Origin of the sequence: Serpentinimonas raichei, from assembly GCF_000828895.1 — a bacterium.
GTDB classification, from domain to species: Bacteria; Pseudomonadota; Gammaproteobacteria; order Burkholderiales; family Burkholderiaceae_C; genus Serpentinimonas; species Serpentinimonas raichei.
In genome coordinates, this window is record NZ_AP014568.1 from 336,031 (window position 1) to 389,071 (window position 53,041).

The following is a 53,041-nucleotide window of genomic DNA, read 5'->3' on the forward strand; positions in this document are numbered from 1 at the left end:
CAAGCCACCCTGCCTAGCAGTAGGGTGCACTGTGCGATGGACATCGGAGCGCAGTTCACAGAAAAAAAACTTGCCTCCGGCGACAAAACCCACTGGGAAATAAGGGTCCGGCGGACCACGGTTTCCCTCCGCTGATTCAGCTACATTTGCCGTGTATCTACTTTGTTTCTACGGAGTCCGTCATGGCACTGCAGCTAATCAAAAAATGGGGCAACAGCCCGGCCATACGCTTGCCCGCAGCGGTGATGCAGGCCGCACACCTGAGGCTTGAGCAAGCAGTGGACATTCGCGTCGAGAACGGTCGCGTCGTCATTGATGCCGCAGCGCCGTCCTACAAGCTGGACGATCTGCTGGCAGGGATCACGGCCCAAAATCGGCACGGTGAGCAGGACTTCGGGATGCCGCAGGGCCGGGAGTTGCTCTGATGGCGACGTACGTGCCGGATGAGGGCGACATCGTCTGGTTGAGTTTTACGCCGCAAAGCGGACACGAGCAAGCCGGTAGGCGACCGGCTGTGGTTCTGAGCGCCAAGGCCTACAACCAGCGCTCGGGCTTGCTGGTCTGCGTCCCGATCACCAACCAGATCAAGGGCTATCCCTTTGAAGTGGCGCTCGGTGGCGACGGTGCCACCGGGGCCGCCCTGGCTGATCAGGTCAAGAGCCTGGACTGGGAATCCCGCCAAGCCGAACGCAAGGGGCGGGCCACACCCCCAGAGCTCGCCGAGATCAAGGCCAAGATCAAGGCCTTGCTCAAGCTTACCTGAAGGAGCGCAACATCGGCCATTGGGGGTGGCACGCAGCTGCTGTGCTGCCTACGGATTGTGCGGCCACGGTGACAACGACCCGGATATGCGCCGCATAGTGGGCCTAGAGCCTAGAGCCTAGAGCCTAGAGCCTAGGGCGTTGGCGCAGCCGCGTGTGCGAAAATCAGCGCCATCGATTTTTTGACCACAACCCCTGCACCCCGATGAGCCGAACCCATCCTGCGCCCAGCGGCCCCTTGCGCCTATGCGACACCGTGGTTTGCGTCTGCAAGAGCGGTGGCGAATACGGCGCGGCCCACGTGGCGGCGCTGCAGCAGCAATTGGCGCGCCACGCACCCGGTGCGCGCCTGATCTGCCTGACCGACCTGCCCGATATGCCCGCTGGCGTGGAGCGCCGGACGCTACAACACGATTTGCCGGGCTGGTTTTCCAAGCTGGAAATTTTTGACCTGCCCGAACGCTGTTTTTTGTACATCGACCTCGATGTGTTCATCACCCGCAGCCCGCTCACCGATGCGCCGCCCGGCCTGTGGCTGCTGCGCGGCTTCAAGGGCCGAGATTTCAATTCGAGCGTGATGCTGGTCAACGGCAATTACCGCAGCATACTGGAGCGCTTTCTAGCGGACACGCAGGCCAACCTGCAGGCCTATTCGGGCCGCACCGGCTGGGGCGACCAAGACTTTATCCGCGACAGCGGCCAGATCAGTGGTGCCCTACAAGACCTGCACCCCAACCTTGCCGCCTCGTGGAAGGTGGATTTGCGCTACCGCATGGGCTGGATCGAGCCGGCCCCGGCGGTGCTGGTGTTCCACGGCAAGCCCAAGCCGGAGCAGTTGCGCATCGAAAACCCAAAACCAGGCCGGGTGCGGGTGCGCAGTTGGCTTTATTGGCCGCTGGCTTGGTTGAAGGCATTGGCTTGATATGCGCCGAAATGCAGTTTTTTAATGAGGTTCTTTTTTTCAGTTCGGCTTCATTCTTGTAGCGCAAGGGTTTGAGGTCGGCGCTCATGCCTTCACCCAGTGCCCGGCCGGCTGCAGCAGAAAATCCTCAAGCGCGATGCCATCGCCACCCACCAGCAGGCTGCGCTGCGGCTTGAATGCCTGCGCGAAGGCTGCCGTGCCTGCATGTGCCAGCGGAGCGCGGCCGCTTTTGACTTCGATGGCAATCACGCGGGGCCCGGTCTGCACCACGAAATCGACCTCTAGGTTGCCATCACGCCAGTAATGCAGCGCGCATTCGCCACGCATGGCCGCGTTGGCCAAGTGGGCCCCGGCGGCCGATTCCACCAGCCGCCCCCAGAACTCGCGGTCGCTGCGGGCCTCGTCCAGCGTCAGGCCGCTCATGACCGTCATCAGCGCCGTGTTGAGCACCTGCAGCTTGGGGCTGGAGGCGCGGCTGCGTGCCACATCGCCCGCAAATTTGGGCAAGCCGCAGACCATTCCAGCGCCCGCCAGCAGCGTCAGGTAATGCGCCAGCGTGGTGGTGTTGCCGGCGTCCTGCAGTTGGCCCAGCATTTTGGTGTACGAGAGCACCTGCCCCGAATAGCGGCAGACCAGCTCGAACAGGCGCCGCAGCAAGGCGGGCTTGTCTACCCGGTTGAGCAGCAACACATCGCGCGAGATCGAGGTTTCAATCAGACTGTCGGCCACATAGCGCGCCCAGCGTGCGGGATCGCCAATCAGCGGGGCCGCACCTGGGTAGCCGCCATAAAACACAAATTCATCCAGCGACCAGCCAAAGGCGGTTCGCATTTCCGCCAGCGACCAGTGCGACACCGCAATGGTTTCAAAGCGACCGGCCAGGCTTTCGGTCAGCCCTTGGGCAATCAGGAGCGGTGCCGAACCGAGCAGCACCGCCTTGAGCGGGCGCTTGCAGCGGGTGTCCTCGTCCCACAGGCGCTTGACCGTTTCGGACCAAGCCGGAATCTTCTGAATCTCGTCGAGCACCAGCACCGCCCCCTCGGGGCTGGCGATCAAAAGCCGGGCCGCCTCCCATTGCTGGGCAATCCAGTCTGGGCCGCGCAGCATGGGCTCGTCGGCGCTGGCATAGCGCAGCGGCAGCGGCAGGGTTTCGGTTGCCTGCTGCACCAGGGTGGACTTGCCCACCTGGCGCGGACCGGCCACAACTTGGATGAAGCGGCGCGGCTCGACCAAGCGGGCCGCCAACACGGCGGCCTGCGGGCGTTGAAAGGGTGCGGGGGTTTTACTTGGCATGATGAGTAATTTTACTCAGTTGACTGAGTAAATACCCCTGTAAATGTACCGTCCTAGACGAGCACAAGGTGTCCGGTGCAAGAAATGAGGGTGCGTGTGGCTCTGCCGGCCGCTGGCTTGGTTTAAGGCGCTGGGTTGATGGATGCACGGCTGCAGGCCGCGGTGGTACAGGCCGGGCTCTGGCCGAATAGAATCGAGCCCAAGTTGGGTTTCAAATTGCCGTCTGCGGCGTAAGCGCCCTAGGGGGCCGTTTCAGAAAGGATGACCATGCGACCATCCCTTGTGCTGGACATGAATCGAAGTGCGGTGCGCGAAGCAGTGAGCTGTTTTCGTGCGGCGAACCCGCGTGTTTTTGGCTCCGTGCTGCATGGCACCGACCACGATGGCAGCGACCTTGACCTGCTGGTCGATGCGCTGCCCGGCGCGACGCTGTTGGACTTGGGCGATTTGGAATACGAGTTGCATACGCTGCTCGGTGTTCGCGTAGATTTGCGCACGCCTGGCGACCTGCCGCCAAAGTGGCGTGCCCAGGTGCTCGCGCAGGCGCAGCCGGTATGAACGAGAACCGGCTGCCCGATTACCTCGACCACATACAGCAGGCCGCTGCCGATGCTTGCTGCTTCGTGGAGGGCATATGGCCAAAGAGGATTTCCTTGAGGACAAGCGAACCCAACAGGCCGTTATCATGAGCCTCATTGTCATCGGCGAGGCCGCCACGAAGGTGATGGATGGCTATGCCGAGTTCACTCGGGCGCACGCCGCTGTGCCGTGGCGCAGCATGCGCAACATGCGAAACCGCATGGCCCACGGCTATTTCGAGATCAACCTCGATGTGGTGTGGGACACCACGCAAGAGTGGCTACCGGTCTTGCTCAAGCAGCTTGCCGTGCTGCGCCCAGACGCTGACGATGAAGACCCTCACTCAGGAAGAATGGATCCGTAGCAGCGTTTGCCTAGTCCCATGTTGACAAGAACCTAGTCCCACTTGGCCTCGCTGCTGCGCTGCCCAGCCGCAAAAGCCGCCAGCAGCCACAGCATCGAGAGGCCGAGGTTGGCGTCGCGCAAGGGGGCGTTGACCAAGGCGGTGATGAACACGGTCCAGACCAGCAGGTGCGCCACGCCAGCCAGCGCGTCGCCGCGGCTGTGGCGCGCGCTGTGCCAGCCCAAGGCCAGCAACAGGGCCAGCAGCAGCAGCAGGGCGGGCACGCCTTTTTCCATGCCGGTGAGCAGCCAGTCGTTGTGGGGGTTGTTGATTTCGGCCATGGCCGGGTTTTCGTCGGCCATTTCGGCGCGCCACAGCGGCAGCCAGCTGCCCAGCCCGGTGCCCAGCAGCGGTTGCTCGCTCATGCCTTGCCAAGCGCGCTGGTACATGCGCCAGCGCACCGAGGCGCTGCCGCCGAGCTCGCCGGTGGCGGCAAAGTGCTGCATCTCCTGCGCTGCGGCTTCAAAGCGCGGTTGCAGGGTGGGCGAGAGCTGCCACACAGCGGCGGCACCCGCCAGCAGCAAGAGCAGGCCGACCGCGCGCACCCGCCAGCCACGATAGCGCAGCGCAAGCACCACACAGGGTAAAAACAGCAGCACCAGGTGCGCGTTGCGCGATATGCTCAGCGCCGCCACCACGGTGGCAAACAGCGCAGCGGCCAACAACCAAGGCAGACGGCGGCGCCAATCCAGCCCGGCTTGCAAGCCCAGCCAAAGCGCGGCAGCAGCGGCCACGGCCAGCATGATGAATTTTTGGCTGCTGCTGTTGCCGGTCACGGTGAGCATGGCGCGCCAAATGGCCCAGTCGGGCAGCGCCCAGACTTGGTTGAGCAGCATGACCGCAGCCGCAAACACGGCCCCGGCCATGAGGCCATAGAGCGCCAACCAGCGCTCGCGTGGCAGCAGCGCCAGCCCGATGCAGAGCAGCAGCGCGACCCGAACGAGGTGAAACAGCCGGGTGGCGCTGTCCTCGTGCCAGCCTTGGGTGGCCAGCACCAGCATTGCCCACAGCAAGGGCAGCCCGACCAACCACAGCCAAGGGCGCAGTTGCTGCCAGCGCGGTTGCCAATGGGTTTTGTTGAGCAGCAGCGCCAGCAGCAAACCCAACAAGCCCAAATAGGCCAAGCCGATCGGCATGAAGGTGAGGAAGCCAAGCGCAGCGGCCAAGTAGGCCACCGAGCGCGCAGGGCTTGCCAGTGCTGAGGGGCTGGGGCTCGCTAAAGGGACTGAGCTTAGGGCTTGCATGGGGTTCGGGGTGGTGGGGTGGCCGATGAGCCGCCATGGGTCGAAACAAGGCCGGTGCGCTCCACGCTGGCAGCCTGCCAGCGCCACAGCCCAATCAGGCGGCCCAGCGCACGGGCCAGCAGGCGCGGCACCGGCAGCAGCAGCCGGGCCAATGAATTGAGTACGGCCAATGCAAGCCAGCGGCGGCGCTGGCTCTGGGCCCGCGCCAAGCCATGGTATTTGGCGCAATAGCGCAGCTTGGATTGGGCGTGGTGAAAACCGCGCCCGTATTCGGTGCGCCAGGGGCTGGGCGAGCGCGTAGAGCCGCGCGAGCGGTGCGGCACGCGCACCTCGGGCAGCAACACAATGGGCCGCTGGGCCGCCAGCAGGCGGGCGCACAGGTCGTCGTCCTCGTAGTAGAGGAAAAAGCCGGTGTCGAAATGCCCCACCTCGCGCAGGGCCTCCAAGCGCAGCAGCAGCACCGCACCACACGCCGCGCCCACGCAGCACGGCCCGTCGGCCCCGGGGCCGCGGGCGGCCCAGAGGTGGCGCGGCCAGCCGTAGTTGAGGGTCGGGCCGCCGCGGTTGTCGAGCAGTTGCGGGGCCAGTACAGCGGCATCGGGGTAGCAATCGGCGGCATCGAGCAGCGCAACGATGGCCGCTTCGGTGATTTCACAATCGGGGTTGAGCAACAGCGCCAAAGGCGTTTGCACCTGCGCCAGCGCCAAGTTGTTGGCGGCACCAAAGCCGAGGTTGTGTGGGCTGGCGATCAACTGCGCCTGTGGCAGCAGACGCTGGAACTGGGCCAGCGTGTCGTCGGCGCTGGCGTTGTCCACCACCACGATGTGCGGGCAGCGGCTCAACTGGGCCGCCAGCGCGGCCACACAATGCGCGCTGTGGTGGCTGACGATGACGACCGTCACCCGCTCCAGCGAAGTGGGGGCGCTGGCAGGCTGCTGCATCAGGCCACAGGCTTGTTGGGTGCAGCGGGCTTGAGGGCGCGCCACTCCCAGACCAGATGCGCCGCCTGGCCGGTGGCGCGATCGAGCCAGCGGCTCAGGGTGCCGCCCATGGGCAGGCTGGCGGGCTCATATTCGCGCTTGAAGCGGCAGCGGGTCTGGCGCAGCACCTCGAAGTCGCCCGTGTAGCCGTACATGCGCGCACCCAGTTCGGGGCGCGTGAAGTAGCGGCAGCTCTTGGGGGTGATCGGGTTCACGTGGGTGGGGTCGCGCCACATTTTTTCGTGTGAAAAAACCGGCGTGACAGCATAAAACAGGCCATTGGGCTTGAGTACGCGCCAGATTTCATTCATCAGCTCGACAAAGGGCAGGCGGCTGCTGGCGCTGGCGTGGTCGAGCGCCACGCGCGGGATGTGCTCTAGGAAGTCGTAGGCCGAGACACTGTCGAAGTGCGAGTCGGGGAAAGGGATGGCCTGCAAAGCCAAGTTGGCCGCCACGATCACCTCGACCCCCGGCGTTTGCAAGCCGTGGCGGATGTCGATGCCAAACAGCCGCTGCTGGCGGTAGGGGTTGCGCGGTTTCGTGCCACAACCAAGATCGAGGTGGCAGCGGCCCATGCCGCCTGCGGTGCCATCGGTGCCCATGCCGGGGCGGCCCTTAAACCGCTGTCAGCCAATGCGCATATTTGGGGTTGCGCCCGCCGACGATGTCGAAAAAGGCGCTCTGGATGCGCTCGGTGAGGGGGCCGCGGCTGCCGCAGCCGATTTCGAGCCGGTCCAGCTCGCGGATGGGGGTGACTTCGGCGGCGGTGCCGGTGAAGAAGGCTTCGTCGGCGATGTAAACCTCGTCGCGCGTGATGCGCTTTTGCACCACCTCGAGACCGAGGTCGCGCGCGATGTGGAACACGGTGTTGCGCGTGATGCCGTTGAGCGCGCCGGCGGAAAGGTCGGGGGTGTAAATCACGCCGCCTTTGATGATGAACAGGTTTTCACCCGCGCCTTCGCTCACGAAGCCGCTGGCGTCGAGCAGCAGCGCTTCGTCGTAGCCGTCGTCGGTGGCTTCCATATTGGCCAAAATGGAGTTGGTGTAGTTGCTCACCGCCTTGGCTTGCGTCATGGTGATGTTGACGTGGTGCCGGGTGTAGCTGCTGGTCTTGACGCGGATGCCGCGCTTGAGCCCTTCTTCGCCCAGGTAGGCACCCCAGGCCCAGGCGGCCACCATCAGGTGCACCGTGTTGCCTTTGGGGCTGACGCCGAGCTTTTCGCTGCCGATCCAGGTGAGCGGGCGCAAGTAGCCGCTTTTGAGGCCGTTGGCGCGGATGACCTCGCACTGCGCGGCGTTGACCTGTTCTGGCGTGTAGGGGATTTTCATGCGCAAAATCTTGGCGCTGTTAAAGAGCCGCTCGGTGTGCTCTTGCAGCCTGAAGATGGCGGTGCCGTTGGCGGTGGCGTAGGCGCGCACGCCCTCGAAGGCGCCGCAGCCGTAGTGCAGGGTGTGGGTGAGGACGTGTACGCGGGCGTCGCGCCAGTCGATCAACTGGCCGTCCATCCAGATTTTGCCGTCGCGGTCGGATAAGGGCAGGGCTGCGGTCATGGTCGAGGGTCCCGTAGGGGTTTTGAGGTCGAGGGCGTGCACACGTGGAGCGCCCCAAGCGATGTATTGACGAACAGGATATTTTACGTGCTGTCAAATCTTGAAAAATTTGTTCGATTGCCCTAAAGTTTGGCCCACGGGCGCCGATGATGGTTGGGAAGGCCCTCATTCCGCTCGGCCTTAGCCTTGTGTTGGAGTCTGCCATGTTAAACATCTCATCTGTCGCCGTTGCGCCTGTGCCTGCCCAAGGGCCGGTGGCGGCGCGTGTGCAGCCTGCAACACCAGCCCGCGCCAGCGAACACGTGTCGCCGCGCAACCAAGGGGTGGCTGCCCCGGTGGCGCCGGCGGGCGAGGGCTCGCGCACCCAAGCGGTCTATGCCCCACCCGCGCAGCCCCCGGTGAACCCGACCGACCAGGCGCTGCGCGCCAATATGTACGACAACGCCGGGGCGCCAGAGCGTTTTAACGCCCAATCCCAAGCCGATTTGGCGGCTTCTGTGTTGGCGCAGCGCCAAGCCCTGGAGTCGGCCCCCAGCCTGCAAGGGCTGGAGCAAGAGCGCATCGAGCGCGCCCGCCAAGAGCGCCAAGAGCGCCAGGTGCAAAACCCAGAGGCGCAGTTGCCGCCGTCGCAGCGCAACCCGGTCGATGTGGCACTGGACAACCAAATCCGCGATCTGCTGCCCAATGTCTGGAGCGCCAGCCGCTTTGCCGCCGACCAGTTGATAGGCGATGAGGCGCGCGAGGCGGCGCAGCGGCGCGCCGATCTGATTGCGCCGGCGCAGCCCACTCCCATTGAGCGCGCCCTTGAGGCGGCTGCCGAGAGTTACCAGACCACCTCGTCGCTGCCTTTGCCACCGAGCGCCGGGGTGAATGTGGATCGGCTGATCTAAGGTAGGCGGCTTAGATCCGGTGCCGCACGGCTCCGGCGCTTTGCAGGCGCTCCAGCAGCGCCGGGGCGATGCGCTTGAGCGGCAGCACCTCGCTGGCAGCACCGTGCTGGATGGCCACCTTGGGCATGCCAAAGACCACGCAACTGGCTTCGTCTTGCACGATGTTGTGGCTGCCGGCGTCGAGCATTTCTTTCATGGCCGCACCGCCGTCGCCGCCCATGCCGGTGAGCATGACGCCGATGGCGTTGGGGCCGAGCACGCGCGCGCACGATTTGAACAGCACCTCGACCGAGGGCTTGTGGCGGTTCACCGGCGGCGAGTCATCGACCACCGCCACATAGTTGGCGCCGCTGCGCGCAATTGAAAACTGCTTGCCGCCTGGGGCGATGTAAGCGTGCCCGGGCAGGATGCGCTGCCCATCAACGGCCTCTTGTACGCGGATGCGGCACAGCGAATCGAGCCGCGCCGCAAAGCTGGTGGTAAAGCCCGGCGGCATGTGCTGCGTGATGACGATGCCGGGCGCATCGGCCGGCAGTTCGACCAAAATTTCTTTGATGGCTTCGGTGCCGCCGGTGGAGGCGCCGATGCAGATGATTTTTTCGGTCGAGAGGCGGCCTAGGCTGCTAGGGCGCGGGGCGCCGCTGGCCGTTTCGGGTGCGCGCGCCAAGGTGGGCGTTACCGCAGCGATGTGGCGCGATACGCGGGCCTGGCTGGCAATGCGGATTTTGTCCACGATCTCTTCGCCCAAGGCCTTGAGGCCGCTGCTTACCCCAATGCGCGGTTTGGCCACAAAATCGACCGCCCCCATTTCGAGCGCGCGCAAGGTGGTGTCGGCCCCTTGCTCGGTGAGCGTGGAGACCATGACCACCGGCATTGGGCGCAGCTTCATGAGGCGCGAGAGGAACTCCAGCCCGTCCATTTTGGGCATTTCCACGTCGAGCGTGATCACGTCCGGGTTGAGCTCGCGGATCATTTCGCGCGCCTGCAGCGGGTCGTTGGCGGCGCCTATGCACTGCATATCGCTTTGCTGGTTGATGATCTCGCTCAGCAGGCTGCGCACCAAGGCCGAGTCATCGACCACCACCACTTTGATTTTTGCCATGGGATAAGCAATCAAAACAAATCGACCGAGCCACCGGCCGTGGACTGCACCACCTTGGTGGCCATGCCCTGGCGCTCTTGGGCTTCTAGGGTGTCGGGGTGGGCGTGCGCCAGCCGCTTGACCATGGCCTTGCCACTGACCGGGAAAAACACCACCTTGCGCGGGTAGATGTCGAGCACGTCTTTGGAGACCACCGGAATGCGCTCGGTGGCCAGATAGTCGAGCACGAACTTGGTGTTGCGCTCGCCCACGTTCATGGTGGTAAAGCCCGCAATCACGGCGCCGCCGCCAAACACCTTGGCTTGCATGTACTCGCGCGAAGAGCCTTGCTTGACCAGTTCGTTGATGAGCAGTTCCATGGCGTAGGAGCCGTAGCGGCCCGAGCTGTCGGCGCCACCGTCGGGCAGCATGAAGTGGTTCATGCCCCCGATGCGCAGGCGCGAGTCCCAGATGCAGGCGGCGATGCAGGAGCCGAGCACGGTCATGATGACCAGGTCTTCGTTGGCCACGAAATACTCGCCCGGCAGCACCTTGGCGGCGTTGTACTTGAAGTGCTGGTCGTGAAAGAAAAACGACGCCTCACCCGGTCGGCGGGGGCGGGTTTTGAGGGTCTGCAGGTGTTCGAGGCTGCGGTGCATGGGATGACGTCAGACTTTTTCGTAGATGGTTTTGCCGCGCAAGGCAAAAAGCGTCTTCACGTCGCTGAAGTTTTCGGCGTGTCCGACAAACAAGGCGCCGCCGGGCTTGAGGAGGCGGTGCATGCGCGCGAGCACCTGGCGCTGGGTGGCGTGATCGAAATAGATCATGACGTTGCGGCAAAATACCACGTCAAAGCTCTCGCGCAGGCTCCAGTTGTCTTCGATCAGGTTCAGGGTGAAGAACTCGATGTGGCGCTGCAACTCGGGGCGCACCCGCGCCAGTCCGGCGTTGTCGCCTTTGCCCTTGAGGAAGTACTTTTGCAACTGCGTCTGGCTGAGGTTTTTTAGGCCTTCGAGCTTGTACACCCCACGCGCGCCCGTGGCCAGCACCTTGGTGTCGATGTCGCTGGCCCAGATCCGGAAACGCCCATCCAAGCCGAGCGCATCGGCCAAGGTGATGGCGATCGAGTAGGGCTCCTCGCCGGTGGAGGCGGCCGAGCACCAGATTTTCCAGTCGTGCCCCGGGGGGGCGGCGCGCACCAAGCGTGCCAGCTCTTCGAAGTGGTGGTTTTCGCGGAAAAACGAGGTTAAGTTGGTGGTGAGCGCGTTGACGAAGGCCTGCCATTCGTCGGCATCGCCTTGGCTCTCGAGCCACTGCAAGTAATCAGAAAAACTGCGGTGGCGCGTCTCGCGCAGGCGGCGTGAGATGCGGCTGTAGACCATGGCCTGCTTGCCATCGTGCAGGCTGATGCCGGCGTGGCGGTAGATCAGGTCTTTGATGCGGCGAAAGTCGGACTCGGTCCAGGCGAATTCCCGACTTTGTACGGCCTCGGCTTGGTCTTGCATGTCGCTGTGTAGGGGCTGGGGTATGGGTTTGGATGGGCTTTAGGCCTGGCGCGAGCGCCGCACCAAGGCCGAGGTGTCAAGGATCAGCGAGACCCGGCCGTCGCCCAAAATGGTGGCGCCCGATACGTTGGGCACTTTTTTGTAGTTCGACTCCAGGTTTTTGATCACCACCTGCTGCTGCCCAAGCAGTTCATCGACCATCAGGGCCACGCGCGCCCCGTCGGACTCGACCACCACCATGATGGAGTTGGCCGATTCGTCGGCGCGTGGGCGCGGCACGCCAAAGGTGCGGTCGGTTTTGATCACCGGCATGTACTCTTCGCGCACCTTGACCAGTTGCGAGTTTTGCGCCACCGTGTTGATGGTGTTGGACTCGACTTGGAACGATTCCACCACCGACGACAGCGGCAGGATGTAGACCTCGTCGGAGACGCGCACCGTCATGCCGTCCATGATGGCCAGCGTGAGCGGCAGCCGCACCTTGACGCTCATGCCAAAGCCCTCGGCCGAATCGAGCTCGACCGTGCCGCCCAGGGATGAGATGTTTTTCATCACCACGTCCATGCCGACGCCGCGGCCCGAGACGTCGGTGACCACGTCGGCAGTGGAAAATCCGGGCGCGAAAATCAGCTGCCAGACTTCCTGGTCGCTCATGTCGTCGGGGGCGTGGATGCCTTTGGCGCGCGCTTTTTCGATCAGCTTGGGGCGCGACAGGCCCTTGCCGTCGTCGCGCACCTCAATCAGGATCGAGCCGCCCTGGTGCGCCGCGCTCAGGGTGATGGTGCCGGTTTCGGGCTTGCCACGCGCCACGCGATCGGCCGGCAGCTCGATGCCGTGGTCGCAACTGTTGCGAATGAGGTGGGTGAGGGGGTCGGTGATTTTCTCGATCAGGCCCTTGTCGAGTTCGGTGGCTTCGCCTTGGGTGACGAGTTCGACCTTTTTGCCCAGCTTGCTGGCAAGGTCACGCAACATGCGCGGGAAGCGGCTAAAGACGACCGACATCGGGATCATGCGGATCGACATGATCGATTCTTGCAAGTCGCGCGTGTTGCGTTCCAAGTCGGCCAAGCCGGCCAGCAGCTGCTGGTTGAGCGTGGAGTCGAGGGCGCGGCTGTTTTGCGCCAGCATGGCTTGGGTGATGACGAGCTCGCCGACTTGGTTGATGAGCTGGTCGATCTTGCTGACCGAGACGCGCAGCGTGGTGGCCTCGGGCTGGGCGGCGGCAGCGGCGGCAGCCACTGGGCGGGTGGATTTGGCCGCTTCGGCAGGCTTGGAACCGGGTTCGGTGGCGGCAGCGCCGGTATTTGGCCCCTCGTGCAGCAGCTCCTGGGCGTGGCTTTGCGGCGTGACCCGGTTGCCTAGGGCGCCGGCAAACAGGCCGTAGCCCTGCACCAGGTCGGGTTCGGGCACTACGGTTCCGCTGGCCGTGACGCTGCTGCCCGGCACCGGGCTGCCCGGTGCGCCGGCAAACAGGCCGTAGCCCTGCTCGATCACGTCGCTGGGGGTGTCGGGGGCGGCAGCGGCTGGGCTGGCGGCTTGCAGGCGGATGGCGTCTTTGGCGACGTGGAAGGCGAACAGGTCGAGCAGCTCGGCGTCGCTGCTGGTGGTGTGGATGTCGTAGATGCGGCAGCCGCCCTCGTCGCGCTCGGCGGTGATGTGGCCTAGGCCCACGATGTCGCGGAATAAATCTTTGATGGGGTCGGCTTGGGCGGTGTCGCTCAAGGGGCCGATGCGGGCTTGCAAGCTGCGCTCGACGCCGGCAGCCGAGGCAGCCGGCATGCCGCCGAAGGACGCCGGTGCGGGGGCTGGTGCAGGGGCTGGTGCGGGGGCTGGTGCGGGGGCTGGTGCGGGGGCTGGTGCGGGGGCTGGTGCGGGGGCTGGTGCGGGGGCTGGTGCAGGGGCTGCCGCAACCGGTGCCGCGCCGCTGGCCAGCACGCGGATGCGCTGCACCAAGCCAGCGGTTTCGGGTACCGCGGCGCTCGAGCCTTGATGCCGGGCCAGCAGGCCCTTGAGGGCGTCGGACGATTCCAGCAGCACATCGACCATGGGCGCTGTGGGCTTGAGCTCGTGGCGGCGCAATTTGTCGAGCAGGCCCTCCATTTGGTGCGTGAGCTCGGCCACGTCTTCGAAACCAAAGGTGGCGGCACCGCCCTTGATCGAGTGGGCGCAGCGAAAGATCGCATTGAGCTCTTCGTCATCGACCGTTTCAAGGTCGAGGTTGAGCAGTTGCTGCTCCATCTGTTCTAGGTTCTCACCGGCTTCTTCAAAGAAGATCTGGTAGAACTGGGTCAGGTCGAAGCCGTCGTTTTTCGCGTCTGCCATGGTCGGTCGAGTCTCGTTCGGGGCGGAAAAAGTGGGGAAGGCGGTGCGAAGCCAGCGCGCAGGGGTCAGACGATCACTTTGCGGATGACCTCGATCAGGCGTGCCGGGTCAAAAGGTTTGACCAACCAGCCGGTGGCTCCGGCAGCGCGCCCAGCCTGCTTCATCTGGTCGCTCGATTCGGTGGTGAGGATGAGGATGGGGGTCTGCTTGAAATGGGGGTGCTCGCGCAGCTTGCGCGTCAGGCCGATGCCATCGAGGCGCGGCATGTTCTGGTCGGTGAGCACGAGGTCGAACGGTTGTTTTTCGGCTTTCTCGAACGCATCGACGCCGTCGACGGCCTCCACCACTTTGAAGCCGGCGCTGGCGAGCGTAAATGAAACCATCTTGCGCATAGAGGCCGAATCGTCGACGGCAAGGATCGAATGCATGGAGGTACCTTGTTAATTTTGGGGGGAGGGTGGCAGGGTGCGGCGCAGCGCCTAGAACAGTTCGATCGAGCCGGCGTCCATTTCGCTTTGCGTCACCGGGTTGGGGTTGCGGGGCATGTGCGTGACCACCATGCCGGCTTCGTTTTCGTCGGGCTCGAGCGCTTGGTCGGCCAAAATATAGGCGCAACCTTTGAGCATTTTGCCAATGTGCACCAGTAGCTGCGAGGACATGTCATGAAACTGCAGCTCGGTCACAGAGGCGTGCAGGCTGCTTTGCAACTCGGCCTTGAGGGCCCCCTCGGGCATTTGCTCGGCGCTCTGCAAGGCGGCATTGAAGCGGTCCAGCAGGTTGGCGGTGGCGTGGTCGAGCAGGCCTTCAAGGCGCTTGAGGTCGTTCATGGCCACCAGCAACGAGTCTTGCAAGTCGGCCACCACCGACACCGGGATCTCGACCAACGGTTCGTCGCTGGGGGCGCTGGGCAAGGCCTCGACCGTGGTGTATTCCTCGCGCGGCCAGCGGCGCTGTTCGTGCGAGGTGGGTGCGGGTGTGTGCATGATGGCGAGCAAAAGGGCAATGTACTCGTTGAAGTTTATCAATCTGGCGCATCTTAGCCTGAAAATTCCAGCTTTAGCGCCTGTGCAAGTTTAGACTCGGGTCTAGAGGCACCCTGTTTTGAACCCTTTGCATCTGCTCCACCTCGAGGACAACCCCGCCGACCACGAATTGGTGCGGCGTTGCTTGGTGCGCGCCGAGTTCGAGGTGCGGCTGACCTTGGTCGAAACCATGGCCGACTTTGAGTCGGCGCTGCGGCAGGGCGAGGCGGACGCGGTGCTGGCCGATTACCATTTGGCCGGTTTTTGCGGCATGCAAGCGTGGGACTGGCTGCAGCAGCAAGGGCTGGAGCTGCCCTTCCTCATCGTCTCGGGGGCCATCGGCGAGGCCACGGTGGCCGATGCGCTGCTGCGCGGGGTGAGCGACTACGTCGATAAAAACCGGCTGGCGCGCCTGCCCACGGCCTTGCAGCGGGCACTGGAGCTGCACGCCAGCCGGCGCACGCAGGCGCAGGCGCAGGCCGAGCTGGCGGAATCGCGCCGCCGCTTGGTGGACTTGACCGAGCATTTGCAGCTTGGGCTGGAGCGCGAGCGCGCCGACATTGCGCGCGAAATCCACGACGACATCGGCGGCGCGCTGGCGGCGCTCAAGCTCGATCTGGCGTGGCTGGGGCGGCATCTGCCGCAGCCCGAGGCCCAGGCGCATGTGCGCGCGGCGCTCGAAATGGCCGAGCATGCGCTGCTGGCCAGCCAGCGCCTGATGCGCAACTTGCGGCCGGCGGTGCTGGACCAGGGTTTGGAGCCGGCCTTGCAATGGCTGGTGCGCACCTTTGCCGAGCGCACCGGGTTGGCGCTGCGGCTCGAAGGTGGTTTGCGTTTGCCAGTCGAGCCGCAGCTGGCGATGGTGGTTTACCGCACCGCGCAAGAGGCGCTCACCAACGTGCTCAAGCACGCGCAGGCGCGCAGCGTGCGGCTGGAGTTGAGCGACCTCGAAGGCGTGCTCACGCTGGAGGTGAGCGACGACGGCTGCGGTGCCAGCGCCGCCGATCTGGCCAAGCTGCAATCCTTTGGCCTGCTGGGCTTGCGCGAGCGCGCCCAAGGGGCCGGCGGCTGGCTCGATGTGGCCACGGCACCGGGCCAGGGCATGACGCTGATCCTTTCCTTGCCCTTGAATGGGACCAAGGCCGCTGACTGGGAATAAATGCCATGATCAAAGTCATACTGTGCGATGACCACGCCATGTTGCGCCGCGGTGTGCGCGACACGCTGGCCGAGGCGACCGACATCCGCGTCATTGGCGAGGCCGACGGCTACGCCAGCCTGCGCGAGCTGCTGCGCCAACAGCGCCCGGATGTGCTGCTGCTCGACGTCGATCTGCCCGGGCGCAGCGGGCTGGAGATTTTGGCCGTGTTGCAGCAAGAAGAGGGGCCGCTGCGCACGCTCATGGTTTCCATGTACCCCGAAGACCAGTACGCGCTGCGCTGCCTCAAGGCCGGGGCCATGGGCTACCTGAACAAGGGTGGCGACCCGGCGGCCTTGATCACCGCCGTGCGCACGGTGGCGCAGGGGCGCAAATACCTGCCGCCCGAGGTGGCCGAGCTGCTGGCCAAGCACTTGAGCGCGCCCGAATCGGCGCAGTTGCACGACAGCCTGTCAGAGCGCGAGTTGCAGACGCTGTGCAAAATCGCGACGGGCAAAAAGCTGGCGCAGATCGCCCAAGAGCTGATGATCAGCCCCAAAACCGTGAGCGTCTACCGGGCCCGGACGCTGGAAAAGCTGGGCTTGAGCAACAACGCCGAACTCACGGTGTACGCGATCCGCAACCAGTTGGTTTGACCCCGCGCCGGCGGGGTTTGCTGCGCGGCTCAACCGGCCAAGAACAAGTCGGTAACGACGCGCATGAGTTGCAGCACCGGCTGATCGAGCAGCGGCAACGTAAAGGCGATGCCCACCAGACCCACTGAGAGCGTGAGCGGAAAGCCGATGGCGAATACGTTCATTTGCGGCGCGATGCGCGTGATGATGCCCAGCACCACGTTGACGAACAGCAGCATGCCGATCATGGGCAGGGCGATCCACAGGCCGTAGTAAAAAATCAGCCCTCCCAGTTCGTGCAGGCGCATGGTCTGCACCACCGCCAGCATGTCGCCCCCCACCGGGAAGGTGTGAAAGCTCGCGGCCACCGCCATGATCAGCATCAGATGCCCGTTCATGACCACGAACAGCAGCATGGTGATGTTGCCAAAGTAGCGCCCGACCGGGCTCGACTGCGCGTTGGTGGCCGGATCGAAAAAGCCGGCGAAATTGAGCCCCATCTGCAAGCCAATGATCTCGCCCGCCATTTCCACCGCGGCAAAGACGATGCGCACCGCCAGCCCGATCGAGACGCCGATGGCGATTTGCTGGATCACCGCGCCCAGCGCCTCGGGGCTGGTGAGCGAGAGCATGGGCGGTTCGGGCAGCGCCGGCTGGATGCAGACCGCGATCAGAAAGGCCAGCGCCACCTTGAGGCGCATGGGCACCGAACGCGAAGAAAAGATCGGGGCGCTGGCAAAGACGCCGAGCACGCGCAGAAAAGGCCAGAAGATGGGCGCCACCCAGGCCATGATCTGGGCCTCGGTGAAAGTGATCATGGGGGCGTCCACGTGCCGTTGCCCCGTGCCCTAGATTGCGTACTCGGGGATCGAGAGCAGGATGCGGCGCAAAAAATCGACCAGCGTGGTCAGCATCCACGGCCCCGAGATCGCAAACACCACCACCGCCGCCACGATCTTGGGCACGAAAGAGAGCGTGGCCTCGTTGATCTGCGTCAGGGCCTGAAACAGGCTCACCACCAGCCCGACCACCAAAATCACCCCCAGCAGCGGCGCTGAGACGGCCAGCAGGATGAAGAGCGCGTTTTGACCGATGGTGAGTACGGCTTGGGCGTCCATGTTATTTTTATCAGATTTGACCGGACGGGCGCTAGACCACGAAACTCGCCGCGAGCGAGCCGATCAGCAGGTTCCAGCCGTCGGCGAGCACGAACAGCATGAGCTTGAAGGGCAGCGCCACCAGCACCGGCGAGAGCATCATCATGCCCAGCGACATGAGTACGCTGGCCACGATCAGGTCGATCACCAGAAACGGGATAAAGATCAAGAAGCCGATCATGAAGGCGGTTTTGAGCTCGCTGATCACGAAGGCCGGCACCAGCACCCGAAAGGGGGCGGTTTGCACGGTCACGCTTTCGTCCAAGCCGGCCAGGTTGGCAAACATGAGGAAGTCGGCTTGGCGGGTTTGCTTGGTCATGAACTCGCGCATCGGCGCTTCGGCGCGCTGCACCGCTTGCTCAAAGCTGATTTCGCCCCGGGTAAAGGGTTGGTAGGCTTCGGCGTGCACGCGGTCCAGCGTGGGGGCCATGACGAACAAGGTGAGAAACAGCGCCAGCCCGACCAGCACCTGGTTGGGGGGCGCCGCCTGCGTGCCCAGCGCCATGCGCAGCAGCGAGAGCACGATGATGATGCGGGTGAAGGCCGTCATCATGAGCAGCACCGCCGGCAAGAACGAGAGCGCGGTGAAGAACAGCAGGGTCTGGATGGGCACCGAAAAGCTGGTGCCGCCCGCGCCTTGGCCGATCAGAATCGGGAAGCTGCCCGGCGGTGCGGCGGCAGGTGGCACCGGGGCCCCTTGCGCCCACGCCAGAGCGCCGCCACCCAGCAGCAATCCCGCCAGCGCAGCCAAGCCCAGCGGCCGCCCCAGCCGGATCAGGGCAGCCTTCATGGGCGCGGCTCCGAGGCGGGCGGCGGCCCTGCGCCTAGAGATCGGGCCACCTTTTGGTACAGGGTTTCGGGGGCTGGCTGGGCCACCGAGGGCGTGGCGGGGGCGAAGGGGGCGGGGCCGGATGCGGATGACGCTGGTGCAGCGGCTGCGCCCACGAGGCGTTGCGTGTGCAGGGCACTGATGTGCTGCGGTGTCACGCCCAGCGTGAGCTGCACCGGGCCGTCGGGGCCGTTGACTTCGACCACCACCACACGCTGCTGGGGCCCCACCATGAGCTGCGACACCAGACGCAAATCGGCACCCAAGCCGCTGCCTGAGGGGGCGATGCGCTTGCGCATCCAATGCACGCCCCAGGCCAGCAGCACCATGACCAACAGCAGGCCGAGCGCCGGCAACATGGCGGTGAAAATTGACTGGTTCATGGCCTGAAACGAGCGGGCGCAGTGATGGGGCGCTGCGGCATCAGTTGCGGCTCAGGCGGCGCAGCCGCTCGGAGGGGGTGACGATGTCGGTCAGGCGGATGCCGAACTTTTCGTTCACCACCACCACCTCGCCTTGGGCGATCAGGTAGCCGTTGACGAGCACGTCCATGGGTTCGCCAGCCAGCGCGTCGAGTTCGACGATCGAGCCCTGCGCCAGTTGCAAAATGTATTTGATCGGCACCTTGGTGCGGCCCAGTTCGACCGAGAGCTGCACCGGGATGTCGAGCACCATCGAGATGTCGTTCGGGCTGTTGACGGCGCTGCCGGGGCTGGCGTCAAAGTGCGGGGCACCGGCGCTGAGGTCGTCGTTCACGCCCTTGCTGCTTTGCTCTTGCAAGGCCTGGGCCCAGTCGTCGGCCATGGATTCGGGGGTTTCGTCAGTCATGCTTGTCTCCATGCCAGGTGCTGGCTTGTTCGCGCCGCAATTGCACCACTTTGAGGGCGTATTTGCCGTTGTGGGTGCCGTATTCGGCCTGCAACACCGGCACCCCATCGACGCGGGCATCGATCACGCGCTCGCGTTCCAGTTCGATGAAGTCGCCCACTTTCATGGCCAGCAGTTGCTCGACCGTGGTGCGGGTGCGCGCCAGTTCGGCGCAGAGTTCGATTTCGGCGGCCTGGATTTCTTGGCCCAGCAGCCGCACCCAGCGCCGATCCACCTCCATCGAGTCGCCTTGCGAGGTGGAGTAGAGCAGGTCGCGAATCGGCTCCAGCGTGGCGTAGGGGATGCACAGGTGCAGCGAGCCGGTGATGTCGCCGATTTCGAGCGAAAAACTGGTGCTGACCACGATCTCGCTCGGGGTGGCGATGTTGGCAAACTGGGGCTGCATCTCGGAGCGCTGATAGACCAGTTCGAGCGGATAGACGCCCTTCCAGGCTTTTTTGTACTCCTCCGACACCACCTCGACCAGCCGGTTGATGACGCGTTGCTCGGTGGGCGAAAAATCGCGCCCTTCGATGCGGGTGTGAAACTTGCCGTTGCCGCCAAACAGGCTGTCGATGACGCCAAACAGCAGCGTGGGCTCGCACACGATCATGCCCGAGCCGCGCAGCGGGCGCACCGCCATGATGTTGAAGTTGGCGGGCACCACCAGCTCGCGCAGGAACATGCTGTACTTTTGCACCTGCACCGTACCGACCGAGATTTCGGGGCTGCGCCGGATCAGGTTGAACAAGCCAACGCGCAGGTTGCGGGCAAAGCGCTCGTTGATCACCTCCATGGTGGGCATGCGCCCACGCACGATGCGCTCTTGCTTGGACAGGTCGTAGCCGCGCACCGCGCCCGAGTCAATCTCGTCTTTGGCGAGTTTTTGGCTCTCGCCCGTGACACCCTCGAGCAGGGCGTCGATCTCGTCTTGGGACAGGAATGCGTCGCTCATGGTGCGGCTTAAATTCGGTCGAGCCGGCGGCTTACTGGACGATCAGGCTGGTGAACAACACCGCCTGCACCGGGCTGGGGGTGGTGCCTTGGTCGGGCAAGCCGGTGGTCTGGCGGATCATGCCCAGCATGTCGGCGGCCAGCGCGTCTTTGCCCGCCGGCGTCAGCAGCTCGGCAGCGGTGCGCTGCGAGGCCAGACGCAGCATGCCGTTGCGGATCGCGGGCATGAAGGCCGTGAGCCGGTCGGCGGTGGCCGAGTCGGCCAACTGCACCGAGATGCCGATTTGGGCAAAGCGCATGGCTCCCGGATCGGCCAGGTTGACCACCATGTTTTCCAATGGCATGAAGGTGGGTGGGGCGGCCGGGGCAGCGAGTTGCACCACCGGCTGGCCATCGGCGTCAAGTTCTTCTGCGGCCGGCTGAAACATCATCAGAGCCACCAAAATGGCAACCCCCACCAGCACGACGGCCACCACGGCAGCCAGGATGATGAGGAGCAGCTTCTTGCTCTTGGGTTTGGCGGGTGCAGCGTCGGGGGCAGCGGGTGCCGGAGGTTTTGCGGCCATGGTTTTGCCTTCTGTTCAAATACATCTGCCTAGGCAGTGCCGACCGATTCGGACGGCTGTATTGTGTCATGCCGATTGTGTGAGCAATCGGCGCCGGCTTGAGTCAGAAAAGCAGGCGTGGAGGCCTGCTTTTTGGATTTTTAAGGGGCTTGCGCGGTGCCGCCGGTGTCGGCTGTTAGGCGTAGACGCTCAAGCCGGCGCGACCGCTGGCCGGCTGCAGCACCAGCGACGGCGGCTCGGCGGCAGGGGTTTCGGTGACTTCGGCGCGCGCGCTGCTCGCCTGAGGGCGCTGCGCCGTGGAGCGGTCGGATTGGCCCGAGGCGCGTGAACCAATCGAAAGACCGGCCAGTTCGAGTCCGTTTTGGCCCAACATCTCGGACAAGGCCTCTTGGGCTTGGCTGCGCAGGCTCTCGCGCAGTTGTTCGTCGTTGGTGAGAAAGTCGAGTTGGGCTTGTTGGCCATCGAGCTTGATCTCGATTTCCAGGGTTTGATGCAGGCCCTCGTGCAGCAACAGGTTGGCCCGTTTGACCTGCCCCGCCAACCAGAAGCTGATTTGTTGCCCCAGCGGTTCCCAAACGGCATCCAGCCCTTGGGCCGTGGCCTGCTCGAGCAGGTGGCTGAAGTCTGCGTCGGCCTTGGCCGCTTCGGTGCCGGTGCCCGAGGCGGTCGGGCTTTCCACCAAGGTGCGGGCTGCATCGCCGCCACGCGCTCCTTGCCCCGAGCCTTCGCGCGCACTCGACTCTCCGCGTGCGCCGGCGGTGAGGGCGGCAAGCAAAGCGCCGGCGTCGGATTCGTCCGCGATGCCCTGGGCGGCAGCCGAGGCCGAGCCAGCCGCTGCGCCGGCTCCGGCTGCGTAAGGGTTCGGCGCCAATGCGGCTGCCGGGCGCGGGTAGAGGCTGGCTTGGCCCGCTGGGCCGGGTGCCAGCTCGGCGGCGGCTGGTGAAGCAGCCAAGTGGGTGGGTTTGGCGCGCGCCTTGGCGACGGTGGAAACCCAAGGGCTTGTGGTCTGTGGCTGCGCCGCAGCGGGGGCGGCTTTGCTGCTTGCTGCGTCTGCTGTGCCGATGCCGTTAGGGGTTGATGGCTCGGCGGGGCTGTTACTGGGTGTGCCATGGCTGGGTGTGGCCACGGCATTGGCCTCAAAGCGGGGTGGGGGCGAGGTGGAACTGGGTGGCTGGGGAGTTGTTGGCCCCAATGGGAAGGTTGGGGTGGGGGCGTCGCAGGCGGCGGAGGTGTGCTCAGCAGCGGGGTGGGTGATGTTTTGAGGCAAAGGGTTGCGCGCTTGGCTGTCGTCGGCAGCGAGCAACAAGGCGGCAAAGAAGTCGGCAGGGGCGGTGGTTGGTGCGTGCGCGGCTGCGGCGCCTGCAGCGGGCAGGCGGCGCGGGTTGGGCTCAGGTGCGCGTGGGGCTGCCGGGGCGTCGGTTCTCATGGGTTCGATCTCCAAGGGTGCAAATCGGCGTGCAAGCGGTGTTGCACGGCGGCCATTTCGTCGTTGGATTTTTGCTCTTGGCGCTGCTGTTGCAGCAGCCATGCTTGGTGGCGGCGCTGCTGAAACTTGCGCAGGCTGGCCAGTTCGCGCTCAGCTTGCATGACGTGTTGCTGGCACTGCTGCAGCCGCTGCGCAATCTGTTGCAACACCTCTTGTTGAAAGGCTTGGGCGTGGTCGAGCCGGCCCATGAACACCCGGTGGGTGTGCAGTTGCACACCATCGAAGCCCTGTGCGGAGCGCTCGCTCCAGCGCAAGCCGGTTTCGGCGCTGTAGCCTTGCAACTGGTTGAACTGCAGCAGCGCCTGGCGTTGTTCTTGTTGCAGTTGTGCCAGTGCCTGCAAAGCCAGGTCGCGCTTGCGCTGCGCGACGTCGATCACCAGCGACAAATCGTGGGCGGGGGCTTTCATGGCTGCGTTGGGTGGAGGTGGCTGGCCCGCGTGGCGTGGGCTTCGCCGATGGCCTCGGCCAGTTGCTGCACGCTGGCCTCGAACGGGGCTTGTTCGCGCATGTCCTGCATCAGAAAATGCTGCAGGGCGGGAAAGAGGGCGATGGCGCGGTCGGTCTCGGGGTCGCTGCCTGCGGCGTAGGCACCGAGCTGGATCAGGTCGCGGCTTTTTTGGTAGCGCGCATAGAGCTGGCGGTAGCGCCGCGCCCACTGCTGGTGCGTGGCGCTGGTGACGTTGTGCATCACGCGCGAGGCCGAGGCTTCGATGTCGATGGCCGGGTAGATGCCCGACTCGGCCATGCTGCGCGAGAGCACGATGTGGCCGTCCAGTATGGCGCGGGCGGCGTCGGCGATCGGGTCTTGCTGGTCGTCGCCCTCCGAGAGCACGGTGTAAAACGCGGTGATGGAGCCCTTGCCCTGCGCCGCGTTGCCGCTGCGCTCGACCAGTTGCGGCATTTTGGCAAAGCAGCTCGGGGGGTAGCCCTTGGTGGCGGGCGGCTCGCCGATGGCCAAGGCGATTTCGCGCTGCGCCATGGCGTAGCGGCTGAGCGAGTCCATCAGCAGCAGCACGTCGAGCCCGTCGTCGCGAAAGCGCTCGGCGATGGCCGTGGCGTAGTGCGCGCCCTGCAGGCGCAGCAGCGGCGGCAGGTCGGCCGGGGCGGCCACCACCACCGAGCGCGCCAGTCCATCAGCCCCGAGGATGTCTTCGATGAATTCTTTCACCTCGCGGCCGCGCTCGCCGATCAGGCCAACCACGATCACGTCGGCGCGGGTGAAGCGCGCCATCATGCCCAGCAGCACGCTTTTGCCGACACCGGAGCCGGCAAAGAGCCCGATGCGCTGGCCACGCCCGACGGTGAGCAAGGCGTTGATGGCGCGCACCCCGGTGTCGAGCGGCTGGCGCACCGGGGCGCGCTCCATGGCGTTGATGGGGCTGCGCTCCAGCGGCTCGACCACGACCGCGCGCAAGGGCCCCTGGTGATCGAGCGGATGCCCGTGCGAATCGACCACCCGGCCCAGCAGCCCGCCCCCAAGCGGCAGCCGCAGCACGCCGCGGTCGTTGGGCGGCAGGGGCTTGAAAGGGTCGCCCAAGCGCAGTTGCGGCCGGTAGGGAGGCAATTGGCGCACCCGTGCGCCGCTGGCCAGCCCCTGCACGTCGCCGGCCGGCATCAGGTAGGCGCGGTCAGCGTTGAAGCCCACCACCTCGGCCAGCACCGCGCTGTCGGGCTCGCCGGGGGTGTCGATCACGCATTGCGAGCCCACGGGCGCACGCACGCCCTGGGCTTCGAGCACCAAACCGGCTAGGCGCACCAGCCGGCCGCTGGTTTCGAGCGCGGTGTGCTGGGTGGCCGCCTGGTGCGCCAGTGCCATGAAGGCTTGCCAGCGCGGCGGTAGGTCTGGGGCTTGGGGCTCAGACATCGGCTTGCCCGCCGGGTTGCCAGGGCGGCTCCAGCCCCAAGTTGGCCACCGCGCGCTGCCAGCGTTGTTCCAGCCGCGCATCGACGCCGCCATGGGCGCATTCCACCACGCAGTCGCCCGGGCTCAGGGTGGGGTCGGGCTGCACCTGCACTGGCCTGCCGTGCGCCTCCAGCGCCGCATGCTCAGCCAGCAGGGCGGCATCCAGCGGGTGCAGGCGCAGAGTGGCCGGGCGGCCGTCGTCGATCAGCAAAGCCAGCGCTTCTTGGGCCACGCTGCGCAAGGGCGGCAGCGGGGTGCTGAGCTCACGCCGCACCACCTGGCGCGCCAATTCACAGGCCAATTGCAACACCTGTTCGGCCAGCGCCTGTTCGAGCCGATCAAAACCCGCTTGTGCCTGATGCAGCAGGGTTGCCACCCGTTCCGCCTGTTCGCGTTGCGTCAGCAGGGTTTGCTCCTGCAATTCGAGCCGCGTTTGTGCGGCGCCTTTAAGCTGGCCAGCCTCGAAGCCCGCGTCCCACGCCTGTTGGCGCAAGGCCTGCTCTTGCTGTGTCTGGTGCAGATCTTCTTGCGCCTGTGCCTCGGGGGTGGGGTGGCGCTGGGCTTGTCCGTCGATGGGGCCAAACTGCACCGCTGCCACCTCGAGCACTTCCTCGCGTGGGATGAAGCGCTGATAGTGCGAGGCGCGGCTAGACGAAGGCATCGTCGCCTCCGCCGCCAATCGAAATCTGGCCCTCGTCAGACAAGCGGCGCACCACCTTGAGGATTTCTTTTTGCTGCGCCTCGACTTCGGACAGCCGCACCGGCCCGCGCGATTCCAGGTCTTCTTTGAGCGCTTCGGCGGCGCGGCTCGACATATTGCCGAGGATTTTCTCTTTCAGCTCGCTGCTGGCGCCTTTGAGGGCGATCACCAGCGCGTCGGATGACACCTCTTTGAGCACCATCTGCATGGCCTTGTTGTCGAGCTTGTTCACGTCCTCGAAGGTGAACATCTTGTCCATGATTTTTTGTGCCAGATCGGGGTCGGACTCGCGGATCGAGTCAACCACGGTGGTCTCTAGGCTGGTGCCGAGCAGGTTGATGATCTCGGCCGCCGCCTTGACGCCGCCCAGTGAGCTCTTGCGGATTTTGTCGCCGCCCGCCAGCACCTGGTAGAGCGCTTCGTTGAGGTCTTTGAGGGCCATCGGCTGGATGCCCTCCATGGTGGCGATGCGCAGCATGACGTCATTGCGGGTGCGCTCGGTGAAATACTTGAGCACGCTGGCGGCGTGGTCTTGGTCGAGGTGCACCAAAATGGCGGCCAGAATTTGCGGGTGCTCGTTGCGCAGCAGCTCGGCCACCGAACTGGGGTCCATCCATTTCAGGCTCTCGATGCCCGAGACATCGCCCCCTTGCAGGATGCGGTCGATCAGCAACGAGGCCTTGTCGTCGCCCAGCGCGCGCCTGAGCACGGCGCGCACGTAGTTGTCGGTGTCCGAGACCAGCAGGCTTTGCGAGGCCGCCTCAGCGGTGAACTTGTCGACCACGCCATCGACCTTGTCTTTGCTGACGGCGCGCATGCGCGCAATCGTCTCGCCCAGGCGTTGTACCTCTTTGGGAGAGAAATGCTTGAACACCTCGGCCGCTTCCTCTTCGCCGAGCGACATGAGGAAGATGGCCGCGTCCTGCAGTCCGTCGTCGCTGTCAGCCATTGCGCGTTACCTTTGGGCTTGTCAAGGGCCCGATTGTCGCCCGATTGTCGCCATATGGGCCCCTCAGGTGGTGGTGGCCGGCGTCGCCGCTTCGCCGCTCATCCAGCCGCGCACGATGTTGGCCACGGCCATCGGGTTTTCGCGTGCCAGCCGTCGCGCATCCTCCAGCCGCAACTGCTCGGCCGTGGGTTCATTGGATGCGGGTGCGGGCAAGCCTGGACGCTGGGGTTGGTCGTCCACCAGCGCGTTGAGCTGGCCGCCCGGTGCAGCGCTGCCATCGGCGCCTTCTGAGGCTTGGGCCGCCATCAGCTTGAGCGAGGGCCGCACCATGCCCAAGAACACGATCAGGCCCAGCAGCAACAGGCCCAGTGGCCAAGCCAGGCTGCGGATCAGGTCTTGCAGCCACGGCTGCTGCCACAGCGGCAGCTCGATGGTTTCCACCGCGGTGCGGTTAAAGGCGGCGTTCATGACGTTGACGGTGTCGCCGCGCGGTTCGCTAAAGCCGATCGCTTCGCGCACCAAGGCATTGATCTGCGCCATCAGCTCGGGCGACAAGGGGGTGCTGGTGGGCTCGCCGCGGCGGTCGGTGCCTTCGGCATGGTTGAGCACCACGGCCGCGCTCAACCGGCGGATGTTGCCGGTGGCGCCGCGCGTGACGGCCACGGTGCGGTCGACCTCGAAGTTGGTGACTTGCTCGCGTCGGCGGTTGGCTTCGGCCGTACCGCCACCCACGTTTTGTCCCGGCACCACGCCCAAGGGAGCGGCATCGGGGGCGTTGATGGGGGCGGCAGCGGCCCCCGGCGGCAAGTTGGCCACCGCACCCGGCACGCCGGCGGGGGTTTGGTCGGTCTGGCTGCCGCTCTCGAGCAGTTGAGCGCTGCGCACGGCGGCTTCGTTGGGGGTTTGGTTGGGGCGGAATTGCTCGCTGGTCTGGTCGGTGACCGAAAAATCGACGTCGGCCGTGACCTGGGCGCGCACGTTTTGGCGCCCCACCAAGGGTTCGAGCAGATCCAAGATGCGCTGTGCATACATCTGCTCGACCATGCGCCGGTATTCGAGCTGGCGCGAATCGATGCCATTTTGTGCGCCGTCGGCGCTTTGCGACAACAGATTGCCCTGCTGGTCCACCACGCTCACGGCGGCGGGGCGCATTTCGGGCACGCTGCTGGCCACCAGATGCACGATGCCGGCCACTTGGGCGCGGTCCAGCGTGCGGCCGCCGTGCAGGGTCAGCAATACGCTGGCCGAGGGCTTTTGCTGCTCCCTGAAAAACCCGGTCTGGTTCGGTAGTGCCAGGTGCACGCGCGCTTCGGCCACGGCATTGAGCGAGGAAATCGAGCGCACCAGTTCGCCTTCGAGGCCGCGCTGGAAATTCAGGCGTTCTTGGAATTGCGTCATCCCCAAGCGGGCGCTGTCCATCAGCTCAAAGCCGACCACGCTGCCACGCGGCAGCCCTTGCGCCGCCAGTTGCAGCCGCACGTCGTGTACCCGGTCGGCCGGCACCAAGATCGCGGTGCCGCCCTCAGAGTGTTGGTAGGGCACACCGAGTTGCGACAACTGCTCGATCACGGCGCCGCCGTCTTGCGGCGACAGATTGGCGTACAAGACCCGAAACTCGGGCCGGCCGGCCATTAGGACGGCTGCCACCAGCAGGGCCAGCAGGCCTGCGGCGCCTAGGGCGAGCATGAGCTTGCGCCCGCTGTCCAAGCGCGCAAAGCCTTGCACCAGGCGGTTGGGACGGCCCGCAGCCTGGGCGAAGGGGGCATCAACGGTGGCAACGGCGGTGTTCATGCGTGGCGGTGGGGTTCAAGCGCCGTGAAAGGGCGGGAGGGCGGGCGGTTTGAGGCAATTATGAAAGCCCATCCCGGAATCTAAAGCAGGAAAAGCCCCTTGGATGGGTGTCTTATCGGGCTCAAGCTGGGCCGCGCCGAGCCGTAGCATCGGTTGCGTCGGATTGAACCCCGTACTGCAAGGATACTGCCATGGAATTGCGCCTTACCCCCCCCACGACCGTCACTGCGGGCGCAGTGCGCGCGCCAACGCGTCCACCCTCCCTCGAGGCCGGGGGCGCGGCTGAGGTTGCCGGTGCCAGTGGTTTTGGGCAGGCCTTCAAAACCGCGCTGCACAACGTCAGCGCGGCACAAAACCGGGCCACGCAGTTGCAGACCGAGTTCCAGATCGGCAACCCCAATGTCAGCCTAGAGCAAACCATGTTGGCCATGCAAAAGGCCCAAATCGGCTTTCAGGCCGCGCTGCATGTGCGCAACCGCATGATGCAGGCTTACACCGATGTGATGAATATGCAGGTTTGAGACTAGTGCAGCAGCCGCGACTGCGGCGGGTGCAAGACGGTGCCCAACTCATCCACCCAAGGTTCCACCAATTCTCGGATTTGCGCATCGTGGCGCAGCAGGGTGAGCATGATGCGCTGCTTGCGCGCGCGCTCTTCGGGTGTCAGGGGGGTCTCGCTGCCGAGTTCGCGCAAGCGCGCGATCAACACGGCGCAGGCGCTTTCGAGGCGCACCATCTCGTCCCAGTCTTGCGTCTGTGCCGCATCGAGCATCGCTTGGCTGGTTCTTTCGATCGCCTGATAGTAGTCGAGCAGGTGGATGGCCATGGTGGGTGGGTGGGTCGAAGGGGTGGATGCAAATTTTGGCGATCCGCGGGTCATGCCTTTTATATCGTTGGATTGGGCGCCGACTTGAGGAAATACTGGAGGGCTTGTGCCGGTCAGTTGTGGGCTTTGGGTGCGGGGCCGGGTGAGTGCGCCGGCTCCAGCGGGCGTGGCACCATGGGCTGCCACTGGATGGGGGTGGGCGGGGGTTCTTGGCCCAAGCGCCTGCCGTTGACGGTCAAGCCGTTGGCCGACAGGCGGGTCGCGGTGGCGGGGCCCACGCCGCGCACCCGGTTCGAAAAATCGCTCCAGTTGGCAAAGGGACGCTGTTGGCGCGCCGACACGATGCGCTCGACCATCACCGGGCCTATGCCCTTGATGGCATCGAGGTCGGCGGGTGAAGCCTGATTGGCCTCGACCGCTTGGGCCTGAGCCGAGGCCAGCGCCAACGCAGCGGCGCACAAAGCCGCCAAGACCCACTGGTGGGATGACTTGCCGAATCGGGCTTTCCACGATGCGCCCGCTGCCCATGCGCCATCCATGCCGCCTCCTGTGTGTTGCGCTTCCAACCCCTGCACAATAGCGCTTATCTTAACTTCAAGGCGGGTGTGTGTGGTGCGGCATGCGCGGCAGCCGCCCGGCCAGCTATGTTTGATCCCACCCAAGTGCCCGTGCTCGGCACCGACAGCCACCTGCCCGCCGTGGCGCTGGCGCAGTGCCAGCCCATGGCGCTGCGCCAGCGCTTTGCGGCCCCTCCGGTCTGGCAGCCCGAGTTGCACCACGAGCCCCGCTTCATCGACCGCGTGCCGAGCCCGGCGGCGGTGTTGATGGCGGTGCGCACCGGGCCGCAGCCCACGCTCTTGCTCACCGAGCGCAGCCTTGCCTTGCCCGATCACCCCGGCCAGATCGCGTTCCCGGGCGGCAAGATCGACGCCACCGATGCCGATGCGCAAGCCGCCGCCTTGCGCGAGGCGGAAGAAGAAATCGGGCTGCCGCACCAGGCGGTCGAGGTGCTGGGTCAATTGCCCATCTACACCACCGGCAGCGGCTTCATCGTCACGCCGGTGCTGGCGCTGGTGCCCGCTTGGCAGCGTTTGCAACCCAATCCGCGCGAGGTGGCGGCGGTGTTTGAGGTGCCGCTGGCCTATTTGATGAACCCCGCGCACCACCGCCGCCACGAGTTGCTTTGGCAAGGCAGCCACCGGCAATGGTTTTCCATGCCTTGGCACGACGGCACGCGGGAGTGCTACATCTGGGGCGCCACGGCGGCCATGCTGCGCAACCTGTACCGGCTGTTGAGTGCCTGAGCCGGCCCCGGCGCTCCGGCGGCGGGTGCGTTCTAGGACAGGCGCAGGACAGCCTGCACAGGGCTGGCCGAAAGCGGTTGCACTGGTTATGATGCCAACCCATGACCTTGTTCGCCCTCATTTTGGCTTTGGTGCTCGAACAGGCGCGCCCCTTGCCCGACGACAACCCGGCCCACGCTGCGCTGCGCGCTTGGGCGGCCGCTGCGCGCCGCTGGCTCGATGCCGGGCAGTGGCAGCATGGCTGGCTGGCTTGGGCGCTGGCGGTGCTGCTGCCCACCGTGCTCGCGCTGTTGATCTACGGCTTGCTCAACTGGGTGCACGGTCTGCTCGGTTTTGCGTGGGCGGCGCTGGTGCTCTACCTCACGCTGGGCTTTAGGCAGTTCAGCCACCACTTCACCTCCATCCGGGTGGCGCTGGAGTCGGGCGATGAGGCGGCGGCGCGGGCCGAGCTGGCGCGCTGGCAAGGGGTGGAGGTAGCCGAGTTGCCGCAGCAGGAGTTGCTGCGCCATGTGATCGAACACTCGGTGCTGGCCGCGCACCGCCATGTGTTTGGGGTGATGGTGGCGTTTGTGGTGTTTGCAGCGATGGGCCTAGGGCCGGCCGGGGCGGTCTTGTATCGCATGGCCTTGCATGTGGCGCGCCATTGGTCGGTGCGCACGGCGGTTGAAGTCGAGGACACCTCTGCCAGCGCAGCGCGGCGCGGCTGGCGCGTGGTCGATTACGTGCCGGTGCGCGCCACCGCGCTGGCGTTTGCTGTGGTGGGCAATTTCGAGGAAGCGCTGGCCAATTGGCGCCAGGAAGGCAGCCTGACCAAGGGCAACGACGGCTTGTTGTTGGCTGCCAGTGCGGGGGCCATGAACGTGCGCCTGGGCAGCGGCCCGCCCTTGGGTGAGCCCCTGTATTCACCCGAGTTGGGCTGGAGTGAATCGGATGCGCGCGTGCCCCAATTGGCGCATCTGGCCACCATGGTCGGGCTGGTTTGGCGCGGCGTGTTGCTGTGGCTGCTGCTGCTGGCGCTGGCGCTGCTGGCGCGCGCTTGGTGAGGTTTCCGCGGCGCCTTTCCTAATAGCGCGCCGCCACGCTGAGTTCGCGGTGCAGATCGACGTAGAGCCGGTAGCGCTGCTCGTTGATGCCCGCACCCACGGCGGCCCGCACCGCGCAACCCGGTTCGTGCAGATGGGTGCAGTTGTAGAAGCGGCACTGTCCGCAGTGCGCGTCGAGGTCGGGCATCAGGTGCGCCAGTTGCGGTGGCTCGAGGTGGCGCAAGCCAAACTCCTGAAAACCGGGCGAGTCGATCAGCGCCGAGCGGCGCTGTGCATCGAGCCAGTACCAGGTGCTGCTGGTGGTGGTGTGACGGCCCGAATTGAGCGCGCGCGAGACCGTTCCGGTGGCGGCCATGGCCGTGGGCACGAGCCGGTTGACTAGGGTGCTTTTGCCGGTGCCCGAAGGGCCCAGCACCAGCGTCGCGCGCCCTTCTAGGTGCTGGCGCAGGGCCTCGAGGCCGCCGTCGTCGTCAAGGCTTGCGGGCGCACCCGCTGCGCCGCCCGGCGCGTTCAGGCACAGCGGCAGCACGGTTTGCCCAAAGGCGCGATAGGGGGCTAGGCGCTCCCAGGCGCTGTCGAAAGCCGGGCCCAGGTCTTGTTTGTTGAGCACCACCAGCGCCTCGATGCCGGCGGCGCGGGCGGCCACCAGGGCGCGGTTGAGCTGGCTTTCGGAGAACACCGGATCGGCGGCCAGCAGCACCAGCAGCAAGTCGAGGTTGGCGGCAAAGGACTTGGTGCGCAGTTCGTCTTGGCGGTAGAACAGATTGCGCCGCTCCAGCGTGCGCATGATCGTGCCACCGTCGCCGCTGGGTTGCCAGCAGACCCGGTCGCCCACCAAGGGGGCGTCTTTTTTGCCACGCGGGTGGCACAGCAGGCGCTGGCCGTCGTCGGTCTCGACCCAGCAGTGGCGGCCGTGGGTGCCGACCACCAAACCCAGGCGCTCAGCCAGCCCCGAACCAGTGGCATCGGGGCACTGGGTAGGCATCATGCGCCCAAGCGCGCCAAGCGCTCGCCGGCGGGCGGGTGCGAGTAGTAAAAGCGCACGTACAGCGGGTCGGGCGTGAGGGTGCTGGCGTTGTCTTTATAGAGCTTGAGCAGGGCGCTGGCGAGGTCGCGCGGGTCGGCGTGCGCAACCGCAAAGGCGTCGGCCTCGAACTCTTGCCGGCGCGACAGCGCGCTCATCCACGGCGAAGCAAAAAAGCCGACCAGCGGGGTTACCAGCAAAAACAGGATCAGGGCCAGGGCCCCGTTGGGCTGCATCAGGTTGGGGGTCACGCCCAAGCCGGTGTAGAACCAGACTTGCTGCACCAGCCAGCCCAGCAGCGCCAAAGCGCCCAAGCTCAGCAGCGCCATCAGCGCGATGCGCTTGAGGATGTGGCGGCGCTTGAAGTGCCCCAGCTCGTGCGCCAACACGGCGTCGAGCTCGCCTGGCGCCAGCTGCTGCAACAAGGTGTCGAAGAACACCACCCGCTTAGCCGGCCCAAAGCCGGTGAAATAGGCGTTGGCGTGCGCGCTGCGCTTGCTGCCGTCCATCACGAACAAGCCCTTGGCCTGAAAGCCGCAGCGCGCCAACAGGGCTTCGATGCGCGTTTTCAGGGCCGGGTCTTGCAGCGGCTCGAAGCGGTTGAACAGCGGCGCGATCAGGCTTGGGTACAACACCAGCAGCAGCAGGTTGAAGGCCATCCACAGCCCCCACGCCCACAACCACCACAGGGGGCCGGCGGCCTGCATCAGCCACAGCAGCAAGGCCACCACGGGCAACCCGATCACAGCCCCCACGGCGGCGCCCTTGAGGCCGTCGCTGAGCCACAGGCGCGGGGTCATGCGGTTGAAGCCGTGCCTTTGTTCGAGCACGAAGGTGCGGTACCACGACAGCGGCAGCTCCAGCAGCGCCCCCAGCGCGGTAAAGGCCGCCAGCAGCGCCACCTGTTGCAGCAAGCCCGGCCCGAACCACGCCAGCAAGCCCTGGTTGAGGGCATTCAGGCCCCCCAGCAGCGTCCAGCCCACCAGCAGCGCCGCCCCGAAGCTGGTTTCGATCAGCCCCAAGCGGGTTTTGGCGATGGTGTAGTCGGCCGCTTTCTGGTGCGCCGCCAGCCCGATGCGCTCGGCAAAGGGTGCCGGCACGGCGGCGCGGTGTTGCGCCACGTGGCGCATCTGGCGCCCGGCCAGCCAGAGCCGGGTCAGCAAGCCAGCGGCCAGCAGCAGGCAAAACACGGCCGTCCACAAGGCCGGGGCAAAAACAGCAAAATCATTCATAGCCCGCAAGTATAGGAGCCGCCGCCCTATGCTGCAGGGACTGGGGCGAATCGGCGCACGAATCGGCGAGAATGCAGCCCATGCAAAACCCCGCCCCACCCTTGGCCGCCGCGGCCGAACTGCACCACAGCGACCAAAACCTGGTCTGGATCGACTGCGAGATGAGCGGGCTCGACCCGGACAAAGAGCGCCTGCTCGAGATCGCCGTGGTTGTCACCGGGCCGCATTTGAGCCCGCGCATCGACGGCCCGGTGCTGGTGCTGCAGCAAAGCGAGGCGCTGCTGGCGGCGATGGACAACTGGAACAAGGGCACGCACGGCAAGAGCGGTCTGCTCGACAAGGTGCGCGCCAGCCGCCTGAGCGAGGCCGAGGCCGAGGCCGAGCTGCTGGCCTTCTTGCGCCGCTACGTGCCCAAGGGCGGCTCGCCCATGTGCGGCAACAGCATCGGCCAAGACCGGCGCTTTTTGCTCAAGTACATGCCCAAGCTGGAAGACTACTTCCACTACCGCAACCTCGACGTGAGCACGCTCAAGGAGCTGGCCAAGCGCTGGCGGCCCGAGGTCTATGCCGCCTTCAAAAAGCAGCAGCGCCACACCGCGCTGGCCGACGTGCACGAGTCCATCGACGAGCTGGAGCACTACCGGCAGCATCTGCTGCGCTAAAGGGCCAGTAGGGCTGCGGGGTCGCCTTGAATTGGTGTTGCGATGATGTAGTTTTTAGACTACACTCCAAACATGTTTGAGTTGCTGCAAACCGAAGCCTTTCGCAAGTGGCGTTCTAGGCTCAAGGATGGGCGCGCTCGCACCGCCATTGCAGCGCGGCTCGATCGCTTGGCCTTTGGTCATGTGGGCGACGCCGAGCCAGTGGGTAAGGGTGTGAGCGAACTGCGCATCCACTATGGTCCGGGGTACCGGGTGTATTTTCAGCGGCGCGGCAATCAGATCATCGTTTTGTTGTGCGGCGGTGACAAAGCCTCGCAGGTGCGGGACATTGCTACCGCGCTGCGCCTGGCAGAGCAATGGAGTGAATGAGCATGAGCGAAAAACTGAGCCCCTACGATCCGGCCGAGGATTTGAGTTCCGACCAGGCCATTGCTGACTTCATGGCTGCGGCGCTCCAGACCCAGGATACGGCCTACATCTCGCATGCGCTGGGCGTCGTTGCCCGGGCCAAGGGCATGGCGCAGATTGCCAACCAGACCGGCCTGTCGCGCGAACAGCTCTACCGCTCCTTCAGCGCCCATGGCAACCCGACGCTGCGCTCCACGCTGGCTGTTATGAAGGCGCTAGGGATCGAGCTATCCGCAAAGCCGGTTGCGGGTCACTAAAAAATAAATTTGCACGCCGCGCGTAAATGCGCCATAATCGGGGGCTTCGCTGAAATACAGCGAAGACATTTGCATCTGCCTCACGCTTTTTTGGGGGTGGTTTCATGGGGCGCAGTCGGGCTTAAAGAGCAGCGGCACCGCCACCCCATCCAACCCCAGCCTGGTTGCACTGCCCCTTAGGGGGAAGCATAGCGCCCAGGTCGATTTGTTTGTGGTCGATGTGTTTTTTCACCACGAACGAATCGGGCGTACCCGCACGGCCAGCACGGCTGCGCGGCCTTCCGTTTTGTTCCTTTGCGCCTACAGTGCGCATGGACGAACGACATGACAGACATTGCTTACACCCCTGAGGCTGCCGACGCAGCCACCCCTGCCGCCGCCACGCCCGTGGTTGCGGCCACCCCCGTGGCCACCCCCACCGCCCCCTCGGCTTTTGCCGCCCTGGGCCTGGCCCAGCCGCTGCTCAACGCTGTGGCCGACCTTGGCTTCACCCAGCCCACGCTGGTGCAGCAAGCCGTGATCCCCAAAGCCATGCAGGCCGAAGGCACGGGCCGCTCCGGCGCGCAGGCTTTCACTGACCTGATGGTGTCGAGCCAGACCGGCAGCGGCAAAACGGCGGCGTTCCTGCTGCCGGTGCTGCACACCTTGCTGGTCCAGATGGAGCAGCAAGAAGCCGCCGAGCGCGCCGATTGGGAACGCCAACAAGCTGAAGCCGCTGCCGCTGGCCAGCCGGTTCCCAAACGAGCCAAGCGCCAAAACCCGTTGCTGGCGCGCCACTTCAAGCCCACCGTGCCCGGTGCGCTGGTGTTGTGCCCGACGCGCGAACTGGCGCAGCAAGTCGCCAACGACGCCATCGACCTGGTGCAACACTGCCGCGGCCTGCGCATCGCCAACGTGGTCGGCGGCATGCCGTACCAGATGCAAATTGCCAAGCTGCAAAACGCCAACCTGGTGGTGGCCACGCCGGGCCGCCTGCTGGACTTGCAGCGCAGCGGCCAACTGGTGCTCGACCAGGTGCAGTTTTTGGTGGTCGATGAGGCCGACCGCATGCTCGACCTCGGCTTTGCCGACGACCTGGCCGAAGTCAACCGCCTCACTGCGGCGCGGCGCCAGACCATGATGTTCAGCGCCACCTTTGCGCCGCGCATCCAGTCGCTGGCCACGCGCGTCATGCGCGAGCCGCAGCGGGTGCAGATCGACACCCCGCAAGACCGGCACGTCAACATCGAGCAGCGCCTGTACTGGTGCGACAGCCCGGAGCACAAGCGCCAGCTGCTGGACCACTGGCTGCGCGACGCCTCCATCGGGCAGGCGATCGTTTTTTCCAGCACCCAGATCGAGTGCGACGCCTTGGCGGCCGATTTGCAGCAGGCCGGTTTTGCCGCCGTGGCGCTGCACGGGGCGCTCAGCCAGGGCTTGCGCAACCGGCGCCTGATGGCGCTGCGCAGCGGCCAGGTGCAGATTCTGGTGGCCACCGACGTGGCCGCGCGCGGCATCGACGTGCCCAGCATCACGCACGTATTCAACTACGGGCTGCCGATGAAGGCCGAGGACTACACGCACCGCATCGGCCGCACCGGCCGCGCCGGGCGCCAAGGGATGGCGGTGACGATGGCCGAAATGCGCGACCGGCGCAAGATTGGCGATATCGAAGCCTTTAGCCAGCAAGTGATCGACACCCACACCATTGTCGGCATGGAGCCGCGCAAGCAACTCTACGAGAGCCGCAGCGAGCCCCGTCGTGGCCCGGGTGGTCGCCCACCGGCTGGGCGCGGTGCCCGCCCCGGCGGCTCTTTCAGCGGCCCGCGCGAAGGCGGTTTCGGTGCCCGGCCGACGCAGCACCAGCCGCACCACCCACCGCGCACCCCCGGCGAAGGGCCGCGCCACGGCTTTGGCAAACCTGCCGCCCCGGCACGCCACAGTCACGGGGATCGTCCGGCCTTCGGCGACCGCCCTGCGTATGGCGATCGTCCGGCCTTCGGCGGCGACCGCCCGGCCTGGGGTGACAAGCGCGAGCGCCCCCAAGGCGGCCCCAAGCCTTTTGCCGGCAAAGGCCGCACCAGCCGCTAAGCGGGTAATCCTGCTCATCCTCCCTCGCACGGCCATGCGCGCCGTAGGGGGGCGGGTGAGTGGCAAGGCGGGTTGCGGCGGCGGCCGTCGATGCGGCACAATTGCGTCACAGGGCGGCGCGCATGCGCCGCCAGGAGCCCTACCAGATGAATCCCTCCACCCTGATCGGGATGGTGGCCAGCGTGCTGTTGCTGGTCGTCGTCATGATTTTTGCGGCCGAAGACCCGCTGCTGTTCATCGACTTGCCGGGCTTGGGGATCGTGCTCTTTGGCACCCTGGCCGCTACCTTCATGAGCTACCCGCTGCGCGAGGTGCTGCGGGTGTTTCAGCTCTTTGGCACCGTGATCCGAAACGAGCGGCTCTACACCCAGAGCGCCATCGACGAGCTGGTCGATGTCTCGCGGCTGTGGATGCGCGACGACCTGGCAGCGGTCGAGCGGGCCCTGAAAAACGTCAACAACCCCTTCCTGCGCACCGGGGTGCAACTGGTGATCGAGCGCACCCCCGAGGCCGACATTCTGGACTTGATGCAGTGGCGCATCTCGCGCCTGCGCGCCAAGGAAACCGCCGAGGCGCAGTTGTTTCGCGTCATGGCCAGCTACGCGCCGGCCTTTGGCATGATCGGCACCTTGGTCGGGTTGGTCAATATGATGGACATACTGGGCACCGGCGACATGCTGGTGATCGGCGGCCATCTGGCGGTGGCCCTGATGACCACCTTCTACGGCATTTTGCTCGCCAACCTGATCTTCAAGCCGGTGGCGGTCAAGCTCGAGCGCCGCACCGAGCAGCGCGTGGTGCTGATGAACATGGTGATGCAGGGCATCGCCATGATGACGGCGCGGCGCAGCCCCTCGCTGATGCGCGAAACGCTCAAGTCCTTTGCGGCGCACCACGAAGACGAGATTTTTGACGGGCCGCAGGCAACGCCTAAATCGGGCGGCTGGTGGGGCTTGGGCCGGCGCAAAGCCAATCCGTCCAGCAAAGCCGGACCCAACCCCGCCGGGCGTCCATGAGCCCGACGCTGCTCGAGAGCATGCTGGCCCGCATGCCCCCCGGGCCCGGCTCGGCGGCGAACGCGTCCAGCCACCAGGCGGCGGCCACCGATGACAGCATGGGCCCCAACCGCTCCATCAGCGCGCTGCACAGCGGCCGTTTCGAGCGCTGGCACGTGGACCCGGTGCCGGTGCAAGAGGAGGAGGCCTGGCTGATCACCTACCTCGACATGATGACGCTGCTGCTGGCGATGCTGGTCGTGATGCTGGCTTTTTCCGAGCCGGTGAGCGAGGCCTTTCGCGGCGAGCGGCGCGAGATCGCGCTCGACCGGCTGTACCCGCGCGAGCAAGCCGCGGCTGATGCGGGCACCACCATCTTGCCGCCGGTGCCGCTGCCGCACCCAGCCACGGCGCCGGCGCGTCTGGAGGGCGACCCGGTCGACATCCGCGCCGCCCCGGTGCCGCCCGCGCCGCCCGCGCTCAACGTGGGCGATCTGGGCCAAAACGTCGATGTCGTCACCGACGCCAAGGGCGTGACGCGCTTTCGCATCAGCAGCGAGTTGCTGTTTGCGCCCGGCCAGGCCGCACTGACCCCGGCGGGGCAGCGCGTGATGGACGAGCTGCTGCCGGTGCTCAACCAGGCCATTGGCCACACCATCGTGGTCGAGGGGCACACCGACAACGTGCCCATCGCCACCGCGCGCTTTCCTTCCAACTGGGAGCTGGCGGCGGGCCGCGCCGGTGCGGTGGTGCGTCACTTGGAGACGCGCGGCGTGAATCCGATGCGGCTGCGCGCCACCGGCGTGGCCGACACGCAGCCGCTGGCCGACAACGCCACCGCGCCCGGGCGGGCGCAGAACCGGCGCGTGGAAATCGTGCTCGAAGCGCCGCCGGTGCAGTAAACGCAGGCGGACGCAGGCGGGCGCGTGGGCCAGCCGATAATCGGCCCATGATCCACCGTTTCGCGCCCGAATCCGCCCCCAGCCCGGCCTACACCCCCAGCCCCACCTCAGCCCTAGACCAGCCGTCGCCGCTGCTGCAAAGCCTCAACCCCGAGCAGCTCGCTGCCGTCACGCTGGGGCCCGAACCGGCGCTGATTTTGGCCGGTGCCGGTTCCGGCAAAACGCGCGTGCTCACCACCCGCATCGCTTGGCTGCTGAGCACCGGGCAAGTCGGCCCGGCCGGGGTGCTGGCCGTGACCTTCACCAACAAGGCCGCCAAAGAGATGCTCACGCGGCTGGCGGCGCTGCTGCCGCTGAACGTGCGCGGGATGTGGATCGGCACCTTTCATGGCCTGTGCCACCGCATGTTGCGCGCCCACTGCAAGCTGCTCAATCTGCCCGCCACGTTCCAGATTCTGGACATGCAAGACCAGCTCAGCGCCATCAAGCGGCTGCACAAGCAGCTCGCCCTCGATGAGGAGCGCTTCAAGCCCAAGGAATTGCAGTGGTTCATCAACGCCTGCAAAGAGGAGGGCCAGCGTGCACACCAGGTGCCCGCGCGCGATGCCGAGCAGCGCCACAAAATCGAGTTTTACCGCCTGTACGAGGAGCAGTGCCAGCGCGAAGGCGTGCTCGACTTTGGCGAGCTGCTGCTGCGCAGTTTCGAGCTGCTGCGCGACCACGACCCGGTGCGCGAGCACTACCAGCGCCGCTTCCGGCACATACTGGTCGATGAGTTCCAAGACACCAACCGCCTGCAATACGCCTGGCTCAAGCTGCTGGCCGGGCGCATGGAGGGCAACCAGTTTGTGCCGGCCGGCAACGCCGTGCTGGCGGTGGGCGACGACGACCAGAGCATCTACGCCTTTCGCGGCGCGCGCGTGGGCAATATGGCCGATTTCGTGCGCGAGTTTGGCGTGCGCCAGCAAATCAAGCTGGAGCAAAACTACCGCAGCCAGGCGCACATACTGGAAGCCGCGAACCGGCTGATCGAGCACAACCAGGGCCGCTTGGGCAAAAACCTGCGCACCGACCAGGGCACGGGCGAGCCACTGCGCGTCTATGAAGCGCCGAGCGACTACGCCGAGGCCAACTGGATCGTGGATGAGGTGCGCCAGCTCACCGGCCGCGATGGCCTGCCGGCGCACCAGGTGGCGCTGCTGTACCGCAGCAACGCGCAAAGCCGGGTGCTGGAGACGGCGCTGTTCAACGCCGGGCTGCCGTACCGGGTCTATGGCGGGCTGCGCTTTTTCGAGCGCGCCGAGATCAAGCACGCGCTGGCCTACCTGCGCCTGCTCGACAACCCCGCCGACGACACCAGCCTGCTGCGCGTGCTCAATTTTCCGCCACGCGGCATCGGGGCGCGCAGCGTGGAGGCCTTGCAAGCGGCGGCGCAGGCGGCCGGCTGCTCCCTGCACGATGCGGCCAGCGCGGTGCCGGGCCGGGCCGGGGCCAGCCTGGGCGCCTTCGTGGCCTTGCTCGATGCCTTGCGCGAGCGCTGCCAAGGCTTGGCGCTGCGCCAGATCGTGGAGCAGGTGTTGCAGCACAGCGGCCTGCTGGCGCACTACCGCGCCGAGCGCGACGCCAGCGAGCGCGTAGAAAACCTAGAGGAACTGCTCAACGCCGCCGAGAGCTTTGTGATGCAAGAAGGCTTTGGCCGCGACGCGGTGGCGCTGCCGCTGGACGAGACGGCGGCGGCCGAGGCAGGGGCAGCGGCCAATGCAGGCAACCCACCCGATGAGGAGCCGCCCAGCGGCGAAACCCTGAGCCCGCTGCAAGCCTTCCTGAGCCACGCCGCGCTGGAAGCGGGCGACAACCAAGCCCAGAGCGGGCAAGACGCGGTGCAGCTCATGACCGTGCACGCCGCCAAGGGGCTGGAATTCGACGCCGTGTTCATCACCGGGCTCGAAGAAGGCCTGTTCCCGCACGACAACGCCAGCAGCAGCGCGCAGGCGCTGGAGGAGGAGCGGCGGCTGATGTACGTGGCCATCACGCGCGCGCGCCAGCGCCTGTATTTGAGCCACGCCCAGACGCGCATGTTGCACGGCCAAACGCGCTACCACCCGCGCAGCCGCTTTCTGGACGAGCTGCCACCGCAGTGCCTGCAGTGGCTCAGCCCCAAACCGGGTGCAGTGGCCGGGCTGGCCCGTGGGTCGACTGGGCTGCAACCGGCTTGGGGCCGCAGCGCCTTGGTGCCTGAAGTGCCGGGGGTGCCCGGTCTGCCCAGCCGCAGCGCCCCAGCCACAGCCGACACGCACGGCATCCGCAGCGGCATGGCGGTGTTTCACCAAAAATTTGGCCAAGGCAAGGTGCTGGCCGTCGAGGGGCGCGGCGACGATGCGCGCGCCCACGTGAACTTTACGCGCCACGGCAGCAAATGGCTGGCGCTGGCGGTGGCCAAGCTCACGCCGCTGTAGCGCAGCGGGGCCGCGTCAGGCCGGTGGCTGCCCTTCGTCGGTCTCGAAGCTGTCGCGGAAGGTGAAGTAGAGCGAGGTAAAAAAGATCGCGCTCATCAGCATCGCCACCGGGAACAGCAGCATGCCGATGAACTGCGGCCCACCCACCAAGCCGCCCAGCAGCACCAGCAGCAGCGAGACGCCAAAGAACACCACGCCCCAGCCAAGGAAATAGACCAGCAGCGCGGCCTTGTTGGTCCAGCACGCCAGCGCGCTAAAAAACAGGCTCTTGAGCGGCGACACCCCGTGCCAGTGCACCAGCGCTGGGGCGTGCCAAAACAGCAGCCCGAGCGGGATGTGCAGCAGCACGCCGATCATCATGCGGTTGATGGCCTCGGGGTTGAGCACCAGGTCTTCGGGGCTGGGGGCGGTGCCCGGAGCGGGCACGCTGGCTGGATCAACCAAGGGCGTGGGCGCGCCGCCGGTGAGCAGCAGCGTCAGGCCCATGATCAGCAGCGAACCCGCGGCGTAGATCATTCCCAGCACCAGCATGGCGCGTGCGCGCTCGCGCCCGGCCTGGAAGGCGCTGGCCAACACCGCGGGCATGGGGAACTGCCCGGCGGCGGCGATGCGTGTGGCCGCCATCAGACCCAGCGTGGCCGCAGGCAGCAGCGCCAGCGCCAGCGCCTGCCCCAGCAGCGGCACCATCGAGAGCACCGTGACCAGCAGCATGAACATGAAAAACAGCCCGGCCAGCGCCAGCGGCTGCTTGAAAAAAGTGCGCAAGCCCAGTTTGACCCACAGCCAGCCGGTGCGCGCCGGTACGCGGTGCAGCCTCATGCGTGGGCCACCCGGGCGCGCAGCACGCGCTCGAAGTGGGTCGGGTCGTGCGGTTGCAGCAGCGCAGCCGAGCGCGGCAAATACCAATCCCACAGGCGCGAGAGCCAAAAGCGCAGCGCCGCAGCGCGCATCAGCATGGGCAGCAGAGTTTGTTCGGCCGCTGTGAAGGGGCGCACGCGCTGGTAGGCGTCGAGCAGGGCGTGGCTGCGCGCCGCGTCGGGCTGGCCGCTGGCGAGGTCGATGCACCAGTCGTTGAGGCACACCCCGAGGTCGAACAACCAGGTGTCGCAGCCGGCAAAGTAGAAATCGAACACGCCGGTAAGCTCACCGCCCTCGAACATCGCGTTGTCGCGAAACAGGTCGGCGTGCACCGGGCCGCGCGGCAGGGCCTGGTAGCCAGCCTGCTGCACCAGCGCGTTTTGCAGCGCCAGTTCGCTGCGCAGCAAATCGGCCTGCTCCGGGGCCAGGTGTGGCAGCACCAGCGGCGCGGTTTCGTTCCACCACGCCAGGCCGCGCAGATTGGGTTGCTGGCGCGGGTAGTCCAGCGCCGCCAGGTGCATGCGCGCCAGCAGGGTGCCCAGTTGCGCGCAGTGGCCGGGCTGGGGGCTGAGTTCGCTGTGGCCGCGCAGTTTGTTGACCACCGCCGCCGGTTTGCCCTGCAGCCGGTGCAGGATGTGGCCGCTGGCGTCGGGGGCCGGGTTGGGCACCGGGATGCCCTTGGCCGCCAGATGCTGCATCAGATACAGGTAAAAGGGCAGTTGCTCAAAGCCTAGGCGCTCGAACAGCGTGAGCACGTATTCGTGGCGCTCGCCGCTGGGTGCGCGCACCGAGGCAAAGTAGTTGGTGTTTTCGATTCCGCCCGGGCAGCCGCGCAGCTCGATCAGTTCGCCCAAGCCCAGCGGGCGCAGCAGCGCCGCAGCCTGGGAGGGCGTGACTTCGGTGAATACCGCCATGGTCAAGGGTTTCGGGGCGCGCCGCCGGCGCTAGAAAGGGTGGCTTGCATAGGCTGCGATTGTAGGCGGCACAATGCGGGCATGACCCAAGCCACACTCCCAAGCGCAGACCACCCCGCCACGGCCCCCACCCTGCTGCTGGTCGATGGCTCCAGCTACCTGTACCGGGCCTACCACGCCATGCCCGATCTGCGCGCCGTACCCGGCGACCCCGGCAGCCCGGCCACCGGCGCGCTGCGCGGTCTCATCAACATGGCGCAGGCGCTGCTGCGCGAGCACCCGGCCCAGAGCGCGGCCTTCGTGTTCGACGCGCCCGGCCCCACCTTTCGCGATGCGCTCTACCCCGCCTACAAGGCGCAGCGCAGCCCCATGCCCGACGATTTGCGCGCCCAGATCGAGCCCATCCACACGGTGCTGCGCCTGCTCGGCTGGCCGGTGCTGTGCGTGCCCGGTGTGGAGGCCGACGACGTGCTCGGCACCCTGGCGCAGCAAGCCGCCGCAGCCGGGATGCAGGTGCTCATTTCCAGCGGCGACAAAGACCTGAGCCAACTGGTGCAGCCGCGCATCACGGTCATCGACACGCTAAGTGGTAAGCGGCGCGACGTGGCCGGGGTGCAGGCCGAATTCGGCGTGCCACCGCAGCAGATGGTGGACTACCAGTGCCTGGTGGGCGACGCGGTGGACAATGTGCCCGGGGTGGAGAAGGTGGGGCCCAAAACCGCCGTCAAGTGGCTGCTCGAATACGGCTCGCTCGACGCCATCGTGGCGCGAGCCGCGCAGATGCCCGGTGCCGTGGGCGAAAAGCTGCGCCAGGCGCTGGATTGGCTGCCCACGGCGCGCCAGTTGCTTAGCATCAAGACCGATTGCGATTTGAGCGCGCACCTAGACCCTGCCGCGCCCTTGCAGCAAGCGCTGCGCCTGCAAGCGCCGGATCAGGCGGCGCTGCGCGATTTTTACCAGCGCTACGGCTTCAAGACGCTGGTGCGATCGCTGGAAGCGGTTCCGGGCCGGGCCGGGGTCGCACAGTCCGGGGCCGATCAGCTTGGTGGGATGGGGCTTGATGCACCAGGCGCTGCTGTGGCCGCCTTCGGGCTGGCTGAGGCGGCGCAGGCAGGGCAGGGGGCCGCGGAGGGCGCCGATACCGCACCCACCGCGCCACCTTGCCAGTACGAGACCGTGCTCACCTGGGAGGCGCTGCACGCCTGGCTGGAGCGCCTGCAAGCGGCCCCGCTGGTGGCGCTGGACAGCGAAACCACCGGGCTCGACCCCCTGCGCGCCGAAATCGTCGGCCTTTCGTGGAGCATCGAACCGGGCCAAGCGGCCTATCTGCCGCTGGCGCACGACTACCCCGGCGCGCCGCCGCAACTGCCGCGCGAGCAGGCGCTGGAGTGCCTGCGCCCCTGGCTGGAAAACGCGGCCGCGCCCAAGCTCGGCCAGCACATCAAATACGAGCGCCACGTGTTCGCCAACCACGGCATAGCCCTGCGCGGGCTGGACCATGACACGCTGCTGCAAAGCTACGTGCTCGAAGCCCACCTGCCGCACAGCCTGGAGAGCCTGGCCGAGCGCCATCTAGGCCTGCGCGGCACCAGCTACGCCGAGCTGTGCGGCAAGGGCGCGCAGCAAATACCGTTTGCACAAGTGGACATCGAACGCGCCAGCAGCTACGCCTGCGAAGACAGCGATTTCACGCTGCAGGTGCACCAGCGCCTGTGGCCGCGGCTGCAGGCCGATGCCAAACTGGGCGCGGTGTATGCGCTCGAAATCGATTGCTCCGAGGTGCTGTACCGCATCGAGCGCCACGGCGTGCTGATCGACGCCGCCACGCTGGCGCGCCAGAGCCACGAGCTGGGCCAGCGCATCGTGGCGCTGGAGGCGCAGGCCCACGCCAGCGCCGGCCAGCCCTTCAACCTCAGCAGCCCCAAGCAGTTGGGCGAGATTTTGTACGACCGCCTCGGCCTGCCGGTGCTCAAGAAAACCGCCACCGGCGCGCGCAGCACCGACGAAGAGGTGCTGGAAAAATTGGCCGAAGACTACCCGCTGCCGGCCCAAATCTTGCAGCACCGCTCGCTCTCCAAACTCAAAAACACCTACACCGACAAGCTCGCCGCGCTGGCGCACCCGCGCAGCGGGCGCGTGCACACCCACTACGCGCAGGCCGTGGCCGTGACCGGGCGCTTGTCGAGCAACGAGCCCAATCTGCAAAACATCCCCATCCGCACCCCCGAGGGCCGGCGCGTGCGCGAAGCCTTCGTGGCCGCGCCCGGGCACCTGATCGCCAGCGCCGACTATTCGCAGATCGAGCTGCGCATCATGGCGCACCTGAGCGACGACCCGGCCCTGCTGCGCGCCTTCCACACCGGGCAGGACGTGCACCGCGCCACCGCCGCCGAGGTTTTTGGACTGGTGCCCGAGCAGGTGAGCAGCGAACAGCGCCGCGCCGCCAAGGCGATCAACTTTGGCCTGATCTACGGCATGGGCAGCTTTGGCCTGGCCAAGGCGCTGGGGATAGACAACACGGCGGCGCGCAACTACATCGAGCGCTACTTCGAGCGCTTTGCCGGTGTGCGCCGCTACATGGACGCCACCCGCGCCCAAGCCAAGGCCTGCGGCTACGTGGAGACGGTGCTGGGCCGGCGCCTGTATCTGCCAGAGATCAACTCACCCAACGGCCCGCGCCGCGCCGCCGCCGAGCGCGCCGCCATCAACGCCCCGATGCAGGGCACCGCCGCCGACCTGATCAAGCTCAGCATGGTGGCGGTGCAGCATGCGCTCGACGCCCAAGGCCGCGCCAGCCGCATGATCATGCAGGTGCACGACGAACTGGTATTCGAGCTGCCCGCCGCTGAACTAGACTGGCTGCGCAGCGAAGTGCCGCGACTGATGGCCTCGGTGGCGCAGCTCAAGGTGCCGCTGCTGGCCGAAGTGGGCGTGGGCGCCAACTGGGAGCAGGCGCATTGAGGGGGCTATCTGCGTCCTGCGCCGTGCTCGGGGTCGCGGCTTTGGTGGCGCACAACCAGAATGCGCAGTTCAAGGCCCTCGTGGCGGTAGATGAGCGAGTAAGGGAAGTCTGATAGGGGGTGGGCTCGGCGGCCATCAGCAGTCGGCGTGCCAAGGCCCGGATGCTGCTCCAGCAGCTGGGCAACCCGCTCAAACTCGTTTAAAAACCGGCGTGCCAACCCGGCCCCGGCCTCGTTTTGGTAGAAGCGCACGGCTTGTGCAAGGTCTTCGGCGGCCAGGCGGTGGATGGAACGGGTCATTGCACTGCGGCGCGCAGCTTGCCAAGCACGTCGTCCAGCGCGAGCAGCGCCGACGGATCGCTGTCGGCTTGAGCGTCTCGCTGCGCCGCTACGGCGTCCCAAGCCGAATCGCGCGCTGCATCGGCATCTAGGCTGGAAACAATCTGGTCCAGCAGACGAATGCGCTCTGCCTTGGGCAACTGCAACAGTTCGGATGCGAGGACTTCTACTGGCATTCCCATGAAATGGCTCCGGTTGTGATGTCCAGTAGCTTGCCACAAACGGCGGATGGCTGGATGGGTGGCAGAGCAAAATCTGCCGGCTTTAGCGCGCCACAGTCGAAGTGGCCAGCCCCATGGCCAGCGTCTGCTGCGCGCCGATGCGGGTCGGGCCGTTGCAGTCGGCGGCCATAATCTGGCGCAGCACGTTGCTGGAACCGGGCTCGGGCAGCATGGCGTTGAGGTAGCGCGCCAGCGTGAGTTTTTGTGCGGCGTTGGGCTGGCTGTGGCAGGTGCGCGGGCCAAAGTCGAGGTCGGGCGGCAGCGGCGTGAAAGCCAGCAAGGCGGGCTGTGGCAGCAGCGGCAGCACCCGCTGCGTGCCGGCGGCAAACACCAGCAGGCAGGGCGTGTCGCAGGTGCGGCCCGGCTGCACTTGGGTGTCGAACTGGCGGTTGCGCAGCATCGAGCCGATGGTGATGGCGCTGCCCAGCTTACCCGCCGTGGCCTCCAGCAACAGGCGCCGGCTGCTGCAGCGCGCACCCTGCAACTGCTGCAAACCCGTGTGCAGGCGCCGCACCGTGCCTTCGTGTATCTCGCCCTGCAAGGTGATGCTGCACGCGGCGCTGCGGGTGTCGAGCAGCAGACGGCCGCCCTCGAAGGGCAGTGTGCTTAGGCCGGGTGCGGCCGCAGCGGCCGGTGCTGGGCTCGGGGTGGGTGCAGCAGGCGGTGGGGTGGGTGTGGCGCAGCCGACCACCAGCAGGGCCAGAGCGGCCAACCCAAAAATTCGCGCAAGCATGTGTACAAGGACCAAGTCAAGTGGGGCAAGGGTATGGGCGCAGTCTGCGCTGGGCCAGCCAAGCGCAACGCCGACCACCACGCCAACCCTACCGACGGCCAAGCAGGGATGGATCGATTTTAGGTATTCTCGCCGATAGTTGGCGGGCTTATCATTGGCAGGATTAATCTCAACCCAAGCGCAGCCGCGCCCACCCGCCGGCCGCCACACGAAACCACGATATGGCCAAAGGCATGATCCTCGCCGCCGGGCAGGGCACGCGCGTGCGCCCGCTCACCAAAGACCTGCCCAAACCCATGGTGCCCATACTGGGCAAGCCGGTGATGGAGTACCTGATCGAGCACCTGGCGCGCCACGGCGTGCGCCAGATCATGGTCAACGTGGCCTACAACCACCGCAAGATCGAGGACTACTTTCGCGACGGGCACCGCTGGGGCGTCGAGCTCGGCTACTCCTACGAAGGCGTGTATGACCACGGCGACATCCTGCCGCGCCCGCTGGGCTCCGCGGGCGGCATGCGCCACATCCAAGACCAGAGCGGCTTTTTTGACGACACCACGCTGGTGCTGTGCGGCGACGCGCTGATCGACCTCGACTTTGGCGCTGCGCTGGAGCAGCACCAGCGCCAGGGCGCACTGGCCAGTGTGGTGACGCTGGACGTGCCGCGCGAGCAAGTGGGCAACTACGGCATCGTGGTCGCCGGGCCCGACGGCCGGGTGCAATCCTTCCAGGAAAAGCCGCAGCCGCACGAGGCCAAATCCACCCACGCCAGCACCGGCATCTACATTTTCGAGCCCGCCGCGCTGGAGCTCGTCCCCAGCGGCCAGGTGTTCGACATCGGCAGCCAACTGTTCCCCTTGCTGGTCGAGCGCGACCTGCCTTTTTACGCCCAAGAGCGCAGCTTCAACTGGATCGACATCGGGCGCGTGAGCGATTACTGGTCGGTGCTGCAGCGCGTGCTGCGCGGCGAGCTGGCCGATATGCGCATGCCCGGCACCGAGGTGCGCCCCGGCGTGTGGGCGGGGCTCAACACCCGCATCGACTGGAACGCGGTGCACATCCAAGGCCCGGTGTATCTGGGTTCGAGCGTGCGGCTCGACCCCGGCAGCTCGGTCATCGGCCCGGCCTGGATCGGCCACGGAAGCCACGTGCGCGCCGGTGCGCGGGTCGAGCGCAGCGTGCTGTTCGAGTACACCCGCATCGGCGCCGGCATGTTGTTCCAAGACATGATCGTCTCGCCCAGCTACTGCGTGGACCGCCACGGCCACGCCACCTACGTGGGCGACGACCGCTTTCCGCTGCGCTGGGGCGATGCGCGGGCTTGAGGGGCGCTTCGGCGATACTCAGGGCCCATGCACCGCACCATCTTCACCACGCCAGTCGTCAACACCTTGCTGCGCGGCGGCTCGCTGGCTTTTTTGCGCCTCACGGGCTGGAAGGTGGAAGGCAGCCTGCCACCCGAGGCGGCCAAGAGCGTGTTGATCGCCGCCCCCCACACCAGCAACTGGGACTTGCCCTACACGCTGATGGTCTCCTTTGCCCTGCGCCTGACCCCCTACTGGATGGGCAAGCACAGCCTGTTCAAGTCCCCCTTTGGGCCCCTGATGCGCTGGCTGGGCGGCATTTCGGTCAGCCGGGAGCAGTCGGGCAACCTGGTGGAGGCATCGGCCCGTGCCATTGCCGAGGCCGACGCCCCGCTGCAGCTCATCGTGTCGCCCGAGGGCACGCGCGCCAAAACGCGCTACTGGAAAACCGGCTTTTACTACATCGCGCAGGGTGCCCAAGTGCCCATCGTCATGGCCTATATGGACTACACCCGCAAGCGCAGCGGCCTAGGGCCATTGTTCGTGCCCAGCGGCAACCTCGAGGCCGACATGGCCGCCATCAAGGCCTTTTACGCGCCCTTCCAAGGCAAGAACGCGGCCCAGTTCGAGGCCAAGCCGCCGCATTGAGCAGGCGGCTTGGGCGCGACAGCCCGCCCGCACGGCAAATTCCAAGCCATCGAAGCCGTTTCTATGCGTGAAGCGCCGAGAGCGCATCAGGGTTGGCTTCGACGATCTTTAGCAAGGCGCGCGCAGGTCCTGCTGGACGCACGCGATGTTGCTCCCAGTTCTGCAGGGTCTTGGGCTTGACGCCGATCAGGTGGGCGAAACGACTCTGCGACAGACCGGTGCGCTCACGGATCGCCTTGACATCGGGCTCAGGAAACGCCTGCACGCGAACGCCCAGCAGCTTCTCGCCGCGCATATGGCGCCCCATGTCGCGCACGCTGTCGAGCAACTCGTCGAACTGTTGGTCATTCATCTGGTATCTCCGCTTGCATGATCTCGGCCAACCGCCGCAGTTGAACGGGTGTCAGATTGGTGCTGACATTTTTCGCATAGGCATAGATCAAGTAGCACTGCTCCTTGCTCACCCAGTGGTAGTAGATGACCCGTGCCCCACTGCGCTTGCCCCTGCCAGGCAACGGAACACGCAACTTGCGCAGCCCCCTGCCGCCGGGAATCAAGTCGCCAGCGGCGGGATTTTCCAGCAAGGTGTTCTGCAGCGCGGCGATATCCTCATCCGCGAACAGTTCGGCTGCACAGCGGATGAAGATCGGAAGTTCCACAAAAACCATGACTTCCATTATCCGCTAGAAGCGGATAACGGTGCAAGCCCAAGCCTTATCCGACGATGTATGAGCCTACACGCAAAACGTGGCCGGACCCCATTGTCGTTGCGCTATCATCCCCCAAGCCTTTCAACCACCGCACGATGCGCCTTTCCGCCTTTGAACGCCAAACCCTGAAGCAGGCCGCTCTGAGCAGCTTTGGGCCCGGCGTCGTGTTGCGCCTGTTTGGCTCGCGGGTGGCCGACGGGCAGCGCGGTGGGGATATCGATCTGCTGGTTGAGACCCAACTGCTCGATCCGGCGCAAATCGCTCAGGCGCACACCCGCTTCCTGGCGCGGGTGTATAGCCATTTGGGTGAGCAGATGTAGCCGCTGCGCGGATGGAACAGGGCAATCTCTCCAATGTGGAGTGGTTCCGGGGCATTGGTGAGTACAAGATCGACTGGGGGCCGGGTTACCGCATCTACTTGGCCAAGGACGATGGCACTGACCCGTGATTTCAAAAAAACCGTGGCTGCCCGCGTGCAGAGCGATCCGGCGTTTGCCCAGGCCCTGCTGGACGAGGCGATCACCCTGCTCATCGACGGCGAGCCCGATAGCGCCAAACTCATCCTGCGCGATCTGGTGAACGCGACGGTAGGGTTCGAGTCGCTGGCCGAGGAAATTCACAAGCCGGCAAAAAGCCTGCACCGGATGCTGTCGGCCTCGGGCAATCCGACCATGAGCAACATTTCCGCGATCTTCGCCGCCATCAAGCGCGCGCTGAAGGTTGAGGTTCGCACCACCGTCGTGCTGGCATAGCTGCCACCACGCCACATCTGAAAAAACCCCGCCCCTCTTGCGAAGGACGGGGCTTAAATTTTATCAAGCACCTACCCGAAGGCAGGGGCTTGGGGCAGAAGAAAACCGTGGTCTGACCGCGATTTCCCCCTCCCCTTTGTGATTTCAGCGCCGAATCAAGAGCATTACGTCTTGTTGCATCCCGCCGCCCTCACTGGCGTGATAAAGGATAAAAAACATCCTTTGCCCGTCTATAACGAGTTCGTAGATTTGAGCCCGGTCTACTGTATTTTCGGCAGGCAACAAGCTAAGTCCAGCCGGGCTCAGCATGGCGTCCACCTGAACCCTAGTGAGTGCGTCTGCTGGAATAGGCTGGAGGGCGTCGGCATCATTGCCAGAAACCGTCGATCCGTCGTTGTTGAAGCGGATCCATCCTGTGTGCCCGCCAACTCCGGCAATTTCACTATGGAAGCAATCGATCGCATCAAAAGTTTGGCCTGCAATGTTGTTGGGGCCATCAAGGGCTTCAGTCAGAGTGACCCGGCGCAGGTTGTGCGACAGCAAAACCACTGTACTTTGTGAAGTTGTTGGACCGGGAAGGCAGGCCACGGCTACATTGCCCGTGTCGTCGAGTAACACGGAGACGGGGGTGTTGTTTACTGTGGCGCGGGTTTGCCAAGTGTTGGTGCCAATCCCGGTGACGTTAACTACCACGTTACTGCCTAGGAAGTTGGATAGGCCAAAAGCCACTTGAGCTTGGGTTGTGGTTGCCGCCACGTTGGTCTGCACGGTTTCGGTTTGGCCATCATGACGTATCACGCTAACTGCCATGTTACCGCTGGTGGCAATGCTCGGTGTGGATCCTGCTGGTGCTGCAGGCAGGGCCCAGTTGAATTGCCCAGTTAGTTCCGCAGGCGTGGTGGGTGCTGTGGCGGCGATAGGGGGGCTGGTAGGAGGCGTGGCAGGAGGCGTGGTAGGAGGCGTGGTAGGAGGCGTGGTAGGAGGCGTGGCAGGAGGCGTGGCAGGAGGCGTGGCAGGAGGCGTGGTAGGAGGCGTGGTAGGAGGCGTGGTAGGAGGCGTGGTAGGAGGCGTGGTAGGAGGCAGCGTGCCCGTTGCAACCACGTCATCGCCGCCACCCAAGCAGCCCGCAAGCGAAGCCGCTGCGGCTGCGATGGCCAGAAATTTTAGAACTCTCATGCAAAATACCCCTGTTGAAGTGGAATAAGACCGGGTTGCTTGGCTCAGTTCGCTGGCGCGCACACGCACTGGCACGCAGTGCATGAGCCGCACAGACAAAAAGCCGTCGTGTGAAGTTGCAAAAAAGGTGGATCGCAGGCACCGATCAGGCGCGGCCGGGTTTCCTCCCCCTAACTCTCATGAATCCTGCGCGACACCCCGGACGATGGAAGACACTGAGGGGGTGTGCGGGCGAGCTTGGGTAGAGGTCGGTCAAACCTTTGATGGCACATTGACCGCGATTCCTAACTTGACCCGCCGCCGACCACTCGTACCCTGGATTGCCTGCGGGCGCTGCCCTGACCCAGTCGGATCAGTGCATGCCTGACAGCCCACATTAAATGGAGCCGCCGGGCTTGCCCGGCAGGCCGTTGGTCTGCGGCACCCATGCTTGCCCTGCACGCTTGTGATTATCGTTCAAGCTGCTAGGAGAGATGCAATGGATTTGACCCCGATGCACAAGCGCGTGCTCGCGCTCGATGTTCACCAAGCCAAGATCACCGCGTGTGCCGTCGTCGAGCACGATGACGGCCGCGTGCAGGTGACCAAGCGCGACTTTGGTGCCTTCAAGCGTGATCGGCGCGCCTTGGCGCAGTGGGCGCTGCAAATCGCACCCGAGGTAGTGGTCATGGAGAGCACGGGCGTGTACTGGAAGAGCCCGTTTGCGGCACTGGAGGCGGTGGGCATCATCGCTTGGGTGGTCAACGCAAGGCACGTCAAGGCCGTGCCCGGTCGCAAGACCGACATGGCCGATGCGCAGTGGCTGGCCACGCTGGCGCGTGCGGGGCTGCTGCGCGCCTCGTTCATCCCTCCCCAGCTCATGCGCCAACTGCGCTTGGTTGCACGCCAGCGGCAAAAGCTGGTGGGCATGTGCAGCGCCGAGAAGAACCGGCTGCACAAGGTGCTGGTGGATGCGGGCATTCGCCTCAACGTGCTGGTCTCCGACATCCACGGCAGCAGTGCGCGTGCGATGATCAAGGCGCTGATTGTCGGCCAGCCCATGCACGAGGTGCTCGATCACAAGGGGCGGCTGCGTGCCAGCCGAGACGAGTTGTTCGAGGCCCTATGCACCGAGCAGTTCAGCGCCGCGCACCGCTTCGTAGCCGATGAGATCATGCAGCACATCGAGTCTCTGGAGCGGCGCATAGCGGGCTTTGATCGGTACTTGCTCGAAGGTCTGCGGCCCTGGCGGGCGCAACTGACGCTGCTGCAAACCATTCCCGGCATCGACGAGCAGGGCGCGGCCATGCTGCTGGTAGAGATTGGCGCAGACATGAGCGTCTTTGGCAGCGCTGAGCGCCTGGCTAGCTGGGTCGGCATTTGCCCGGGCAACAACGAGAGCGCGGGCAAGCGCAAGTGCGGGCGCATCCGCAAGGGCAACGCTTGGGTGCGAAGGCTGTTGTGCGAGTTTTCCCAAGCTGCGGCTCGAACGCGCTGTGCGCTCAAGGCCAAGTTCGATGCGCTGACTATCCGCAAGGGGCGCAAGAAGTCCATCATCGCGCTGGCGCACAAGATGCTGCGCACCATCTACGCCATGCTCACCCATGGCACCCACTACCGGGACAAGGAGGTTGATTATGAGGCGCTCAACGTCGAGCGCAACGCCCCACGCTGGATGAAGATGCTGCTCAAACACGGCTTCATCACCAATCCCGCAGCCGCAGCCGCCTGAGGCTGACC

The 53,041-nt window shown here is 65.7% G+C and carries 60 protein-coding genes; 24 read left to right on the forward strand and 36 right to left on the reverse strand.

Going from position 1 to position 53,041, the window contains the following annotated elements:
- Positions 1 to 182 precede the first annotated feature (182 nt).
- The 3 genes from SRAA_RS01565 (at position 183) to SRAA_RS11985 (ending at position 1,683) form a co-directional block, all read left to right on the forward strand.
- A complete protein-coding gene (locus SRAA_RS01565; RefSeq protein WP_045530605.1) occupies positions 183 to 425 on the forward strand; it encodes an AbrB/MazE/SpoVT family DNA-binding domain-containing protein in 243 nt (80 codons plus the stop codon).
- On the forward strand, positions 425 to 763 hold the full coding sequence (mazF, locus tag SRAA_RS01570) for an endoribonuclease MazF (protein WP_045530607.1): 339 nt from the start codon (positions 425 to 427) through the stop codon (positions 761 to 763). The genes SRAA_RS01565 and mazF overlap by 1 nt, the downstream gene beginning before the upstream one ends.
- A 203-nt stretch (positions 764 to 966) precedes the next feature.
- Positions 967 to 1,683, forward strand: a complete 717-nt coding sequence (locus tag SRAA_RS11985; RefSeq protein WP_052467439.1) for a hypothetical protein — start codon at positions 967 to 969, stop codon at positions 1,681 to 1,683.
- Positions 1,684 to 1,767: 84 nt separating this feature from the next.
- Here SRAA_RS11985 and SRAA_RS01580 read toward each other — a convergent pair whose 3' ends face one another.
- Entirely contained in the window at positions 1,768 to 2,976 is a 1,209-nt protein-coding gene (locus SRAA_RS01580) for an ATP-binding protein (protein ID WP_045530610.1), read from the reverse strand.
- 267 nt (positions 2,977 to 3,243) lie between these two features.
- Here SRAA_RS01580 and SRAA_RS01585 point away from each other — a divergent pair, with 267 nt between their 5' ends.
- Positions 3,244 to 3,534 carry a nucleotidyltransferase family protein gene (locus SRAA_RS01585; protein ID WP_045533055.1) on the forward strand — a complete coding sequence of 97 codons (291 nt, stop codon included), beginning with the start codon at positions 3,244 to 3,246 and terminating at the stop codon, positions 3,532 to 3,534.
- 127 nt (positions 3,535 to 3,661) lie between these two features.
- Positions 3,662 to 3,919: a HepT-like ribonuclease domain-containing protein gene (locus SRAA_RS01590; protein WP_476748572.1), complete on the forward strand. Its 258-nt coding sequence runs from the start codon at positions 3,662 to 3,664 to the stop codon at positions 3,917 to 3,919.
- Positions 3,920 to 3,951: 32 nt separating this feature from the next.
- Here SRAA_RS01590 and SRAA_RS01595 read toward each other — a convergent pair whose 3' ends face one another.
- From SRAA_RS01595 to SRAA_RS01610, 4 genes are all read right to left on the reverse strand, one after another.
- Positions 3,952 to 5,124 (reverse strand): O-antigen ligase family protein, encoded by a 1,173-nt coding sequence (locus tag SRAA_RS01595; RefSeq protein ID WP_171820209.1) that lies wholly within the window; start codon positions 5,122 to 5,124, stop codon positions 3,952 to 3,954.
- Between the two features lie 65 nt (positions 5,125 to 5,189).
- Positions 5,190 to 6,143: a glycosyltransferase family 2 protein gene (locus SRAA_RS01600; RefSeq protein ID WP_082039843.1), complete on the reverse strand. Its 954-nt coding sequence runs from the start codon at positions 6,141 to 6,143 to the stop codon at positions 5,190 to 5,192.
- Positions 6,143 to 6,784 carry a class I SAM-dependent methyltransferase gene (locus tag SRAA_RS11990; RefSeq protein ID WP_052467440.1) on the reverse strand — a complete coding sequence of 214 codons (642 nt, stop codon included), beginning with the start codon at positions 6,782 to 6,784 and terminating at the stop codon, positions 6,143 to 6,145. Before SRAA_RS11990 ends, SRAA_RS01600 begins: the two co-directional genes overlap by 1 nt.
- Positions 6,785 to 6,797: 13 nt before the next feature.
- Positions 6,798 to 7,733, reverse strand: coding sequence for a branched-chain amino acid transaminase (locus SRAA_RS01610; RefSeq protein WP_045533061.1), 936 nt, complete (start codon positions 7,731 to 7,733; stop codon positions 6,798 to 6,800).
- Between the two features lie 203 nt (positions 7,734 to 7,936).
- On the opposite strand from SRAA_RS01610, the gene SRAA_RS01615 reads away from it, so the two are divergent.
- The gene (locus SRAA_RS01615) at positions 7,937 to 8,623 is read left to right on the forward strand and encodes a hypothetical protein (RefSeq protein ID WP_144318681.1); all 687 of its coding nucleotides are present in this window, start codon (positions 7,937 to 7,939) and stop codon (positions 8,621 to 8,623) included.
- 10 nt (positions 8,624 to 8,633) lie between these two features.
- On the opposite strand, the gene SRAA_RS01620 is transcribed toward SRAA_RS01615, so the two are convergent.
- From SRAA_RS01620 to SRAA_RS01645, 6 genes are all read right to left on the reverse strand, one after another.
- Positions 8,634 to 9,725 carry a protein-glutamate methylesterase/protein-glutamine glutaminase gene (locus tag SRAA_RS01620; RefSeq protein ID WP_029462126.1) on the reverse strand — a complete coding sequence of 364 codons (1,092 nt, stop codon included), beginning with the start codon at positions 9,723 to 9,725 and terminating at the stop codon, positions 8,634 to 8,636.
- A gap of 11 nt (positions 9,726 to 9,736) precedes the next feature.
- Entirely contained in the window at positions 9,737 to 10,363 is a 627-nt protein-coding gene (gene cheD / locus SRAA_RS01625; protein ID WP_029462125.1) for a chemoreceptor glutamine deamidase CheD, read from the reverse strand.
- Positions 10,364 to 10,372: 9 nt separating this feature from the next.
- Positions 10,373 to 11,209 (reverse strand): CheR family methyltransferase, encoded by an 837-nt coding sequence (locus tag SRAA_RS12390; protein WP_029462124.1) that lies wholly within the window; start codon positions 11,207 to 11,209, stop codon positions 10,373 to 10,375.
- 39 nt (positions 11,210 to 11,248) lie between these two features.
- The gene (locus tag SRAA_RS01635) at positions 11,249 to 13,531 is read right to left on the reverse strand and encodes a chemotaxis protein CheA (RefSeq protein ID WP_045530614.1); all 2,283 of its coding nucleotides are present in this window, start codon (positions 13,529 to 13,531) and stop codon (positions 11,249 to 11,251) included.
- Between the two features lie 65 nt (positions 13,532 to 13,596).
- Positions 13,597 to 13,959, reverse strand: a complete 363-nt coding sequence (locus SRAA_RS01640; protein WP_029462122.1) for a response regulator — start codon at positions 13,957 to 13,959, stop codon at positions 13,597 to 13,599.
- A gap of 51 nt (positions 13,960 to 14,010) precedes the next feature.
- The gene (locus SRAA_RS01645; RefSeq protein ID WP_231849306.1) at positions 14,011 to 14,514 is read right to left on the reverse strand and encodes a hypothetical protein; all 504 of its coding nucleotides are present in this window, start codon (positions 14,512 to 14,514) and stop codon (positions 14,011 to 14,013) included.
- Positions 14,515 to 14,632: 118 nt separating this feature from the next.
- Between SRAA_RS01645 and SRAA_RS01650 the strand changes: the two genes are divergently transcribed.
- Together SRAA_RS01650 and SRAA_RS01655 are read left to right on the forward strand one after the other, a co-directional pair.
- Positions 14,633 to 15,712, forward strand: coding sequence for a hybrid sensor histidine kinase/response regulator (locus SRAA_RS01650; RefSeq protein WP_029462120.1), 1,080 nt, complete (start codon positions 14,633 to 14,635; stop codon positions 15,710 to 15,712).
- Between the two features lie 5 nt (positions 15,713 to 15,717).
- Positions 15,718 to 16,347: a response regulator gene (locus tag SRAA_RS01655; protein ID WP_045530616.1), complete on the forward strand. Its 630-nt coding sequence runs from the start codon at positions 15,718 to 15,720 to the stop codon at positions 16,345 to 16,347.
- Between the two features lie 29 nt (positions 16,348 to 16,376).
- On the opposite strand, the gene fliR is transcribed toward SRAA_RS01655, so the two are convergent.
- The 13 genes from fliR to fliF all read right to left on the reverse strand — a co-directional run bounded on the left by fliR (position 16,377) and on the right by fliF (position 27,528).
- The gene (fliR, locus tag SRAA_RS01660) at positions 16,377 to 17,144 is read right to left on the reverse strand and encodes a flagellar biosynthetic protein FliR (RefSeq protein WP_029462118.1); all 768 of its coding nucleotides are present in this window, start codon (positions 17,142 to 17,144) and stop codon (positions 16,377 to 16,379) included.
- Between the two features lie 30 nt (positions 17,145 to 17,174).
- Positions 17,175 to 17,444, reverse strand: a complete 270-nt coding sequence (gene fliQ / locus SRAA_RS01665) for a flagellar biosynthesis protein FliQ (RefSeq protein ID WP_029462117.1) — start codon at positions 17,442 to 17,444, stop codon at positions 17,175 to 17,177.
- Between the two features lie 31 nt (positions 17,445 to 17,475).
- The gene (gene fliP / locus SRAA_RS01670; RefSeq protein ID WP_029462116.1) at positions 17,476 to 18,273 is read right to left on the reverse strand and encodes a flagellar type III secretion system pore protein FliP; all 798 of its coding nucleotides are present in this window, start codon (positions 18,271 to 18,273) and stop codon (positions 17,476 to 17,478) included.
- Positions 18,270 to 18,695 carry a FliO/MopB family protein gene (locus SRAA_RS11995; RefSeq protein ID WP_052369084.1) on the reverse strand — a complete coding sequence of 142 codons (426 nt, stop codon included), beginning with the start codon at positions 18,693 to 18,695 and terminating at the stop codon, positions 18,270 to 18,272. The genes fliP and SRAA_RS11995 overlap by 4 nt, the downstream gene beginning before the upstream one ends.
- Positions 18,696 to 18,735: 40 nt before the next feature.
- Positions 18,736 to 19,140 (reverse strand): flagellar motor switch protein FliN, encoded by a 405-nt coding sequence (gene fliN / locus SRAA_RS01680; RefSeq protein ID WP_029462114.1) that lies wholly within the window; start codon positions 19,138 to 19,140, stop codon positions 18,736 to 18,738.
- Entirely contained in the window at positions 19,133 to 20,134 is a 1,002-nt protein-coding gene (gene fliM, locus SRAA_RS01685; RefSeq protein WP_045530618.1) for a flagellar motor switch protein FliM, read from the reverse strand. Before fliM ends, fliN begins: the two co-directional genes overlap by 8 nt.
- 31 nt (positions 20,135 to 20,165) lie before the next feature.
- Positions 20,166 to 20,699, reverse strand: a complete 534-nt coding sequence (locus SRAA_RS01690) for a flagellar basal body-associated FliL family protein (protein ID WP_052467441.1) — start codon at positions 20,697 to 20,699, stop codon at positions 20,166 to 20,168.
- 175 nt (positions 20,700 to 20,874) lie between these two features.
- Positions 20,875 to 22,125, reverse strand: a complete 1,251-nt coding sequence (locus SRAA_RS01695) for a flagellar hook-length control protein FliK (protein WP_045530620.1) — start codon at positions 22,123 to 22,125, stop codon at positions 20,875 to 20,877.
- A complete protein-coding gene (gene fliJ, locus SRAA_RS01700; RefSeq protein WP_029462110.1) occupies positions 22,122 to 22,592 on the reverse strand; it encodes a flagellar export protein FliJ in 471 nt (156 codons plus the stop codon). The genes SRAA_RS01695 and fliJ overlap by 4 nt, the downstream gene beginning before the upstream one ends.
- Positions 22,589 to 24,049 (reverse strand): flagellar protein export ATPase FliI, encoded by a 1,461-nt coding sequence (fliI, locus tag SRAA_RS01705; protein ID WP_045530622.1) that lies wholly within the window; start codon positions 24,047 to 24,049, stop codon positions 22,589 to 22,591. The genes fliJ and fliI overlap by 4 nt, the downstream gene beginning before the upstream one ends.
- Entirely contained in the window at positions 24,042 to 24,749 is a 708-nt protein-coding gene (locus SRAA_RS01710) for a FliH/SctL family protein (protein ID WP_045530624.1), read from the reverse strand. Before SRAA_RS01710 ends, fliI begins: the two co-directional genes overlap by 8 nt.
- The gene (fliG, locus tag SRAA_RS01715; RefSeq protein WP_045530626.1) at positions 24,736 to 25,737 is read right to left on the reverse strand and encodes a flagellar motor switch protein FliG; all 1,002 of its coding nucleotides are present in this window, start codon (positions 25,735 to 25,737) and stop codon (positions 24,736 to 24,738) included. The genes SRAA_RS01710 and fliG overlap by 14 nt, the downstream gene beginning before the upstream one ends.
- A gap of 63 nt (positions 25,738 to 25,800) precedes the next feature.
- Positions 25,801 to 27,528, reverse strand: a complete 1,728-nt coding sequence (gene fliF / locus SRAA_RS01720; RefSeq protein WP_045530628.1) for a flagellar basal-body MS-ring/collar protein FliF — start codon at positions 27,526 to 27,528, stop codon at positions 25,801 to 25,803.
- Positions 27,529 to 27,719: 191 nt separating this feature from the next.
- On the opposite strand from fliF, the gene fliE reads away from it, so the two are divergent.
- Positions 27,720 to 28,049, forward strand: coding sequence for a flagellar hook-basal body complex protein FliE (fliE, locus tag SRAA_RS01725; protein ID WP_029462105.1), 330 nt, complete (start codon positions 27,720 to 27,722; stop codon positions 28,047 to 28,049).
- 2 nt (positions 28,050 to 28,051) lie between these two features.
- Here the strand turns inward: fliE and SRAA_RS01730 are convergent, their stop codons facing one another.
- Together SRAA_RS01730 and SRAA_RS12160 are read right to left on the reverse strand one after the other, a co-directional pair.
- On the reverse strand, positions 28,052 to 28,354 hold the full coding sequence (locus tag SRAA_RS01730) for a flagellar protein FliT (RefSeq protein ID WP_029462104.1): 303 nt from the start codon (positions 28,352 to 28,354) through the stop codon (positions 28,052 to 28,054).
- Between the two features lie 113 nt (positions 28,355 to 28,467).
- Entirely contained in the window at positions 28,468 to 28,893 is a 426-nt protein-coding gene (locus SRAA_RS12160; protein ID WP_082039844.1) for a ComEA family DNA-binding protein, read from the reverse strand.
- Positions 28,894 to 28,998: 105 nt separating this feature from the next.
- Here SRAA_RS12160 and SRAA_RS01740 point away from each other — a divergent pair, with 105 nt between their 5' ends.
- Positions 28,999 to 29,658, forward strand: coding sequence for a CoA pyrophosphatase (locus SRAA_RS01740; protein ID WP_045530630.1), 660 nt, complete (start codon positions 28,999 to 29,001; stop codon positions 29,656 to 29,658).
- A 101-nt stretch (positions 29,659 to 29,759) separates the two neighbouring features.
- Positions 29,760 to 30,701, forward strand: coding sequence for a CobD/CbiB family protein (locus tag SRAA_RS01745; protein ID WP_045530632.1), 942 nt, complete (start codon positions 29,760 to 29,762; stop codon positions 30,699 to 30,701).
- Between the two features lie 19 nt (positions 30,702 to 30,720).
- On the opposite strand, the gene rsgA is transcribed toward SRAA_RS01745, so the two are convergent.
- Entirely contained in the window at positions 30,721 to 31,689 is a 969-nt protein-coding gene (gene rsgA / locus SRAA_RS01750) for a ribosome small subunit-dependent GTPase A (RefSeq protein ID WP_171820210.1), read from the reverse strand.
- Positions 31,686 to 32,957 carry a M48 family metallopeptidase gene (locus SRAA_RS01755; RefSeq protein ID WP_045530634.1) on the reverse strand — a complete coding sequence of 424 codons (1,272 nt, stop codon included), beginning with the start codon at positions 32,955 to 32,957 and terminating at the stop codon, positions 31,686 to 31,688. The genes rsgA and SRAA_RS01755 overlap by 4 nt, the downstream gene beginning before the upstream one ends.
- Before the next feature lie 80 nt (positions 32,958 to 33,037).
- On the opposite strand from SRAA_RS01755, the gene orn reads away from it, so the two are divergent.
- The 7 genes from orn to SRAA_RS01790 all read left to right on the forward strand — a co-directional run bounded on the left by orn (position 33,038) and on the right by SRAA_RS01790 (position 40,707).
- Positions 33,038 to 33,619, forward strand: coding sequence for an oligoribonuclease (gene orn / locus SRAA_RS01760; RefSeq protein ID WP_144318682.1), 582 nt, complete (start codon positions 33,038 to 33,040; stop codon positions 33,617 to 33,619).
- A gap of 72 nt (positions 33,620 to 33,691) precedes the next feature.
- Positions 33,692 to 33,988, forward strand: a complete 297-nt coding sequence (locus tag SRAA_RS01765) for a type II toxin-antitoxin system RelE/ParE family toxin (protein ID WP_045530638.1) — start codon at positions 33,692 to 33,694, stop codon at positions 33,986 to 33,988.
- Between the two features lie 2 nt (positions 33,989 to 33,990).
- Positions 33,991 to 34,284: an addiction module antidote protein gene (locus SRAA_RS01770; RefSeq protein WP_045533068.1), complete on the forward strand. Its 294-nt coding sequence runs from the start codon at positions 33,991 to 33,993 to the stop codon at positions 34,282 to 34,284.
- A 324-nt stretch (positions 34,285 to 34,608) separates the two neighbouring features.
- Positions 34,609 to 36,354 (forward strand): DEAD/DEAH box helicase, encoded by a 1,746-nt coding sequence (locus SRAA_RS01775; protein ID WP_082039845.1) that lies wholly within the window; start codon positions 34,609 to 34,611, stop codon positions 36,352 to 36,354.
- A 146-nt stretch (positions 36,355 to 36,500) separates the two neighbouring features.
- A complete protein-coding gene (locus tag SRAA_RS01780) occupies positions 36,501 to 37,370 on the forward strand; it encodes a motility protein A (RefSeq protein WP_082040068.1) in 870 nt (289 codons plus the stop codon).
- A complete protein-coding gene (locus SRAA_RS01785) occupies positions 37,367 to 38,251 on the forward strand; it encodes an OmpA/MotB family protein (RefSeq protein WP_197538514.1) in 885 nt (294 codons plus the stop codon). The genes SRAA_RS01780 and SRAA_RS01785 overlap by 4 nt, the downstream gene beginning before the upstream one ends.
- Positions 38,252 to 38,298: 47 nt before the next feature.
- Positions 38,299 to 40,707 carry a UvrD-helicase domain-containing protein gene (locus SRAA_RS01790; protein ID WP_045530640.1) on the forward strand — a complete coding sequence of 803 codons (2,409 nt, stop codon included), beginning with the start codon at positions 38,299 to 38,301 and terminating at the stop codon, positions 40,705 to 40,707.
- Positions 40,708 to 40,722: 15 nt separating this feature from the next.
- On the opposite strand, the gene SRAA_RS01795 is transcribed toward SRAA_RS01790, so the two are convergent.
- On the reverse strand, positions 40,723 to 41,526 hold the full coding sequence (locus SRAA_RS01795) for a BPSS1780 family membrane protein (protein ID WP_045530642.1): 804 nt from the start codon (positions 41,524 to 41,526) through the stop codon (positions 40,723 to 40,725).
- The gene (locus SRAA_RS01800; RefSeq protein WP_045530643.1) at positions 41,523 to 42,479 is read right to left on the reverse strand and encodes a homoserine kinase; all 957 of its coding nucleotides are present in this window, start codon (positions 42,477 to 42,479) and stop codon (positions 41,523 to 41,525) included. Before SRAA_RS01800 ends, SRAA_RS01795 begins: the two co-directional genes overlap by 4 nt.
- Positions 42,480 to 42,560: 81 nt before the next feature.
- Here SRAA_RS01800 and polA point away from each other — a divergent pair, with 81 nt between their 5' ends.
- Positions 42,561 to 45,440, forward strand: coding sequence for a DNA polymerase I (gene polA, locus SRAA_RS01805; protein ID WP_045530645.1), 2,880 nt, complete (start codon positions 42,561 to 42,563; stop codon positions 45,438 to 45,440).
- A gap of 5 nt (positions 45,441 to 45,445) precedes the next feature.
- On the opposite strand, the gene SRAA_RS01810 is transcribed toward polA, so the two are convergent.
- The 3 genes from SRAA_RS01810 to SRAA_RS01820 all read right to left on the reverse strand — a co-directional run bounded on the left by SRAA_RS01810 (position 45,446) and on the right by SRAA_RS01820 (position 46,732).
- A complete protein-coding gene (locus SRAA_RS01810; protein WP_045530648.1) occupies positions 45,446 to 45,739 on the reverse strand; it encodes a type II toxin-antitoxin system RelE/ParE family toxin in 294 nt (97 codons plus the stop codon).
- Positions 45,736 to 45,960, reverse strand: coding sequence for an addiction module protein (locus SRAA_RS01815; protein WP_045530650.1), 225 nt, complete (start codon positions 45,958 to 45,960; stop codon positions 45,736 to 45,738). The genes SRAA_RS01810 and SRAA_RS01815 overlap by 4 nt, the downstream gene beginning before the upstream one ends.
- A gap of 82 nt (positions 45,961 to 46,042) precedes the next feature.
- Positions 46,043 to 46,732: a hypothetical protein gene (locus SRAA_RS01820; protein ID WP_045530652.1), complete on the reverse strand. Its 690-nt coding sequence runs from the start codon at positions 46,730 to 46,732 to the stop codon at positions 46,043 to 46,045.
- Positions 46,733 to 46,965: 233 nt separating this feature from the next.
- Between SRAA_RS01820 and SRAA_RS01825 the strand changes: the two genes are divergently transcribed.
- A complete protein-coding gene (locus SRAA_RS01825; RefSeq protein WP_197538515.1) occupies positions 46,966 to 48,057 on the forward strand; it encodes a nucleotidyltransferase family protein in 1,092 nt (363 codons plus the stop codon).
- Positions 48,058 to 48,084: 27 nt separating this feature from the next.
- Positions 48,085 to 48,684, forward strand: coding sequence for a lysophospholipid acyltransferase family protein (locus SRAA_RS01830; RefSeq protein WP_045530656.1), 600 nt, complete (start codon positions 48,085 to 48,087; stop codon positions 48,682 to 48,684).
- Positions 48,685 to 48,745: 61 nt separating this feature from the next.
- Here the strand turns inward: SRAA_RS01830 and SRAA_RS01835 are convergent, their stop codons facing one another.
- Both SRAA_RS01835 and SRAA_RS01840 read right to left on the reverse strand, forming a co-directional pair.
- Positions 48,746 to 49,036 (reverse strand): helix-turn-helix domain-containing protein, encoded by a 291-nt coding sequence (locus SRAA_RS01835; RefSeq protein WP_045530658.1) that lies wholly within the window; start codon positions 49,034 to 49,036, stop codon positions 48,746 to 48,748.
- Positions 49,029 to 49,361, reverse strand: coding sequence for a type II toxin-antitoxin system RelE/ParE family toxin (locus SRAA_RS01840; RefSeq protein ID WP_197538516.1), 333 nt, complete (start codon positions 49,359 to 49,361; stop codon positions 49,029 to 49,031). Before SRAA_RS01840 ends, SRAA_RS01835 begins: the two co-directional genes overlap by 8 nt.
- A gap of 128 nt (positions 49,362 to 49,489) precedes the next feature.
- Between SRAA_RS01840 and SRAA_RS01845 the strand changes: the two genes are divergently transcribed.
- Both SRAA_RS01845 and SRAA_RS01850 read left to right on the forward strand, forming a co-directional pair.
- Positions 49,490 to 49,714: a hypothetical protein gene (locus tag SRAA_RS01845; RefSeq protein ID WP_082039846.1), complete on the forward strand. Its 225-nt coding sequence runs from the start codon at positions 49,490 to 49,492 to the stop codon at positions 49,712 to 49,714.
- Positions 49,715 to 49,825: 111 nt separating this feature from the next.
- Positions 49,826 to 50,146 (forward strand): helix-turn-helix domain-containing transcriptional regulator, encoded by a 321-nt coding sequence (locus SRAA_RS01850; protein WP_045530660.1) that lies wholly within the window; start codon positions 49,826 to 49,828, stop codon positions 50,144 to 50,146.
- Positions 50,147 to 50,290: 144 nt separating this feature from the next.
- On the opposite strand, the gene SRAA_RS12570 is transcribed toward SRAA_RS01850, so the two are convergent.
- Positions 50,291 to 50,956: a hypothetical protein gene (locus SRAA_RS12570; protein ID WP_171820201.1), complete on the reverse strand. Its 666-nt coding sequence runs from the start codon at positions 50,954 to 50,956 to the stop codon at positions 50,291 to 50,293.
- Between the two features lie 844 nt (positions 50,957 to 51,800).
- On the opposite strand from SRAA_RS12570, the gene SRAA_RS01865 reads away from it, so the two are divergent.
- Positions 51,801 to 53,033 (forward strand): IS110 family RNA-guided transposase, encoded by a 1,233-nt coding sequence (locus SRAA_RS01865; RefSeq protein ID WP_045530664.1) that lies wholly within the window; start codon positions 51,801 to 51,803, stop codon positions 53,031 to 53,033.
- The last annotated feature ends 8 nt before the right edge of the window (positions 53,034 to 53,041 follow it).

Bases quoted from the DNA above. Each gene is read 5' to 3' on its own strand.
- fliQ (WP_029462117.1), bottom strand. From the start codon at position 17,444: ATGGACGCCCAAGCCGTACTCACCATCGGTCAAAACGCGCTCTTCATC.
- SRAA_RS01580 (WP_045530610.1), bottom strand. From the start codon at position 2,976: ATGCCAAGTAAAACCCCCGCACCCTTTCAACGCCCGCAGGCCGCCGTG.
- fliM (WP_045530618.1), bottom strand. From the start codon at position 20,134: ATGAGCGACGCATTCCTGTCCCAAGACGAGATCGACGCCCTGCTCGAG.
- polA (WP_045530645.1), top strand. From the start codon at position 42,561: ATGACCCAAGCCACACTCCCAAGCGCAGACCACCCCGCCACGGCCCCC.
- rsgA (WP_171820210.1), bottom strand. From the start codon at position 31,689: ATGATGCCTACCCAGTGCCCCGATGCCACTGGTTCGGGGCTGGCTGAG.
- SRAA_RS01785 (WP_197538514.1), top strand. From the start codon at position 37,367: ATGAGCCCGACGCTGCTCGAGAGCATGCTGGCCCGCATGCCCCCCGGG.
- SRAA_RS01775 (WP_082039845.1), top strand. From the start codon at position 34,609: ATGACAGACATTGCTTACACCCCTGAGGCTGCCGACGCAGCCACCCCT.
- fliP (WP_029462116.1), bottom strand. From the start codon at position 18,273: ATGAAGGCTGCCCTGATCCGGCTGGGGCGGCCGCTGGGCTTGGCTGCG.
- SRAA_RS11995 (WP_052369084.1), bottom strand. From the start codon at position 18,695: ATGAACCAGTCAATTTTCACCGCCATGTTGCCGGCGCTCGGCCTGCTG.
- fliR (WP_029462118.1), bottom strand. From the start codon at position 17,144: ATGATCACTTTCACCGAGGCCCAGATCATGGCCTGGGTGGCGCCCATC.
- orn (WP_144318682.1), top strand. From the start codon at position 33,038: ATGCAAAACCCCGCCCCACCCTTGGCCGCCGCGGCCGAACTGCACCAC.
- SRAA_RS01790 (WP_045530640.1), top strand. From the start codon at position 38,299: ATGATCCACCGTTTCGCGCCCGAATCCGCCCCCAGCCCGGCCTACACC.
- SRAA_RS01770 (WP_045533068.1), top strand. From the start codon at position 33,991: ATGAGCGAAAAACTGAGCCCCTACGATCCGGCCGAGGATTTGAGTTCC.
- SRAA_RS12390 (WP_029462124.1), bottom strand. From the start codon at position 11,209: ATGCAAGACCAAGCCGAGGCCGTACAAAGTCGGGAATTCGCCTGGACC.
- SRAA_RS01740 (WP_045530630.1), top strand. From the start codon at position 28,999: ATGTTTGATCCCACCCAAGTGCCCGTGCTCGGCACCGACAGCCACCTG.
- fliG (WP_045530626.1), bottom strand. From the start codon at position 25,737: ATGGCTGACAGCGACGACGGACTGCAGGACGCGGCCATCTTCCTCATG.
- SRAA_RS01765 (WP_045530638.1), top strand. From the start codon at position 33,692: ATGTTTGAGTTGCTGCAAACCGAAGCCTTTCGCAAGTGGCGTTCTAGG.
- SRAA_RS01745 (WP_045530632.1), top strand. From the start codon at position 29,760: ATGACCTTGTTCGCCCTCATTTTGGCTTTGGTGCTCGAACAGGCGCGC.
- SRAA_RS01820 (WP_045530652.1), bottom strand. From the start codon at position 46,732: ATGCTTGCGCGAATTTTTGGGTTGGCCGCTCTGGCCCTGCTGGTGGTC.
- SRAA_RS01730 (WP_029462104.1), bottom strand. From the start codon at position 28,354: ATGGCCATCCACCTGCTCGACTACTATCAGGCGATCGAAAGAACCAGC.
- SRAA_RS01585 (WP_045533055.1), top strand. From the start codon at position 3,244: ATGCGACCATCCCTTGTGCTGGACATGAATCGAAGTGCGGTGCGCGAA.
- SRAA_RS01755 (WP_045530634.1), bottom strand. From the start codon at position 32,957: ATGAATGATTTTGCTGTTTTTGCCCCGGCCTTGTGGACGGCCGTGTTT.
- SRAA_RS01845 (WP_082039846.1), top strand. From the start codon at position 49,490: ATGCGCCTTTCCGCCTTTGAACGCCAAACCCTGAAGCAGGCCGCTCTG.
- fliN (WP_029462114.1), bottom strand. From the start codon at position 19,140: ATGACTGACGAAACCCCCGAATCCATGGCCGACGACTGGGCCCAGGCC.
- SRAA_RS12570 (WP_171820201.1), bottom strand. From the start codon at position 50,956: ATGGCAGTTAGCGTGATACGTCATGATGGCCAAACCGAAACCGTGCAG.
- SRAA_RS01695 (WP_045530620.1), bottom strand. From the start codon at position 22,125: ATGAGAACCGACGCCCCGGCAGCCCCACGCGCACCTGAGCCCAACCCG.
- SRAA_RS12160 (WP_082039844.1), bottom strand. From the start codon at position 28,893: ATGGATGGCGCATGGGCAGCGGGCGCATCGTGGAAAGCCCGATTCGGC.
- SRAA_RS01620 (WP_029462126.1), bottom strand. From the start codon at position 9,725: ATGGCAAAAATCAAAGTGGTGGTGGTCGATGACTCGGCCTTGGTGCGC.
- SRAA_RS01795 (WP_045530642.1), bottom strand. From the start codon at position 41,526: ATGAGGCTGCACCGCGTACCGGCGCGCACCGGCTGGCTGTGGGTCAAA.
- fliI (WP_045530622.1), bottom strand. From the start codon at position 24,049: ATGTCTGAGCCCCAAGCCCCAGACCTACCGCCGCGCTGGCAAGCCTTC.
- SRAA_RS01655 (WP_045530616.1), top strand. From the start codon at position 15,718: ATGATCAAAGTCATACTGTGCGATGACCACGCCATGTTGCGCCGCGGT.
- SRAA_RS01590 (WP_476748572.1), top strand. From the start codon at position 3,662: ATGAGCCTCATTGTCATCGGCGAGGCCGCCACGAAGGTGATGGATGGC.
- fliJ (WP_029462110.1), bottom strand. From the start codon at position 22,592: ATGAAAGCCCCCGCCCACGATTTGTCGCTGGTGATCGACGTCGCGCAG.
- SRAA_RS01865 (WP_045530664.1), top strand. From the start codon at position 51,801: ATGGATTTGACCCCGATGCACAAGCGCGTGCTCGCGCTCGATGTTCAC.
- SRAA_RS01800 (WP_045530643.1), bottom strand. From the start codon at position 42,479: ATGGCGGTATTCACCGAAGTCACGCCCTCCCAGGCTGCGGCGCTGCTG.
- SRAA_RS01840 (WP_197538516.1), bottom strand. From the start codon at position 49,361: ATGGAAGTCATGGTTTTTGTGGAACTTCCGATCTTCATCCGCTGTGCA.
- SRAA_RS11985 (WP_052467439.1), top strand. From the start codon at position 967: ATGAGCCGAACCCATCCTGCGCCCAGCGGCCCCTTGCGCCTATGCGAC.
- SRAA_RS01830 (WP_045530656.1), top strand. From the start codon at position 48,085: ATGCACCGCACCATCTTCACCACGCCAGTCGTCAACACCTTGCTGCGC.
- SRAA_RS11990 (WP_052467440.1), bottom strand. From the start codon at position 6,784: ATGGGCACCGATGGCACCGCAGGCGGCATGGGCCGCTGCCACCTCGAT.
- SRAA_RS01810 (WP_045530648.1), bottom strand. From the start codon at position 45,739: ATGACCCGTTCCATCCACCGCCTGGCCGCCGAAGACCTTGCACAAGCC.
- SRAA_RS01600 (WP_082039843.1), bottom strand. From the start codon at position 6,143: ATGCAGCAGCCTGCCAGCGCCCCCACTTCGCTGGAGCGGGTGACGGTC.
- SRAA_RS01640 (WP_029462122.1), bottom strand. From the start codon at position 13,959: ATGCATTCGATCCTTGCCGTCGACGATTCGGCCTCTATGCGCAAGATG.
- mazF (WP_045530607.1), top strand. From the start codon at position 425: ATGGCGACGTACGTGCCGGATGAGGGCGACATCGTCTGGTTGAGTTTT.
- SRAA_RS01815 (WP_045530650.1), bottom strand. From the start codon at position 45,960: ATGGGAATGCCAGTAGAAGTCCTCGCATCCGAACTGTTGCAGTTGCCC.
- SRAA_RS01565 (WP_045530605.1), top strand. From the start codon at position 183: ATGGCACTGCAGCTAATCAAAAAATGGGGCAACAGCCCGGCCATACGC.
- SRAA_RS01825 (WP_197538515.1), top strand. From the start codon at position 46,966: ATGATCCTCGCCGCCGGGCAGGGCACGCGCGTGCGCCCGCTCACCAAA.
- fliE (WP_029462105.1), top strand. From the start codon at position 27,720: ATGGAATTGCGCCTTACCCCCCCCACGACCGTCACTGCGGGCGCAGTG.
- cheD (WP_029462125.1), bottom strand. From the start codon at position 10,363: ATGCACCGCAGCCTCGAACACCTGCAGACCCTCAAAACCCGCCCCCGC.
- SRAA_RS01850 (WP_045530660.1), top strand. From the start codon at position 49,826: ATGGCACTGACCCGTGATTTCAAAAAAACCGTGGCTGCCCGCGTGCAG.
- SRAA_RS01645 (WP_231849306.1), bottom strand. From the start codon at position 14,514: ATGCACACACCCGCACCCACCTCGCACGAACAGCGCCGCTGGCCGCGC.
- SRAA_RS01690 (WP_052467441.1), bottom strand. From the start codon at position 20,699: ATGGCCGCAAAACCTCCGGCACCCGCTGCCCCCGACGCTGCACCCGCC.
- SRAA_RS01710 (WP_045530624.1), bottom strand. From the start codon at position 24,749: ATGCCTTCGTCTAGCCGCGCCTCGCACTATCAGCGCTTCATCCCACGC.
- fliF (WP_045530628.1), bottom strand. From the start codon at position 27,528: ATGAACACCGCCGTTGCCACCGTTGATGCCCCCTTCGCCCAGGCTGCG.
- SRAA_RS01635 (WP_045530614.1), bottom strand. From the start codon at position 13,531: ATGGCAGACGCGAAAAACGACGGCTTCGACCTGACCCAGTTCTACCAG.
- SRAA_RS01615 (WP_144318681.1), top strand. From the start codon at position 7,937: ATGTTAAACATCTCATCTGTCGCCGTTGCGCCTGTGCCTGCCCAAGGG.
- SRAA_RS01610 (WP_045533061.1), bottom strand. From the start codon at position 7,733: ATGACCGCAGCCCTGCCCTTATCCGACCGCGACGGCAAAATCTGGATG.
- SRAA_RS01835 (WP_045530658.1), bottom strand. From the start codon at position 49,036: ATGAATGACCAACAGTTCGACGAGTTGCTCGACAGCGTGCGCGACATG.
- SRAA_RS01780 (WP_082040068.1), top strand. From the start codon at position 36,501: ATGAATCCCTCCACCCTGATCGGGATGGTGGCCAGCGTGCTGTTGCTG.